Below are 56,448 nucleotides of genomic sequence, written 5' to 3' on the forward strand. Positions count from 1 at the left end.
GACGAAGAACTGCAGGACCTCGTTGTAGATGGCCGCCGACAGCCCGCCGAGGGTGATGTAGCTGAGGACGACGGCCGCGGCGACGATCAGCGAGACCCACAGCGGCCAGCCGAGCAGCGACTCGACGATGGTCGCCAGCAGGAACAGGTTGATGCCGGCGATGAGGATCTGGGCCAGCGCGAAGGACAGCGCGTTGACCAGGTGGGCACCGGTGCCGAACCGGCGCCGCATGAACTCCGGGACGCTGCGCACCTTCGACCCGTAGTAGAAGGGCATCATCACCACGCCCAGGAACAGCATGGCCGGGACCGCGCCGATCCAGAAGTAGTGCATGGTCGGCATGCCGAACTGCGCGCCGTTGGCGGACATGCCGATGATCTCGACCGCACCGAGGTTCGCGGAGATGAAGGCCAGCCCGGTCACCCACGCGGGCAGCGACCGGCCCGAGAGGAAGAAGTCGAGGCTGTCGGAGACCCGCCGGCGGGCGGCCAGCCCGATCATCAGCACGACCGCGAAGTAGACGATGACCAGCAGGTAGTCGACGAACGAGGCGTCGAGTCTCAGGGCGTCCACGGGCAGGGACCTCCGAGGTCGGGGTACGGGTCAGGCCAGGCGCCGGGCACCTGCGGAAGGCACCACCGCGAAGGCCCGCGGCGGGGGGAAGCCCTGTTGCGCGAAGCGATCGGCGATCGTCCTCGCGACGTCGTCGGTGCGGTCGGCGTCGACGAGCACCACGGCACTGCCGCCGAAGCCGCCGCCGACCATGCGCGCGCCGGCGGCACCGGCCTCCAGCGCCGTGGCCACCGCGGTGTCGAGCTCGGCGGTGGAGATCTGGAAGTCGTCGCGCAGCGAGGCGTGCCCGGCGGTGAGCACCGGCCCGATCGCACCGGGGTCGGCGGTCTCCCGCAGGATCCGCACGACCTCGAGCACCCGGGCGTTCTCGGTGACGATGTGCCGCGCGCGCCGGAGCAGCACCTCGCCCTCGGGGGTCCCGTCGTCCAGCGGGGCCAGCGCGCCCACGTCCGGGACGTCGCGCAACGCGGGTAACCCCAGCCGTTCCGCGGCCTGCTCGCACTCGCGGCGCCGGTCGCCGTAGCCGCCGGTGGCGTGGTCGTGCGTCGTCCCGGTGTCGACGACGAGCAGCTCCAGCCCGGCCGCCCGCAGGTCCAGCGGCACCTGCTCGGTGCTGCGGTCACGGGTGTCGAGGAACAGCGCGTGGCCGGTGGTGCACAGCAGCGACGCGGACTGGTCGAGGATCCCGGTGGGCGCGCCCACGAAGTCGTTCTCCGCCCGCCGCGCGACGTCGACCAGATCGGCGACGGCCAGGTCGGGGGCGACGAGGTCGCGCAGCGCCAGCGCCACCGAGCAGGACAGCGCGGCCGACGACGACAGCCCCATGCCGGCCGGGACGTCGCCGTCGACCAGCACGCTCACCCCGCCGGTCACGCGGTCGCGCAGCGCGTCGACGACGCCGGCCGGGTAGCCGGCCCATCCGCCGGGCCGGCCGGGCGCGAGCTCGGCGACCGGCACCTCCACCCGGTCGCCCGGGTGCTGCGCGGAGACGAGGGCGACCAGCCCGTCGTCCCGGCGCGCGACCGCGGCGCGGGTGGTGTGCGGCAGCGCCACCGGCAGCACGAAACCGTCGTTGTAGTCGGTGTGCTCGCCGATGACGTTGACCCGGCCCGGCGCGGCCCAGATCCCCTCCGGCTGCCCGCCGAAGGCCTCCGTGAAGGCCTGCCGGGCCGCCGCGACGTCGCTCGCCGCACGTCGTCCATGGCCCGGCTCCGCGGCTCGCTCCGCTCCTCGGTCCGTCACCCGGGTCGCCTCCGCGTTCGCTCCGCTCCCCGCTCGCTGGCGCTCGCTGCGATGCTCACTCACCGTCGGCTCCCGGGGCATCTCCCTGCGGTGCTCACTCGCCTGTCGCCTTCACGTTCCGCAGCTGCTCGGCGACGTCCTCGGGGACGGTGTCGGTGATGAACGCGCCCATGCCGGACTCCGAGCCGGCCAGGTACTTCAGCTTCCCGGGCGCCCGGCGCAGCGAGAACAGCTGCAGGTGCAGCCACCAGTCCTCGCGCCCGCGGCCGACCGGCGCCTGGTTCCAGGAGGCGATGTAGGGCATCGGGGTGTCGAAGCGGCGGGCGAACCGGCCCAGCACGTCGAGGTAGACCTCGGCCAGCGCGTCGCGCTCCTCGTCGGCGAGCGCGGGCAGGTCGGGGACCCGGCGGTGCGGGAACACCTGCAGCTCGTAGGGCCAGCGGGCGGCGGCCGGCACGAACGCCGTCCAGTGCTCGTTGGCGGTGACCACCCGGGGCCCCGCTCGCTCGGCGGCGAGCACGTCGGCGAACAGGTCCCCGCCGGTCTCCCCGCGGTGCCGCTCGACCGAGGCCAGCACCTTCTCCACCCGCGGCGTCACGAACGGGTAGGCGTAGATCTGCCCGTGCGGGTGGGAGAGGGTCACCCCGATCTCCTCGCCGGAGTTCTCGAACACGAAGACCTGCTCGACCCCGTCGATGCCCGACAGCTCGGCGGTGCGCTCGGCCCACACGTCCACGACCAGCCGGGCCCGGTCGGTCCCGAGGGTGGCGAAGGACCGGTCGTGCTCGCTGGTGAAGACGACGACCTCGCAGCGGCCGAAGCCCGGACGCAGCTCGGACAGCGGGGCGCCGGGCGCGGTCGCCGGGACGTCGCGCTCGACCGCCGTCGCGAGCGACGGGAACCGGTTCTCGAACACGACCACCTGGTAGTCGGCCTCGGGCACCTCGGTGGGTTCCCTGCCGGGCCGGGTCGGGCACAGCGGGCAGAGGTCCGCCGGCGGCAGGAAGGTCCGGGTCTGCCGGTGCGAGGCCAGGACCACCCACTCACCGAGCAGCGGATCCCACCGCAGCTGCGAGCGGGTGCTCACCGGCGGCAGGTCGCGCGGGTCCTGGGCGGTGCGCGGCGGCGCGGTGTCCCCGGCGTCGAAGTAGAGGATCTCCCGGCCGTCGGCCAGCCGACGACTCGTCCGGATCACGGGGTGGACCTGCCTTTCCGCCGCTCGTGACTGTGCGTGAACAGCGTCCCGACGCTAGACCCGCCCCAGCGCCCCGGCCACTCCGGCGGGCCCGGACGGCGAGAGCCCCCGGCCGGGTGGCCGGGGGCTCTCGCTCGCTGTAGCCCCGAAGGGATTCGAACCCTCGCTACCGCCGTGAGAGGGCGGCGTCCTGGGCCGCTAGACGACGGGGCCGTGCGGTGCTCATGGTGCCACGGGCCGCCGGCGGCCTGGGCAGCGGGTGGGGACCGCGGAGACGACGAGAGCCCCCGGCCGGGTGGCCGGGGGCTCTCGCTGCGCTGTAGCCCCGAAGGGATTCGAACCCTCGCTACCGCCGTGAGAGGGCGGCGTCCTGGGCCGCTAGACGACGGGGCCGTGCGGTGCTCATGGTGCCACGGGCCGCCGGCGGCCTGGGCAGCGGGTGGGGACCGCGGAGACGACGAGAGCCCCCGGCCGGGTGGCCGGGGGCTCTCGCTGCGCTGTAGCCCCGAAGGGATTCGAACCCTCGCTACCGCCGTGAGAGGGCGGCGTCCTGGGCCGCTAGACGACGGGGCCGTGCGGGTGGTGCTGAGGAACTGTGTCTCCAGGCAGACAGCTTCCTCGCTGGGGTACCAGGACTCGAACCTAGACTAACGGAACCAGAAACCGTCGGGCTGCCAATTACCCCATACCCCAAGGGTGGTGCTGCACCTCGCGGCGCTGGACAACACCATACCCGATGGCCAGGGGCGGTCCGGGCACCCCCCTGGGTGACGGTGGTCGCAGGTCGAACGCGGCGGTCCGCACCTCCGGGCGCAGCCGCCGGCGGGTGCGCGCGACGAGGCCGACGTACGCGGCCATGGCCAGCAGGTCGACCAGCACGACCAGCAGCCCGATGCCGGCCGGCACCTCGTCGGTGGGCACCCCCTCCCCCAGCGCACCGGCCAGGACGAACACCACCACGTTGTTGACCGTGTGCAGCACGATCGCCGCCTCGAGCCCACCGGTCAACCAGACGACGGCCGAGGCGGCCAGGCCGAAGGCGAACCGGTCGAGGAAGACCGCCGGCTCGAACTGGCCGTGCGCGGCCGAGAACAGCAGGGCGGTGAGCACCCCGGCGACGACCGCCCCGACGACGGGCTCGCGGATCCACCCGGCGATCGCCTGGCTCAGGTAGCCGCGGAAGACGTACTCCTCGGCCGCGGACTGCAGCGGTGTGGTGAGGAACACCACCAGCAGCAGCCACCAGAACTCCGGCAGCGGCCCGGTCACCTCGCCGTCGGCGACGAGCAGGCTGAGCAGGACGGTGAGCCCGATCCCGACGCCGAGCGTGCCCAGCGCGAACAGCGTGTACGGCGCGAGCAGGCGCCAGCGCAGCCGGGCCAGCACCGACGACGACCAGCCGATCCCCATGCCGTGCGCGGCGACCCAGGACAGCCACACGCACGGGATGGCCACGGCCAGCGAGAGGTTGGTGAGCAGCAGCAGGCCGGGGTCGGTGAGGTCGGTCGGGTCGATCTGCGTCGGGTCGGGGAAGACCCCGGCGGCGAACCCGGCGAGGAAGACCAGGACCGTGGCCACCAGGTAGACCACGACGAACAGCAGCAGGCCCAGCAGCGGCCGCCACCAGCGCCACGTGCGGCTGCGCATGGCGAGCAGGAAGTCGGCCGGCTCGTCGTGCGGCGGGGTGCCCGGCAGCGGTTCCCAGCGCATGCCCGGTGGCGGCGCGGGCGGACCCCACGGCGGCGCGGCGCCCCAGGGCGGGACGGTGTGCGGAACGGGCTGCAGCGGCACCGGCCCGAGCGGCCACGGGACCGGCCCGGCCGCGGGCCACGTGCCCGACGGCGCGTGCAGGCCGCGCAGCGTCCCGGGGACGTACGGCGGCGCTCCGTAGGGCCCGGTCGGCGGTGGCCCGCTGTAGGGCTCGTCGTCCGGCGCGGCCCAGCCCGGCGGTCCCGCTGCGCTCACCCGGTCACCCGGGGACGGCGGCCCGCGCCGCGGAGAGGCGGGCGAGGGTGCGCTCCCGGCCCAGCAGCTCGATGGACTCGTACAGCGGCGGCGACACCGTGCGGCCGCTGATCGCGACACGCACCGGGCCGAACGCCTGGCGCGGCTTGCGCCCGAGTTCCTCGACGAGCGCCTCCTTGAGCGCGGCCTCGATGGCCGGCGTCGTCCAGTCGGGCAGCGCGCGCAGCGCGGTCTGCGCGGCGTCGAGCACCTCGGCGGCCTCGGGACCCGCCAGCTGCTTGGCCGCGGCCGCCGGGTCGATCTCGACGTCCTCGACGAACAGGAAGCCGAGCAGGCCCACGGCGTCCGAGAGCACGATCATGCGCTCCTGGGCCAGCGGGGAGATGGCATCGAGCACGCGCCGCTGCTCGGCCGTCGGCGGGTCGCCGACCAGCCCGGCGCGGGCGAGGAACGGCACGACGCGCTCGGTGAAGTCCTCCACCGGCAGCGCCCGCAGGTGGGTGGCGTTGATCGCCTCGGCCTTCTTCAGGTCGAAGCGGGCCGGGTTGGCGCTGACCCGCGTGACGTCGAAGGCCTCGATCATCTCCCGCATCGAGAACACGTCGCGGTCCTCGGCGATCGACCAGCCCAGCAGCGCGAGGTAGTTGGCGAAGCCCTCGGGGACGAAGCCGCGCTCCCGGTAGACGTCGACGTTGGACTGCGGGTCGCGCTTGGAGAGCTTCTTGCTGCCCTCCCCCGTCACGTAGGGCAGGTGACCGAAGCGCGGGGCGCCGGAGGCCACGCCGATGTCGGTCAGGGCGGCGTAGAGCGCGAGCTGCCGCGGCGTGGAGGGCAGCAGGTCCTCGCCGCGCAGGACGTCGGTGATGCCCATCAGCGCGTCGTCCACCGGGTTGACGAACGGGTAGAGCGGGACACCGTTGGCGCGGACGACGACGAAGTCCGGCACCGAGCCGGCGGCGAAGCGGATCTCCCCGCGGACCAGGTCGGTCCAGGTGAGGTCCTCGTCGGGCATCCGCAGCCGCAGCACCGGCTCGCGGCCCTCGGCGCGGAAGTCCGCCTTCTGCTCGTCGGTGAGGAACCGGTCGGCGTTGTCGTAGCCGAGCTTCGGGTCCTGCCCCGCGGCCAGCCGCCGGACCTCGACCTCCTCGTTGGTGGAGAAGGACTCGTAGGCGTGCCCGGCCGCCACCAGCTTCTGCGCCACCTCGCGGTAGACCTCGTGCCGCTCGGACTGCCGATAGGGCCCGTGCGGGCCGCCGACCTCCGGGCCCTCGTCCCAGTCCAGGCCGAGCCAGCGCAGGCTGTCGAGCAGGTGCCGGTAGGACTCCTCGGAGTCGCGAGCGGCGTCGGTGTCCTCGATGCGGAAGACGAAGGTGCCGCCGGTGTGGCGGGCGTGCGCCCAGTTGAACAGCGCCGTCCGCAGCAGGCCGACGTGCACCATGCCCGTCGGTGAGGGGCAGAACCGGGTGCGGACGGTCGTCGGCGGGGTGGGCGGGGATGTCACCGCGCACCCCCGGCGGTGGAGGCGGTGTCGGCGCCGGAGACGCCGTTCACCAGCGACCCGAGACCCTCGATGCTGCACTCGACCCGCTGGCCGGGCCGGATCGGGCCGACGCCGGCCGGCGTGCCGGTGAGCACGACGTCGCCGGGCAGCAGGGTCATCACCTGCGAGATGGAGGAGACCAGCGTCGGGACGTCGAACAGCAGCTGGCTGGTGCGGCCGGACTGGCGCAGCTCGCCGTCCACGGTGCAGGTGACCCCGAGGTCGGCGGGGTCCTTGCCGAGGCCGGCCAGGTCGGTCTCGATCCACGGGCCCAGCGGGCAGAAGGAGTCGAAGCCCTTGGCGCGGGTCCACTGCCCGTCGGCCTTCTGCATGTCCCGCTCGGTGACGTCGTTGGCGATCGTGTAGCCGAAGACGCTGCCGGGGACCTGCTCGGGGGTGAGGTTGCGCGCACCCCGGGCGCCGATGACGACGGCGAGCTCCACCTCGTGGTGGACGTTGGTGCTGCCCGGCGGGATGCGGATGGCGTCGCCGGGGCCGATGACCGACGTCGACGGCTTGAGGAACAGCAGCGGCCGCTCGGGCGCCTCCCCGGTGTTCATCTCCTTGACGTGCTCGGCGTAGTTCTTGCCGACGCAGACCACCTTGCTCGGCAGGATCGGCGAGAGCAGCCGGACGTCGGCCTGCGGGAAGCGCTGGCCGGTGAAGGAGATGGTGCCGAACGGGTGGCCCTCGATCTGGGCGACCTGGCCGTCGCCGTCGAGGACGCCGAAGGACATGCCGGAGGGCGAGGCGAAGCGGACGATGCGCACGCTCCGAGGCTAGTCGGCGTCCTGCGCGCGCCCGTGCCGAGGAGGACCTAGCGTGCCCGCATGGCCTGCCGCTTCTCCGAGCTCGTGATCGACAGCCGCGATGCCGAGGCGCTGGCGGCCTTCTGGGCCGAGGTCCTCGGTTACGACGTCCTCGGCCGGGAGGACGACGGCGGCGTGGAGATCGGCCCCGCGGCGGGCTTCGGCGGGCCCGCACCGACGATCGTCTTCGCCCCGGTCGCCGAGCCGACACCGGGCAAGGTGCGGCTGCACATCGACCTCAACCCCACCGACCGCGACCAGGACGCCGAGCTGGCACGACTGCTCGCCCTGGGAGCCACCCGCGCGGACGTCGGCCAGTCCGGCGCGGAGGACTGGTACGTGCTGGCCGATCCGGAGGGCAACGAGTTCTGCCTCCTGCGCCGTCGCCTCGACCCGCTGTGAACGAGGACCCGCTGTGGACGAGGACCCACTGTGACACTGTCGTCCCACCGGACGACTCCCCGACCAGGAGCCCGGAAGGAACCCCCTTCCCCCCACCCCCGCACGCTCGGGGCGGGACCCGGAAGGGGACCTCGCGGAGCCCTCCGGGGCCCACTCGACCCGACCAAGGAGGACCTCGTGATCCTGATCGTCATCAAGATGCCCGTCCGGCCCGACCGCATCGACGAGTTCCGGACCCACGCCGACGAGTACGCCCGGGCGGTGAACGCCGAGGAGGGCAGCCTGTTCTTCGAGTGGTCCCGCAGCGTCGAGGACCCGAACACCTTCGTCTGCATCGAGGGGTTCCGGGACTCCGAGGCCGGCGCCTCGCACGTGGCCACCCCGCACGCCAAGGCCGCCTTCGACTGGATGTCGGACCTGGTCGCCGAGCAGCCGCAGATCATCTACATCGACGCCCCGGAGGTCAGCGGCTTCGGCCCGATGGGCGAGGTCAAGCCCAGGAACTGAGCGCCGCGCGGGGCGTCGTCGCCCGCGCAACCGGTGCAGGAGCTGCCACAGTGACGCCGTGACCCGCGCCCTCGCGGTGCTGACGTGCCTCGCGCTGCTGACGGTCGTCGTCGAGGCGACCGACGACCCGCACCCGCTGCTCGCCGTCGCGCTCGGGGGGACGTACGCCGCGCACGCCCTCGCCGCGCTCCCGTGGCTGGCCCGCCAGCCGGTGCCGCGCCGGTACTGGCTGACGGCAGGCCACGTCTGTCTCCAGCTACCGCTCGGCGTGCTGCTGTTCGGTGCGGCGCACGCCGGTGTCGGGGCGACGCTCCTGCTGCTCGTGCTGGTCAGCCAGAGCGTGCTGCTCCTGCCGCTGCCCGCCGCCGCCGTGGTCACCGCGATGGTCCCGCTGGTGCACCTGGGCATGGGGTGGGCCGACTTCGCCCGCAACGGCCTGGGGCTGCTGGGCGCCGCGGTCTTCACCGCGGTCGTCACCGCGCTGCTCCAGCGCGAGCAGCGGGCACGCGTCGAGCTGGCCGAGGCCAACGACCTGCTGCGCGGGTACGCCGCACAGGCCGAGGAGCTCGCGACCACGCGGGAGCGCAACCGGCTGGCGCGCGACATCCACGACGGCCTCGGGCACCACCTGACGGTCGTCCAGATGCAGGTGCAGGCCGCTCGCGCCGTGCTGTCGACGGACCCGGACCGCGCCGACGCCGTCCTGGCCAAGGCGCAGCAGCAGGCCAGCGAGGCGCTGGCCGAGGTCCGCCGGTCGGTGGCCACGCTGCGCGAGCCCCGGACGTCGCCGCCGCTGGGCGCCGCACTGGCGGCCCTGACCGCGGAGGTCTCCGCAGCCGGCCTCCCCGCCACGTTCGAGGTCGTCGGGACCGAGCGGCAGTTGCCCGCCGAGGCCGAGGAGTCGCTCTTCCGGTCCGCGCAGGAGGGGCTGACCAACGTCGGCAAGCACGCGGCGGCGACCTCCGCGCGGGTGACCCTGACCTACGGCGAGGACGGGACGGTGCGCCTGGCGGTGCGGGACGACGGCTGCGGCCTGCCAGCCGGCGAGCACGGGGAGCACGTGCCCGCCTTCGGGCTGGTCGGACTGCGGGAGCGGGCGGCGCGCGCCGGCGGGCACCTGAGCGTGGCGTCGGTCCCGGGCGGGGGCACCGAGCTGCTGGTCGAGGTGCCCGGGTGAGCGCCGTCCGCGTGCTGGTGGTCGACGACCAGGCGCTGTTCCGGGAGGCACTGGCGACCCTCCTGGGCGCCCGGCCGGAGGTCGAGGTGGTCGGCGAGGCCGGGGACGGGCACCAGGCGCTGGAGCGGGCGGCCACGCTGCAGCCCGACGTCGTCCTCATGGACCTGCACATGCCGGTGCTCGACGGGATCGCCGCGACCCGGCGGCTCAGGGTCGAGCAACCGGGCGTGCGGGTGCTGGCGCTGACGACCTTCGACGACGACGAGGACGTCTTCGCCGCGCTGCGGGCCGGCGCGCTGGGCTACCTGCTCAAGGACGTGTCCTCCGACCGCCTGGTCGAGGCGGTGCTCTCCGCCGCCCGCGGGGAGTCGGTGCTCCAGCCGTCGGTGGCGGCCAAGGTGGTGGCCCGCTTCGCCCAGCTGGACGACGCCCCGCGGTCCCGGCCGCAGCCGCTGGTGGTGCCGCTGTCCGACCGCGAGCTGGAGGTCCTCCGGCTGGTGGCCGACGGGCGCAGCAACCGGGAGATCGCGACGGCGCTGTTCCTGGCCGAGGGCACGGTCAAGAACCACGTGACCAACGTGCTGGGCAAGCTCGGCGCCCGGGACCGCACCCAGGCGGCGCTGCGCGCCCGGGCCCTCGACCTGCTCTGACGGTCATGCCGGGACGTGACCGGCGACCGTGACCTCCGGCACCTGGCAGGGACGGCGGCACGCCGGACGCTTCCCGGCATGACGACGACGCAGCACACCCGCACTCGCGGCCGGCGCACCTGGCACCTCGTCCGCCACTACCTCGAGATGGTCGTGGCGATGGTGGTCGGGATGGTGGCCCTGGGCCCGCTCGAGGCCCTCGTCTGGCCGGGCCTGGACGACCGGGTCGACGTGCACGCCCTGGTCATGGCCACCAACATGGCCGTCGCGATGGCCGCCTGGATGCGGTTCCGCGGCCACTCCTGGCCGGCCATCGCCGAGATGTCCGCGGCGATGTACGTGCCCTTCGCCGTCCTGCTCGTGCCGTACTGGGCGGGCGCGGTGTCCGGCTCGTTCCTGTTCACCGCGGGACACGTGCTGATGCTGCCCGCCATGGCGCTGGCCATGTGGTGGCGCCTGGACGAGTACGCCGGTTGCTGACCGGGTGCTGTGCGTCTGCGGCGCGTTCCCCGCCGGGGACGCGCCGCAGACGCACATCGGTCAGCGAGAACGGACGGCGTAGGTGAGGGCGTCGACCAGGGCGTGCCAGGAGGCCTCGACGATGTTGTCGTGGACGCCGACGGTGGTCCACTCCCCCACCCCGTCGGTGCTGTCGATGAGCACCCGGGTGGTGGCGCCGGAGCCGCCCTTCCAGCCCAGGATGCGGACCTTGTAGTCGGCCAGCGAGACGTCGGCCAGCTGGGGGTACCGGCTGACCAGCGCCTGCCGCAGCGCGTTGTCCAGGGCGTTGACCGGGCCGTTGCCCTCACCGGTGCTGATGATCCGCTCGCCGTCGACGTGCACCTTGACGGTGGCCTCGCTGACCACGACGCCGTTGCCCCAGTGCTCGACCGAGGTCCGGTAGCTCTCCAGCTCGAACAGCGGCGGCGAGGCGTCGGGCAGCTCCGCCCGCAGCAGGAGCTCGAAGGAGGCGTCCGCGGCCTCGAACGACCAGCCGTCGGCCTCGAGCACCTTGACCCGGTCGACGACCCGGCCGATGACGTCGGCGTGCCCGTCGAGGTCGACGCCGAGCTCGCGGCCCTTGAGCTCCACCGACGCCCGGCCGGCCATCTCGGTGACCAGGATGCGCATGTCGTTGCCGACGACCTCGGGGTCGAGGTGGTTGTACAGCTCGGGGCTGATCTTGATGGCACTGGCGTGCAGGCCGGCCTTGTGCGCGAACGCCGAGGCGCCGACGTAGGGCTGGTGCTCGTTCGGGGCGATGTTGGCCAGCTCGGCGATGGCGTGGCTGACCCGCTGCAGCTCGGTCAGGCAGCCCTCGGGGACGACCGGCAGGCCCATCTTGGTGACCAGGTTGGCGATCAGCACGAAGGTGTCGGCGTTGCCGGCGCGCTCGCCGTAGCCGTTCGCCGTCCCCTGCACGTGGGTGACCCCGGCCTCGACCGCGGCCAGGGAGTTGGCGACGGCGCAGCCGGTGTCGTCCTGGCAGTGGATGCCCAGGCGGCCCTCGACGCGCGCGCGGACGTCGGCCACGACCCTGCCCACGCCCATCGGCAGCATCCCGCCGTTGGTGTCGCACAGGACGCCGACCTCGGCGCCGGCGGCGAACGCCGCCCGCAGCACCTCGACGCCGTAGTCGGGGTCGGCGGCGTACCCGTCGAAGAAGTGCTCGCAGTCGACGAACACCCGCCTGCCGTGCCCCACCAGGAAGGCGACGGTGTCGCGCACCATCGCGAGGTTCTCCTCGAGCGTCGTCCGCAGCGCCTCGCGCACGTGCCGGACGTCGGACTTCGCGACCAGGCAGACCACCGGCGTCCCGGCGTCGAGCAGCGCGCGCACCTGGGCGTCGTCCTCGACGCGGACGCCGGCCTTGCGGGTGGACCCGAACGCCACCAGCTGCGCGTGCCGCAGCTTGAGCTCGGTGCGGGCGCGGGCGAAGAACTCGGTGTCCTTGGGCAGCGCTCCCGGCCAGCCGCCCTCGATGAAGCCGACGCCGATCTCGTCGAGCAGCCGGGCGACGGCCAGCTTGTCGGCGACGGAGTAGCTCACGCCCTCCCGCTGCGCGCCGTCGCGCAGGGTGGTGTCGAAGACGTGGAAGTCCGTGGCGGGGTCGAGGGGCATCGGGGTCTCCCGGGGGCTGGTCGGCAAGGGCCCGAACACGAAAAAGACCCCCCGGGTACGGGAGGTCTGCGCGCAGTCGGGGAGGTGACTGCGCGCTAGGCGATGGTGATCGAGCCGGTGCGGGACATCGCGTCGAGTAAACCACGGAGCCCGGGCAGGTCCTACGGTCTCGGATCATGACGACGACCGGCGACCCGGCTGCGGGGACGGCGGCCCGCGAGGTGGCCGAGGCCATGGCCGCCGCGGCCGAGGCCTGGCTCGAAGCGCTCGACCCCGATCAGCGCGAGCTCGCCTCCTGGCCCGGTCCCGACGACGAGGAGGCCGAGGCCGAGCGGCTGCGCTGGTTCTACACCCCTACCGACCACGGCGGCCTGCCCCTCGGGCAGCAGCGCCCGGCCCAGCAGTCGCTGGCGATGCAGCTGGTGGGCAGCGGGCTGTCCACCGCCGGCTACGTCACGGTGTCCACGGTCATGGGCTGGGAGAACGTGCTCGACCACCTGGAGGGCTGGTCGGTCGACTGGGGCCGCGAGCGCGGTCGCGACCCGGGCCTGTACTACCTCCGCGTCTTCGGCACCCCCGGCGACGCGCGGCCGTGGGGCTGGCGGTTCGGCGGGCACCACGTGTCGCTGAACAACCTGGTCGTCGACGGGCGCGTCCGCTCGGTCACGCCCTGCTTCATCGGTGCCGACCCGGCGTCGGCGCCGCTGCTCGGCGGAGCCGACCTGCGGCCGCTGGGCACCACCGAGGACCTGGCACGGGACCTGGTCCGCTCGCTCCCGGCCGACCTCCGCGCCGCGGCCGTGCTGCTGGACCGGGCTCCGTCCGACATCGTCGGCGGCAACCGCTCCCGGGTGGCCTCCGGCGACCGGATGCTGCAGATGCCCGACATCTGGCGGCAGCGCTTCACCGAGCCGCACCTCGTCGACCGGGTGGCCCGGATGACCGAGAGCGCGGAGGCGGGCAGCGGCTACGGGCAGGCCGACCACGACCGCCTGGCGTTGACCGCCGAGCCGCGGGGCGTCCCGGCCACCGAACTGGACCGCGAGCAGCGGGCGCTGCTGCAGACCCTGCTGAGCGCGTACGTCGGGCGGGTGCCGGCCGGGCTGGCCCCGGAGGTCGACCTGGACGCGGTGCACCTCGCGTGGGCGGGCTCCACCGAGCCCGGGCAGCCGCACTACTACCGGCTGCAGGCACCCCGGCTGCTGGTCGAGTGGGACAACACCGCCCGGGACGCCAACCACGCGCACTCGGTCTGGCGCGACCCGCAGGGCGACTTCGGCCTCGACGTCCTGGCCGCGCACCGGGCCCGGCACCACCCCGGCTGACCCGGTCGGGTCAGCCGGGGCCGGCAGCCATCCCCTCCACGAGAGCGGCCATGTCGACCGCCGCCGGGTCCGGGACCCGGCCGACCGCCGCCTCCAGCGCCTCCCGGACGGCGTCGGCGAACCCGCCGGACACCCCGGCCGTGCGCAGGGCGTCCAGGATCAGCCCGCTGTCCTTGAGCGCCCCCGTCAGGGCGAAGCCGACCGGGTACTGCCCGGCGATCATCGCGGCGCCCTTGACCCGGGCGAACGGGACGTCGAGGTGGCCGCCGTCGAGCACCCGGAAGAAGTCCTGCGGGTCCAGCCCCAGCCCGCGGGCCAGCGCCACCGACTGGGCGGTGCCCGCGACCAGCGTCAGGACCCAGGCGTTGCAGACGAGCTTCAGCCGGGTCCCGGCCCCCGCCTCCCCCAGCCAGAGCGTCGTGCGGCCCAGCGCCTCGAACACCGGCGCCAGCCCCGCCCGGGCGTCGTCCGGCCCGGAGGCGAGCAGCACCAGCTGCCCCTCCTCCGCGGGCTTGCGCGTGCCCTGCACCGGACAGTCCACGAGGAGCAGGCCGAGCTCGCGGGCGAGGTCGGCCAGCCGGTCGACGTCCTCCAGGCCGACCGTCGAGCACTGGAGCCAGAGCGTGCCGGGGGCCGGAGCGGCCCGGCGCACCACCTCCTCGACCGCACCGGCGTCGAAGAGCATCGTCAGGACGACGTCGGCACCGGCGACGGCCTCGGCCGGCGAGTCGCAGACCACGGCTCCCGGGCCGCTCAGCGCCCGCGCCTTGGCCGGGTCCCGGTTCCACAGCCGGACCGGGAGACCCGCACGGACGAGCGACCGGGCCATCCCGGCACCCATCCCGCCCGTCCCGAGCACGGCGACGACCGGGCCGGACGCCCCGCGGGCCGCCCGCGGGGCGTCCGGCTCCGGCTGTGCCGCGGCACCCCCGGGGGGCGCGGGCCGGGAGGAGGACGGCTGCACCACCCCCGGGTCGGTCACTCGACGAGTGCCACCGCGCGGGTGGGCCCGCCGTGGGCGCCGCGGACCTTGAGCGGGAACCCGACGAAGGTGAACCGGCGGTTCACCACCTGGTCGAGGTTGGCCAGGTTCTCGTAGTGGGTGATGTGCTCCCGGCGGCACATCATGTGCACGGGGTAGGTCTTGCTGGCGGGGTTGTCCGGCGTCGGGCTGTCCACCCCGAACGTCTTCACCCCGCGCTGCACGATCCACTCCGCCGCCGACTCCCCGAGGCCCGGGAAGTCGGTGAGGTAGCGCTTGTCCCCGACGTACCGGTTCCACGTCGCGGTGTGGAACAGCACGATGTCCCCGCGCTGCACCTCGACCGGTGACTCCGACTCGATCCGGTCGAGGTCCTCGGCGGTGATGTCGGTCTGCGGCTGGAAGCCCGTCACGTCGAGGCACACGGCAGGGCCGTAGAAGAGGTCCAGCGACATCTGGTCGATGGTCTCCGCGCCCGGCGCCGGGTCGAGGTGGGAGAAGGAGTCGACGTGGGTGGGGCCGTTGTCGTTCAGGATGAAGCCGGTCGTCTGGAACGAGAAACCGCCCTCGAAGCGAGGAGCGGTCTCCTCGTGGGTGGCGTGCTCGAACTGCACGGTCTTGAGGTGACCGGGGTAGACCTTCATCCCCTCGTAGATGTCCTGGGACAGGTCGATGATCTGCATGCGCTCTCCTCGGCACTGGAATCGGGTGGGGTGGTGCAGGTACGGGCGACCCCTCGCAGGGCCCCGCCGTGGCCCCGCCCGGGGTCCTTCCACGAAGGGTGGGAGGACGGGGTCCGTCCACGGTGGGAGCGAGGGGGTCCTCTCTCAGGTCACGGGTTCCACCCGCCCGCTGAGCGCGGACCGCGTGATGGCCTCGAACGCCCGCACGGTGGCGCGCACGTCGGCCGGCGTGACGGGGTAGTCGGCCCGGCCCTCGACGGCGTCGGCGAAGCGTTCGAGGTTGTCCCGGACGGCGGGGGTGGGTGGGACGAAGCGCGTGCTCGGCTCGCCGTCCCGGTGACGGGTCGTGACGTCCCAGCCGGCCGGCGCCTCGGGGTGCGCGCGGTCCCTGATCTCCATCCAGCCCTCGGACCCGAGCACGCACATCCGGCCGATGAACGGTGTGGTGAGGATGGCGGTGATGGTCGCCGTCCCCCCGCTCTCGAAGCCGAGGGTGACCGAGAGGGTGTCGCCGTTGCCGAACGACGTGGCGCGGGTGGCCAGCCGCGCCCACACCTCGACCGGGTTCCCGAGCACGCTCACGGCGAGGTCCACCAGGTGGATCCCGGTCGCCGACAGCGGGCCGACGGGGGCCTCCACGCTCGACAGCCGCCAGTTGTCCGGGGGCAGCGCCAGGAACTTGTCCTGGCTGAAGTTCCCCTCGAACACCAGCGGTGTGCCCAGGTCGCCCGAGCGGCACCGCTCCTGCAGGTCCACCACCGGCGGCTCGAAGCGCCGTTCGTGCCCGATGCCCAGCTGCACACCCGCCGCCGCCACGGCCGCCAGGGCCACGTCGGCGTCGGCCACGGTGGTGCTGAACGGCTTCTCGCAGAAGACGTGCTTGCCCGCCTCGGCGGCCGCCACGATCTGCGCGGAGTGGAACCGGTGCGGGGAGCAGAGGACGACGGCGTCGATCGCGGGGGCGGCCAGCGCCTCCTGCAAGTCGGCCGTCGTCCGCAGTCCCCGGGCCTCCCCGCGCTCCCGCCCGGCCGGCTCGGGGTCGACGGCGAGCACCGGCCGCACCCGCGTGCTGCCGGCGAGCTCGTCGAGGACCTTCTGCCCCCACCAGCCGAGCCCGACCACGGCTACGTCCACGGCGTCCGCCTCCCCCGGGCGCGGGGTGCGGCTGCTCGGGCGGGCACTCAGCCCTCCAGCTTGAGCAGCTTGGCGGCGGTCGCACTGCGGATGAGGTCCTTGTCGTCGTCGCTCAGGCCGCGGACGCCGTCGATCTGGCCGAGCGGGTCGTAGTGCCCCATGTCGAACGGGTAGTCGGTGCCGATGACGACGTGGTCGGGCCCCATCTGCTGGAGGAGGAACTCCAGGTGGACGGAGTCGAAGACCAGGCAGTCGACGTAGACCTGCTTGAGGTAGCTGCTCGGCGGCCGGGTGATGTGGTGGCGGCCCTCGGGGCGCAGCTCGTAGGAGTGGTCGATGCGGGAGGAGTAGAACGGCAGGAACCCGCCCCCGTGGACCAGGCAGAGCTTGAGCGCGGGGTGCTCCTCGAGGACGCCGCCGTGGATGATGCGGTTGATCGCGACCGTGGTGTCCAGCGGGTTCCCGATCACGTTGGTCATGTAGTACTTCTGCAGCCGCTCGCCGTGGGTGAAGCCGTTGGGGTGGAGCATGACGACGACGTCGAGCTCCTCGGCCTTGGCGAAGAACGGCCGGAACCGCGGGTCGTCGAGGTCGAGCCCGAAGACGTTGGTGTTGATCTCGACGCCGCGGAAGTCCAGCTCGCGGACGCAGTGCTCCAGCTCCTTGACCGCGGACGAGACGTCCTGCAGCGGAACGGTGGCCAGTCCGACGAAGCGGTCGGGGTGGCCGTGGACGATCGAGGCCAGGTTCTCGTTCTGCATCCGCGCGAGCGTCCGGCCGAGCTCGACGTCGGTCCAGTAGTAGTACTGCGGCGGGGCCACCGAGATCGCCTGCACGTCGATGCCCATGGCGTCCATGTCGGCCAGGCGCACGTCGACGTCGGTGAGCTTGGGCATGATCTCGGCGGTGTGCTTGGGCTGGTACTCGTTGGTCTCCCTGCCCGCCCAGTAGCTGAACGGCTCGTACTGCGGCTCCATGAGCCCCTGCACGAGTTCCTGGCAGGCGGGGGTGAAGACGTGGGCGTGGATGTCCACGGTGCGGCCGGGCATGGGGTCCTCTCGGTGGGGTGGGGTCGAGCGGTCGGTCAGGGGGTGGAGGCGTACACCTCGGGGGCCCACGGCAGGTCGGCCCCGGCGTACTTGGCGGCCCGGACGTCGCCGGAGCGGGCGTGCCCCTCGAACAGCTCCACCCGCGACGCACGGCCGCACAGCTCGCCGAGGGCGGCGCTGGCCGCCCGGTCGGTGACCTCCTGGTACGTCACCGTTCTCAGGTACTTCCCCACCCACAGGCCACCGGTGTAGCGCGCGGCACCCCGCGTGGGGAGGACGTGGTTGGTGCCGATGACCTTGTCGCCGTAGGAGACGCAGGTGCCCTCGCCCAGGAACAGCGCGCCGTAGTTGCGCATCTGCTCCAGCGCCCGGCGCGGTTCCTCGGTGAGGATCTGCACGTGCTCGCTGGCGAACTCGTCGGCCAGCCGGTAGGCCTCGTCCAGGTCGTCGACCACGATCACCTGGCCGTGGTCGCGCCAGGCGGGCCCGGCCATGTCGTTGGTCGGCATCTCGGGGAGCAACCGGTCGACGTGCGCCACCGCGGCGCGGGCGAGGTCCTCGGAGGTGGTGATGAGCACCGCCGGTGAGTCCGGTCCGTGCTCGGCCTGGCTGAGCAGGTCGACGGCGACGACGAACGGGTCGGCGCTGTCGTCGGCGACGACGAGGATCTCGGTGGGGCCGGCGAACAGGTCGATGCCCACCTCGCCGAACAGCTGGCGCTTGGCCTCGGCGACGTAGGCGTTGCCGGGCCCGGCCAGCAGGTCCACCTTGCCGATGGTCTCGGTGCCGACGGCCATCGCGGCCACGGCCTGGACCCCGCCCAGCAGGAGGACCTCGTCCGCACCGGCCAGGTGCATGGCGGCGACCGTGGCGGCGGGGACCTGGCCGCGGATGGGCGGCGTGCACGCGGTCACCCGCTGCACCCCGGCCACCTTCGCGGTCACCACGGTCATGTGCGCCGAGGCCGTGAGCGGATAGCGCCCACCCGGGACGTAGGCGCCGGTCGCCGCGATCGGCAGGTGCTTCTGCCCCAGGAAGACCCCGGGCCGGGTCTCCACCTCGAACTCGACCATCGACCCGAGCTGGCGCTCGGCGAACGAGCGGACGTTGGCCTGCACCGTCCGGATGTCCTCGACCACCTGGGCCGGGACCGCGGCGACGATGCGCTCGATCTCCTCCGGGCCCAGGCGGAAGCTCTCCGGCGACCAGCTGTCGAACTTCTCCGAGTACTGCCGGACGGCCTCGTCGCCGCGGCTGCGGACGTCGGCGATCACACCGGCCACCACCTCGGCCACCTCGGGTGACCCCTGCCGCGGGGCGTCGGGAGACGACGCCTTCTTCAACTGCCTGATCATCGCTGTGCTCCAGGTCACGTCGGGGCCTGCATCGTGTTGTGCATACCTAGTCATGTCAAGACCGGGCCGGGGCGCAGGTCGTCACCGGGGCCTCCGGCCGACCATGCGGCCGCATGAATCGGCAGCTCAGCGGGTCGCGGACCCGGCGCGCACGCCGGCACGGCCGGTACTGCGGCGGAGACCGCAGGAACGCCTCAGGGGGACCGCGAGGCAGGACTGCTTGACGTATGCATGCCGGTCCGTGCACAGTTCCGGCCCGTATACGTGGTCTCGGTCACAGCTCCGGTTCGCTCCCCCGTCCGGACGCGGTGCCCGGGCGCTGAGTTCGACCGGCCGGCGCAGCCCAGCCGGCAGGCACCACAACGCGTCACCCATGCGGACGCAGGGGCGTCCCCGAGAGAAGGCAGGAACCCATGGGGCACACAGCAGGCGGTACCTGGGGCGGCAGGCTCCGGCTGGTGGCCGGCGTGGCGGCACTGGCGGTCACCGCCACGGCCTGCGCCTCCGGCGGCGGGTCGGGTCAGGCCGCCGGCGAGGCCCAGGACGCCAACGGCGCCGTGAACATGGTGATGGCGCCGGACCCGGTCTGGAAGTGGCTCGAGGACCAGGGCATCAAGCAGGAGATGGAGGAGGCCTCGGGCATCCAGATCCTGACCTCCTCGTCGTGGGACGAGTTCGGCGTCTACGCCGGAGGCCACGCCGACGTCATCTCGGCGGCCAGCTACGAGGTCCCGGACCTGGAGGAGGCGACCGGCGAGCCGGCCACCGTCTTCGGCAAGTACAACACCGACCGCAGCATCGTGGCGGTCGGCGCCGACAACCCCGCCCAGTCCATCTGCGACCTGAAGGGCCAGCGGATCGCGACGTTCACCAACGTCAGCATCACGCTGATCTGGGGCATGTACGCCAAGCAGCAGTGCGACCTCGACCTGCGGGCCGGCGGCGGTGACTTCGAGCTGGTCGTCACCGACATCCAGAACCTGTCCAGCCTGGTGGCGCGCGGTGACGCCGACGCCTGCCTCTGCCTGCCCGACTTCGCGATCCCCGAGCTGTCGACCAACCAGATCAAGCCGCTGTACGACGGCAAGGCGGCCGCCCAGTTCTGGGCCGAGAACTACAGCAGCGACCCCAGCGTCCTCACCCACCCGCAGACCAACGTCTTCGTCGCCCGCGAGGCCTGGGTGGAGAAGAACCCGGAGGAGGCGGCGTTCCTGATCGAGCTCTGGGACCGCGGGATCCAGGAGTGGCAGCAGCACCGCGACGAGATCATCGCGGCCTACCCGGAGGACTTCGCCGTCCGCACCCCGGAGGAGATGGCCTTCCTGCAGGACTGGCTGGAGAACAAGTTCGACTGGTTCGTCGACACCGCCTACATCGACCAGACCTGGGCTGACGGCGAGACGGAGGTCTTCGACCTGATGCGGGAGACCGGCTTCATCGAGGAGGACGTCGAGAACCCGAACTTCACCACCGACCTCCAGCAGCCCTGACCGCGTCGGGACCCGACGAGGGAGAAGCATGTCCAACACCGTGATCACGGAGCCCCCGACGACGCCCGCGGTCACCTGGCTGGAGGGCGAGGAGCAGGCTCGCCGCGCGGCTGCGCGCAACAAGCGCAGGCACCTCGCCCTCCTCGTGGCCGGCTGGGCCGCGATGCTGGGGATCTGGCAGGTGGCGGCGTACTACCTGCCCTTCGGCACCCTGCCGAACCCGCTCGAGGTGAGCGTGGAGATGTGGGAGATCGTGGCCAGCGGCGCGCTGGTCTCGGACTTCCTCGCCAGCGTGCTGAAGACGTTCGCCGGTTTCGGGGTCGCCGTCCTGATCGGGGCCCCGGTCGGCTACCTGATGGGGCGCTACAACTACTGGCGCGCCTTCTTCCTGGACGGCGTGACCGTCGCGGGCACCATCCCGGCGCTCACCTACGCCGTCCTGTCGCTGATCATCTTCGGCCTCTCGAACCTGGGCCCGGTGCTCGCCGTGGCCCTGGTGTCGACGCCCTACGTCGCGCTCAACGTGGCGGAGGGCATCCGGGGGGTCGACCAGAACCTGGTGAGGATGAGCCAGGCGTTCGGCCGCAGCCCCCAGTTGATCCGTCGGGAGGTCTTCCTCCCGACGATCGTCCCCTACCTCTTCGCGGCGGTCCGCATGTCCTTCGCGGTCGCGTGGAAGGTCGAGGCACTCACCGAGGTCTTCGGGGGGACGAACGGCGTCGGCTTCCAGATCCGCACCGAGTACCAGCTGTTCGACATCACCGGCGTCATCGCCTGGATGGCCCTGTTCATCGTGTTCATGCTGCTGATCGAGCGACTGCTGCTCCGCAAGCTGGAGCAGCGGGTGCTCGCCTGGCGCCCGGAAGAGAGGGCCGGCAAGTGACAGAGACGCTGACCCGTCGCAAGTCGGCGGAGGAGATCTCCCGGTCCCAGCCGGCGTGGCAGCGGCGGCTGACCAGCGACCGGGCGGCCCGCGCCACCTTCTACCTGACCGCGTTCCTCCTGTGGGTCGCGCTGGCCGGGCTGTTCGAGCGGATCCCCGGGCCACCGTCGGTCGTCGCGTCGCTGGCCGAGGAGTTCCGCCGGGGCGAGGTGTTCGGCAACTTCGCCGACACCTTCTACCGGTTCGGGATCGGCGTGGCCCTGTCCGTGGTCGTCGGCATCGTGGTCGGCGTCCTCGTGGGTCTGTCCCCCATGGCCCGCTCGTTCCTCGAGAGCCCCGTCCTGGTGGCCCTCTCCATCCCGGCCATCATGTGGGCCTTCCTGACCGTCATGTGGTTCGGGTTCGGTCACATGAGCCCGATCGTCACCACGTTCCTGACCGCGGTGCCCTTCGTGATCGTCAACGTGGCCCAAGGCGTGCAGGGGGTCTCCCGCGACCTGCGGGACATGTCGTCCTCCTACGGTGTGCCGCTCGGCCGGCGGGTCCGGGACCTCGTCCTCCCGGCCGTCACCGGCTACATCGTGGCCGGGCTCCGGTTCGCGGTGATCATGGGCTGGAACGGTGTGCTCCTGGCCGAGTGGTTCGGCGGCTCGGGCGGCGCCGGTTACCGCGCCCGGTACTGGTACGACGCCAACCAGTTCGCCGGCTTCGCCGCCTGGGTGGTCCTCTTCGTCGGCGTGATCATCATCCTCGACCAGCTCATCCTCGAGCGGCTGTCGAGGCGCGCCTTCCGCTGGCGGGACGCCGCCCACTGACGACGGGCCCACGGGGGCGGCGCCGTCCCGACGCGGCGCCGTCCCCTCCCCACCGCAGACCCCACATCCCGAGAGGCAAGTGACATGGCCGTCCTGACGGTGAACGACCTCTGCAAGACCTTCGGCGCGGGCACCGCGCGCAGCAACCGCGTCCTCGACCACATCTCCTTCGACGTCCGCGGTCAGACCTTCGTCTCGATCGTCGGCCCGTCCGGCTGCGGCAAGAGCACGCTGCTCAACATCATCTCCGGCGTCGAGACCCACACGTCCGGGGACATCGCCGTCACCAGCGACGAGGGTCGGCCGGCACGCCTCGGGTACGTGTTCCAGGACCCGCGCCTGCTCCCGTGGCGCTCGGTGCGGCGGAACATGATGTACGTGCAGGACAAGGACGACGAGGTGACCCGGCAGCGGGTCGCCAAGTACCTGGAGATGGTGGGCCTGGGCAAGCACGGCGACTTCTACCCGGGTCAGCTCTCCGGCGGCATGCAGCAGCGCGTGGGCATCGCGCGGGCCTTCGCGGTGGAGCCGGACCTGCTGATCATGGACGAGCCGTTCAGCCACCTCGACGCGATCACCGCCCGGGGCCTGCGCGCCCAGCTGCAGGACATCTGGGCCCAGTCGAAGAAGACCGTGGTCTTCGTGACCCACGACGTGGTCGAGGCGGTGGAGCTGTCCGACCGGATCATCGTGCTGCAGCCCGGCGGGCGGATCTACGAGGACATCACCATCGACCTGCCGCGCCCGCGCCGGCAGTCCGACCCGGCCGTGGCCACCCTCCAGGCCGAGGTGCTCGCGCGGCTGGAGAAGATGAAGGCGATGACCCCGCAGGTCGCCTCGGCCGTCTGAGGCGGCGTCCATCCGGTCCCGGCCCGGAGCCGGCCGATCCTGCTCCGGCGGGGCCCGGCCGGCTCCCCGCGTCGCGAGCCACCGTGCACCACTCGAGGGGGAAGACCATGGCCAGCGCCCGCACCGGCTCCGTCCCGCGCACACGCCGTCCCGACGGAGTCGGTCGGTGACCGCGGAGCCCTCGGCGCTGCAGCCGCCCGAGGACACCGTGGCGGCCGAGGACACCGTGGCGGCCGGGCCGGTGGCGCGGCCGTCCTCCCCGCAGCCCGGTGCCGGGCCCCGGGGGCGTGGAACGCCCGACCAACCCCCGACGAGCTGGACGGTCGCCCGGGCGGCGGGGGTCTCGCAGTCCACCGTCTCCCGGGCGCTGCGCGGGGACCCGCGGGTCCGGGAGGAGACGCGCCGCCGGGTGGACCAGGCGGCCCGGCGGCTGGGGTACGTGCCGAACTCGCTCGCCGCCGGCCTGGTCTCCCGGTCCACCCGCACCGTCGCGGTGATCGTCTCCGACCTGACCAACCCCTTCTTCCCGGCGCTGCTCACCCCGGTCTACGACGAGCTCCAGCTGATGGGCTACCGCGTCGTCCTCCTCACCGAGCGGACCGACATCCCCACCGGCCAGGAGACGTTGCAGCGGTTGCTGGACCGCTCGATCGACGGCGTCCTCGTCACCACCGCCACCCTCGGGTCCCGGTTCGCCGTGGAGCTGCAGCGCCGGGGGCTGCCGATGGTGCTGCTCAACCGGTACATCGACGGCCTCGACGTCGACCGGGTGGTCAGCGACAACCACGGCGGCGCGATCATCGGCGGCCGGCACCTGATCGAGCTGGGCCACCGCCGGATCGCGACGATCTGCGGGCCGGCGAACACCTCGACGAGCCGGGACCGCCGGGCCGGCCTGGCCGAGGCGCTCGCCGACGCGGGGCTGCACCTGAACCCGGCTCTCGTGCGTGAGGGCACGTTCTCCCACCAGAGCGGCTACCAGCACACCCGCGACCTGCTGCGGCTGCCCGACCCGCCGACGGCGATCGTCTGCGCCAACGACGTGGTGGCCTTCGGCGCCCTGGACGCGGCGCTCTCCCTCGGCGTGCGGGTGCCCCAGGACGTCTCGATCCTCGGCTTCGACGACATCCCCATGGCCGCGTGGGAGGTCTTCCAGCTGAGCACCCTGCGGCAGCCGATCGGCGACATGGCCCGCGCGGCGGCCCGGATGCTGGCCGAGCGCATCGAGCACCCCGACGACATCGGCGCCGGTCGCGAGCAGATCTTCGCCACCAGCCTGGTCCGGCGCGGCACCGTGGAGCGGCCCCCGGCCCGCGCCCGCGAGGGTGGTGGGTGATCCGGCGACCACTCGTCGTCGGGCCTCCCGGGGCACGTGGCGGGTCGTGCTCGGGATCAGCCGGCGGTCGTGCTCCAGCCGCCGGCCACCGTGCCGTGGGTTGGGGACCGGCAGCAGCGCTCGCTCCGCGCCCGGTGCGCATCGGGCAGCGAGGTGTGAGTACGGCCGACGTGGGGTGGCGGATGGGTGCACCTCGCACCCGGGCGCCGCTACGTCCAGCGGTCGATGAACTCGATGGTCGCGTTGCCGACCTCGTCGGGGTGCGTGGCACTCAGGAAGTGCCGGCCGCCTTCGACGACGCGGAGCTCGGCGCCGGGGCTGTTGGGGAAGAGCCCGATCTCGTCCTCGGCGTTGGCGACGGAGTAGACCGGATCTGCCGTGCCCTGCATCCACAGGACCGGGCACCGCACGCTGTCCAGCCGAGCGTGCAGGCCGTCGCGGTCACGCAGGTTGATGGTGCTGATCCGGAGACGCGCACGCCCCGCATCCCCGGCGTAGTTCGCCTGGTGCGTCGCGTACCAGAACCTGCGCTCCTCGGGCGGCACGTCCTCGCCGAAGCCCTCGTCGAGGACCGCGTCGACGAGCTCGGTGGGGATCACCCAGTCGTCCCCGACGCTCCCGGCGAGTGCGTCGATGGCGGGCGTGCAGAAGCCGATCCCGTCCCAGCAGCCCAGGTCGCGGCTGCGCTGGCTCTCGGAGTCCATCGAGGTGCCGAGTGCGACGACGCCCTTCACGACGCGGGGGGCGAGCATGGCCATGCGGGCCGCCACCCAGCCGCCCTGGGAGGTGCCCAGGACGAACGCCTCGGGGATGCCGAGCGACTCGAGGACCTGCAGGTTGGCGACGGCCGAGTCCCAGTAGGTGAACTGCTCGTACGAGGCGCGGGTCCGGCCGTGGCCGTACGGCTCCAGAGCGAGCAGGTTGGCGGTGGCGGTGAGCTGCTCGTCCGCGAACTGGGGTCGGTACAGCTCGGCGGAGGTGCTGAACGAGTTGACCATGACCAGCGTCGGGAGCGAGGCATCGTAGGCCGCACCGAACCTGTAGCCGATGGTCGAGGTGCCGAGGTGGGGAACCGCGATCGTCCCGGCGTCGTCCATGATCTCCCCTGTCGTCGGGGACCGGTGCACGGCAGGTCGGCCGAACCGGATCGAGCCTGGTCATCGTGGGCTCGCGCCCGACGCGGGTCAACCACCCGGGGCGCCACCCCGTCGGCTTCGATTGCGAGGAAGGAGCACGACGTCCGCGGCACACGACCGGACACCCCGAGCGCCTCACCCCGGATCGCCGGGGCATGGGCGGTGCGCTCTGCACCGTCCCTGCGCGGCCGGAGCCGCCAGCAGTGCCGGAGTCGGGCTCACCGGGATCCGGTGCCCGGCACGCGGCGCAGCGCGGACACCCTCGCGGTCAGCCGTCCTGCAGGTAGTCCCTGACGACGCGGCCCATCGAGTAGGTGAACGTGACGTCGGCCCAGAGGACCGAGGGGACGGACAGCGGTGTGCACGGCGCGAGCCGCCCCGCCGGATGCCCTTCCGGGAAGTCGAACGAGATGTCCTCCACGGACGCCTCGTAGGCGTCCATCACGAACGGCAGGGGGAGCTCGATCAGCTCGCTGATCGCCGCCCGACCACCCTCGGGTCGAGGGATCTGCCGGTGGGCGTAGTAGTTGAGGTGCCCGCCCAGGGTGACGACCTGGTTCTCGGTGACCGACATCCGTGCGGTGATGACGTCACGCCCCTCGACCTGGAGGGTCGAGGTCAAGCTGTCGCCGGTGAGCTCGCGCCGCCGGATGCCGTGCATGGCCGGGATGCCTGCGGCTTCTCGGGCATAGGCCAGCACGCGCGGGGAGCTGTTCCAGTAGTAGGCGAAGAACCGTCCTGGGATCGGGACCGTGCCCTCGGCCGCGTAGCTGTCGCGGCCCTCCACCTCGACCGTCAGGTAGGTGAGCGAGAACCCGCCGAAGCCGCTCGTCTGGTCGGCGGTCACCTCGTACATGTTCATCTGCACGAGGTTGTTCGGATGGGGCCGCAGGCCCGGGGGCAGGACGTCCGCCAGCGCCTCGGGGTCGGCCTGGTACCCCAGGATGAGCATCCGCGCGCCCCGGATCAGCTGGGGCGGCGGCGGCGCCCAGAGCGTGGCGGGCATGCCCCGGTAGACGGTGGGGTTCGACGAGCCGTCGCTGTCGGGCATGGGCGGACCCTAGCCCCGCCGGCACCGCCCGTGGGGCAGCCGGGACCACGCCTGTCGCCGACCTCCGACGCCGCCCGGTGGACCACCGGGCAGGCCGTCGTCGCGGACGGCCCGACCGCTCCGAGGCGCAGGGGCCACGTCGCGGGTGGCCCGGCGGGACCGACCCACGCACCACTCTCGTCCGCCGTACCCGGTGGGGTGTCGTCCCGGGACGACGCCGTCCCCCAGGGGCGAGCCGGGGGCAGCGCCGGGCGGCGGTTCAGTGCGCTGCCGTCAGTGCGGCCAGCACGTCCTCCGGGCGGATCGGCTGACGGGAGACCTGTGCCCCCACCCGGGCGAGGGCGTCGTTGACCGCGCAGTGGATGGCCGCGGGAGCCCCCGCGGTGCCGGCCTCGCCCACGCCCTTCGTGCCCAGGGTCGTCGTGGGCGCGGGGGTCTCGATGTGCTCGATGCGGATGTCGGGCACGTCGAACGCCGTCGGGACGAGGTAGTCCAGCAACGTGGAGGTCTGCGGCTGGCCGATCGGGTCGAGGACGATGCGCTCCAGGAGCGCGCCGCCCAGCCCCTGCGCGACGCCGCCGCGGATCTGGCCGTCGACGATGTCGGGGTTGACCAGCACGCCGCAGTCCTCGACGACGGCGTAGTCGACGACGCGGACCAGGCCGGTCGCCCGCTCCACCTCGACGACGGCCACGTGCGTGCCGTTGTTGAAGGTGTAGGGCGGGCCGGAGTAGGAGCCGACCGCGCCGAGGCCGACCTCGACGTCGGCCGGCAGCCGGTGGGTGCCCCAGTACGCGACCGCGGCGATCTCCGCGACGTCGGTCCGGCTGGAGGGCACCCCGCGGACGCCGACGACCCCGTCGGTGAGCTCCACGTCGTCGGGATCGGCCTCGAACAGGTGCGCGGCGAGCACGAGCAGCCGCCGGCGCACCTCGGCCGCCGCCGCGTGCGCCGCGCCGACCGAGACGACCGCCGACCGGCTGGCCCACACGCCGCTGCCGTGCGGCACCACCCGGGTGTCGCCCGAGACCACCCGGACGTCGTCCAGCCGGACCCCCAGGGCGTCGGCGACCACCTGCGCGGCGGTGGTGTGCAGCCCCTGCCCCTGACCCGGCGTGCCCAGGAGGACGGTGACCGAGCCGTCGGGCTGGACGGTGACCTCGACCTGGTCGTGCGCGGTGATCGGCGCCCCCTTCGCGCCGTAGAACATCGCCCCGGGAGCCGACAGCTCCACGAACGAGGAGAACCCCACACCGAGCAGGCAGCCGCGACGCTCGGCGTCGCGCCGCCGCTCCTCGACGTCGTCCCCCAGCAGGGCGACGGCCCGCTCCAGGGACTCCAGGTGCGAGCCGGAGTCGTAGACGTTGCCGGTGGGCGAGGTGTACGGCAGGTCCGCAGGTGCCAGCAGGTTGCGCCGGCGGATCTCGTCGGCCGTCAGCCCCAGCTCCCGGGCTGCTTCGTCCATCAGCTGCTCCATCACCAGGATGGCCGGCGGGTGACCCACGGCCCGGTACACCGCGAGCGGGGTCTTGTTCGTGAACACGACGCGCAGCGAGGAGGCGTAGGCCGGCACCCGGTAGGGCCCCGGCATGATCGTCGCGACCTGCACCCCCTCGGTGACGCAGCCGCGCGGGTACATCGAGTAGGCACCGGCGTCCGAGACGACCTCGGAGCGCAACCCGAGGATCCGCCCGTCGGCGGCCACGGCCAGTGCCGCCGTGACCCGCTCGTCCCGGGCCTGCGTGTCGGACTGCAGCGACTCGTAGCGGTCCTGGGTCCACTTCAGCGGGCGGCCGACCAGCAGCGCAGCGGTCACCACCGCCATCTCGTCGGGGTAGACGAACGCCTTCATCCCGAACGCGCCGCCGACGTGCTCGGTCACCACGCGGACGGCGTTCTCCGGGAGGCCCAGCAGCCGGGCGTAGAGGGTCTGCAGCATCTGCGGCGCCTGCGTCGACACGCGCACCGTCAGGGTGTGCTCGTCGCGGTCGTAGGACGCCAGCACGCCGCGGGTCTCGAGGGCCACCGCGGTGTGCCGGCCGGTCTGCACGGCCACCTCGACGACCGCGTCGGCGCGGGCGAACGCGTCGTCGACGTCCGCGCTGCCGAACGGCGAGGCGAAGCAGAGGTTGGTCTGCAGGTCCTCGTGCACCAGCGGGCTGCCCGGTTCCAGGGCGGCGACCGGGTCGAGCACGGCGGGCAGGTCCTCGTAGTCGACGACGACCAGCTCGGCCGCGTCCTCGGCCTCCGCGCGGCTGCCGGCCACCACCAGCACCACCGGCTCCCCCACGTGCCGGACGACGCCGGTGGCCAGTGCGGTCTGTTCGCCGGCGACCATCCCGGGCCAGGTGAGCAGGCCGCGCCAGCCGGGACAGTACGGAGCCAGGTCGGCGGCCGTGAACACCGCGAGCACCCCGGGCAGCGCCTCGGCGGCGGACGTGTCGATGCCCAGGATCCGCCCGGAGGCGATCGGCGACCGGACGAACGCCACCTCGGCCTGCCGGGGCTCGGTGACGTCGTCGACGAACCGGCCCCGCCCGGCCAGCAGCGCGGGGTCCTCGCTGCGGCGCACCCGCCGTCCCACGTACCGGGCCGCGGTCATCCGCGTGCCTCGCCGTCCTGCGCCCGGAGCTCCGGCGCGGCCGCGAGGACGGCGTCGAGGATCGTCTGGTAGCCGGTGCAGCGGCACAGGTTGCCCCCGAGCCGTTCCCTCAGCGCCGCGCGGTCCCAGTCGGCCCGCTCCCGGAGCGCGACCACGGCCGTCATCAGGAACCCGGGGGTGCAGAACCCGCACTGCAGGGCCGAGGCCTCGCGGAACGCCGACTGCAGTGGGTGCACCCCCTGCCTCCCGGGCACCCCGTCGCCCCCGAGGCCCTCCACCGTCTCCACCGCGCACCCGTCGGCCTGCACGGCGAAGACCAGGCAGCTGCGGACGGCGGCACCGTCGAGGACCACCGTGCAGGCCCCGCACACCCCCTGCTCGCAGCCGACGTGGGTCCCGGTCAGCCCGAGCTCGCCGCGGAGGAAGTCGGCCAGGGTCGTCCGCGGTTCGGCCGAGCCGGCCTCGCGCCGGCCGTTGACCCGCAGCGTCACTCGAACGGGGTCCCGGCTCACGGGCGCTCCCCCGCCACCGCGGCCAGCGCCCGCCGGACGAGCGGCCGCCCGGCGTCGCGCCGGTAGGCCGCCGACGCGTGCACGTCGTCGCCGATCACCTCGACGCCGTCGAAGGCGGCCGCCGCCGCGGCGTCCAGGACCGGTCCGGTCATCCGCTCTCCCACGAGCGCCTCCTCCGCACCGGTCGCCCGGACCGGCGTCCCGGCCACCCCGAACAGGACCACCCGGGCGCGCGAGCACCGGGCCGCGTCGTCGAGCTCGATGCCGCACACCACGCCGGCGAGGGCGAAGTCCCCGGGGCGCCGGGAGATCTCGTCCACGGTCCAGCGCGACGCCGGAGCCGGCAGGGGCAGCCGGGCGGACACCACCATCTCGCCGTCGTCGAGGGCGGTGCCGAACGGGCCGGTGGAGAAGTCCGCGGCCGCCACCAGGCGCCGGCCGCCCGGGCCGGCCACCTCGACCTCGCCGTCCGTGGCCAGGAGGAGCGCCGGGAGCTCGGCCGCCGGGTCGGCGTGCGCCAGCGAGCCGCACAGCGTGCCCCGGGCCCGGATCTCCGGGTGCGCGACCAGGCCGAGCGCACGGACCAGGAGCGGGTGCGCGTCCCCCACCACGGGGTCGAGCTCCAGGATCCGGGCGGTGACCGCGGCACCCACGGTGAGGACGCCGTCGTCGCGCCGGTACGTCCGCAGCTCCGGGCACCGGGAGATGTCGACCAGCAGCTCGGGGGTGGCCAGGCGCAGGGCCATGACCGGCACCAGGCTCTGCCCGCCGGCCAGGATGCGAGCGTCCTCCACCGAGCCGAGCGCCGCCAGGGCGTCGTCCACGGTGCCCGCGCGCACGTAGTCGAACGGCGCGGCCTTCACCGGCCGCGGCTCCCCGCCGTCGGGGTGGGGTCGGGGAGGCCGTCCCCCGGCGGCACGGGGTCGGACAGCAGGCCCGCCGCGGCCACGCCGGCCAGGGCGCAGACCTCGTCGACGTCGGAGACGTCGCCGCTGACGCCCACGCCGCCGAGGACCTGCCCGTCGGCGGCCCGGACGAGGACGCCGCCCGCGGCGGGCGCGAACCGGCCCTCGGCGACCGAGGCCAGCGCGGTGAAGAACACCGGCTGCCGCTCGGCGCGGCGCCCCAGCTCCCGGGAGCTGAACCCCATCCCCAGCGCGCTCCACGCCTTCGCGCAGGCGATCTGGGGGCGAAGGATGCCCGAGCCGTCCTCGCGCTTGAGGACGACGAGGTGCCCTCCGGCGTCGAGCACGGCCACGGTCAACGGCGCGGCACCGACCGACCGCCCGTGCGCCAGCGTCGCCGCGGCGACCTCCTCGGCCTGGTCCAGCGTGATCATCCGCGTTCCTCCCCGGGTCGCCGACGGGTCCCGGCCAGCACCTCGAACAGCGCCGCCGCGTCGGCGGAGGCGAGCCCGCGCTCGACGGCGCGGTCGTAGAGCGGGCGGACGGCGGTGAGCACCGGGAGGTCCAGGCCGAGCCGGTCGGCCAGGTCGGCGATGGCGCCGGTGTCCTTGACGAACATCGACACCTTCGCGGTGGCCGGGTGCCAGGCCCGGTCGACGACGAGCCGCCCGCGCTTCTCGAAGATCACCGAGTTGCCGGCACCGTCCCGGATGGTGTCGTAGATCTGCTGCGGGTCCAGGCCGGCCGCCTCACCGAGCGCGAAGGCCTCCGCGGTGGCCGCGTTGTGCACGGCGACGAGCAGGTTGGCCACCAGCTTCATCGTGGAACCGCTGCCGAACGGTCCCAGGTGGCGGACCGAGCGGGCGAAGGCCTCCAGGACCGGCCGGATCCGCTCGAACGCCGCCTCGTCGCCGCTGCCGAGGACGACGACGTCCCGCTCGCGGGCCTGGGCCCCGGTGCCGCTGAGCGGACAGTCCAGCAGCACCCCACCACCCTCGGCCAGCGCCAGCCGGCAGGCCTCCTTGACCTCGTGCGGCAGCGTCGAGGTCTCCGCGACCACCAGCTCCGGCCGGCCCGCGGCGGCGAGGGCGGCGCAGACCTCCAGGGCCGCGTCCGCGGTCGGCAGCGAGGTGACGACCAGGTCGGCGGCGCGGGCGACCTCCGTCGCCGAGGCGGCGGCCGTGCCGCCCGCCTCGACCAGGTCCTGCACCCGCCCGGGGTCGACGTCGTGGCCGACGACGGCGTGGCCCCGCGCGAGCAGGTGCGCCACCATCGCCGAGCCCATGATCCCGAGACCGACCACCCCGACGGTCACCTGTCCCACCTCCTCTTCCCCGGCCCGCTCTTCCCCGGCCCGCTCTTCCCGGGCACGAGGTCACGTCTCCCGCAGGGCGGCGACGACCGCCTCGAGGTCGGGCAGCACGAGCGCGTCGTCGGTGACCCACCGGTACCGGACCGTGCCGCCGCGGTGGATGACGAAGACCGACCGCTTGGCCAGACCGGCGTGGCCCTTCCAGACGTCGTAGCGCACCCCGTAGGCGGCGCAGACCGTGCGGTCCCAGTCCGACAGCAGGGGGAAGTCCACGCCGAGGGACGCGGCGAAGGCCTGCTGGGAGAAGGTGGCGGTGACGGCGACCGCCAGCACCTCGGCGCCCAGTGCCCGGATCTCCGGGACCCGTCGTCCCAACTGGGACAGCTCGGACGTCTAGCGGCCGCCGAAGTCGAAGACGTAGAAGACGAGGACGGCCGGCCCCCGCTCCAGCGTCTCCGCCAGGCCGACGTCGGCCTCGAAGGTGTGGCGCAGCCGGAAGTCGGGGGCGCGGTCCCCCACCCCGACGGTGGACGGTGCGGACACCGGGACCTCCTCACCTCACGTCAGCGGGTGCAGCGGCTGCGGCTCGGTCACCCGGGCCGTGATGGCGCCGAGCAGCTCGGTCTCCAGGTGGACCCGGTCGCCCGGACGCAGCCACGGGTACTGGTCGCGACCGTGCACGGTGGACAGCTCCAGGATGCAGCCGGTCCCCACCGTCCCGCTGCCGATCACGTCGCCGGTCCGCACCTCGGTGCCGCGGGAGGCGTAGGAGATCATCTGGCCGAAGCTCCAGTACAGGTCGGCGGCGTTGCCCTTGCTGTAGGGCTGCCCGTTCACCGAGGCCCGCATCTCCAGGTCGAACGCGCGGCCCCTCCGCCGGGGCTCCAGCTCGTCGGGCGTGACCAGCCACGGCCCCAGGCTGGTCGCGGTGTCCTTGCCCTTGACCGGACCCATGCCGTGCCGGACCTCCTGGGCCTGCAGGTCCCGGGCGCTCCAGTCGCAGAGGAGCAGGTACCCGGCGATGTGCCGCTCCGCCTCGTCGGGGGTCAGGTTCGCCCCGGTCCGGCCGACGACCGCGGCGAACTCCAGCTCGAAGTCGAGGTCCGTGCAGCCCGGCGGCATCGGGACGTCGTCCCGTGCCGACCGGATCGCCGCGGGGTTCTGGAAGTAGAAGACCGGCCGCTCGTACCAGTCGGGGTCCATCTGGGAGCCGTTGGCCTCCCGGTAGGTCCGGACGTGGGTCTCGAACGCGTAGAAGTCCCGCACCGACGGCGGCACCGGGATGGGCGCCCGCAGCCGCGCGTCGGCCTCGGGGACGACGTCCAGCGGGTCGGCCCGGGCCTGCTCGGCCGCGCGGGCCAGCGTCTCCCCGTCGTCGCCGAGCAGGTCGAGCAGCCGGGTGGCGGTGCGCAGTCCGTGCAGCCGGCCGTCGACGAGGACGGCCGGGTGCTCTCGACCGTCGGAGGGCGAGACGTAGGTGGTCCAGCGCATCGAGGTCCTTCCGTCGGGGTCAGCGGCGAGCGGTCCGTGAGCCGGCGAGCAGCTCGCCGGCCGCTCCCGGGTCGGCGGGGTGCAGGTGCGGTGGCGGGCCGCCGGCGGTGGGGGCCTCGTCGAGGTGGTCGAGGAGGTGACCCAGCCGCCGCTTCTTCGTGCGCAGGTAGACGAGGTTCTCCGGGTTGGGCACGGTCTCGAGCGGCTCCCGCCCCACGATCTCCAGCCCGTGGCCCGTCAGGCCGCCGTACTTGGCCGGGTTGTTGGTGAGCAGCCGCAGCCGGCGTGCGCCCAGGTCGACGAGGATCTGCGCACCGATGCCGTACTCCCGGCTGTCCACGGGCACGCCGAGGTCGAGGTTGGCGTCCACGGTGTCCCGCCCGGCGTCCTGCAGCGCGTAGGCCCGCAGCTTGTGCCCCAGCCCGATACCCCGGCCCTCGTGACCGCGCAGGTAGACGACCGCGCCGCGGCCGGCGGCGGCCACACGGGCCATCGCCGTCTCCAGTTGCGGCCCGCAGTCACAGCGCAGGGACCGGAAGACGTCACCGGTCAGGCACTCGCTGTGGACCCGCACGAGGAGCTCGTCGTCGGCGGCGACGTCCCCCAGGGTGAAGGCCACGTGCTCGGTCCCGTCGAGGACCGACCGGTAGCTGGTGCAGCGGAACTCGCCCCACGGCGTCGGCACCCGCGCGTCGCCGGTCCGCTCCACCAGGACCGCCGCCCGCCGGCGGTGCTCGACGAGGTCGGCGATCGTGATGATCGGCAGCCCGTGCTCGGCGGCGAAGCGGACCAGGTCGGGACGGCGGGCCATCGAGCCGTCGTCGTTGACGATCTCGCAGATCACCCCGGCCGGAGCCAGCCCGGCCAGTCGCGCCAGGTCGACGGCGGCCTCGGTGTGCCCGGGCCGCTCGAGGACCCCGCCGTCGCGGGCGCGCAACGGGAACACGTGGCCGGGCCGGTTGAAGGCGCCGCCGCCGACGGCCGGGTCGGCCAGCGCCCGGATGGTCGCCGACCGGTCGGCCGCGGAGATGCCCGTCGTCGTGCCGGCCGCCAGGTCGACGGTCACCGTGAACGCCGTGCCCTGCTGCTCGGTGTTGCCCTCGCCGACCATCAGCGGGAGGTCCAGGGCGTCGCAGCGCTGGCCGGAGAGCGCGACGCAGACCACGCCGGAGCCGTACCGGACCATGAACGCCGTGTCCGGCGTGCGGACGTGCGCGGCGGCCATGACCAGGTCGCCCTCGTTCTCGCGGTCCTCGTCGTCGACGACGACCACCATGCCGCCGTCCGCGATCTCCTGGATCGCCAGGTCGACCGGGTCGAACCGCGGGACGTCGGGGTCCACGGGCCCCTCGGCACCGGTCACGGCACCCCACCTCCGCACATCGGGACGGCGACGGACGGCAGGCGGCGGTGGGCCCAGCCGTGGGACACGGGCGAGGGGTCTCCCCCTCGGGACGTGGCGGAGAGCTCGCGCGACGCGCCGGCCGGGTCCACGTCAGCCCTCGTAGGGGGTCATCTCGTCGAGCGCCGGCTTCACGTGCTCCATGAAGAGCTCCAGTTGCCGGACCACGCTCTCGGCCGGCTGCTGCGCCCAGTGGTAGATGAGCACCACGTACTCGGCGGGCAGCTGGCGCCACAGCTCCACGTACTGGTCGCGGACCTGCTCGGGGGTGCCCACGACCCACAGCCCGGAGTTGACCACGGAGTCCACCGGCGAGGCCGGGTCGAACTTCATCGGCGTGGTGCCGGCGTAGAGGTCCCGGAAGATGTCGACGTCGTACTCGGCCACCATGCGGCGGGCCTCGTCCTCGGTCTCGGCCATCTGGCCCCACCGCACGAGGGCCTGGTTCTGGCCGAGCGCGTACGTCCGCCCGGCGCCGGCGGCGGCGTCGACGTAGGCCGCGCCGAACTCGGCCGCCCGTTCGATCTTGGAGAAGTAGGTCGGGATGAAGCCGCGGGGGCCGCAGTACTCGATCGTCTCCTTGCTCGCGTTGCTGGACACGAAGACGGGCGGGTAGGGCTTCTGCAGCGGGCTCGGGACGACGCTGACCCGGCGGATCCGGTCGTGCTCGTCCATCTCCCCCGGCGCGCCGAGCTCGCGGGTCGCCGTCATCGTCCACTCGACGCCCTCGTCGTAGGGGTAGGGCACCTGCCAGCGGCCCTTGGCCTCGACGCTCTCCTGCGTCCAGGACTGCAGGACGAGCTCGACGTTCTCCTCGAAGATCTCGCGGTTGATCTGGTCGTCGGAGATCCGGGCGGCCTGCGCGGCCTCGTCGAGCTCCGCCATCTTCTCCTGGTTGCCCGACGGCGAGAGCGTCGCGCGCGTGCCCAGGTGCTGGCCGAGGATGTTGGTCCAGCGCGCCTGGTAGCCGCGGGAGAAGCCGCAGAACGACCGGCCGCCGGAGAGGTGGTCGATGACCGCGACGTCCTCGGCCACCCGGAACGGGTTCTGCGCGCTCATGGTGTAGCCGAGCTGGCCGACGCGGATGCGCGAGGTGATCGCCGCCCAGTAGGCGTCGAGCAGTCCCGGGTTGGGCCCGACCTCGTAGCCCTCGCTGTGGAAGTGGTGCTCGATGGAGGAGATGCCCCACAGGCCCAGCTCGTCGGCCGCCCGGACGATCGTCGGCATCTCCCGGATGAGGGCCTGGTACCGCTCGGGGTCGCGGCCGAGGGGGCGCTGCTGGACCCGTTCCTCGCGGGTCCCGGCCACCTGGGGGTAGAGCTGCAGGATCACCTTCACCATGGCTGCCGGCCTCCGCTGTCGTCCTGCGACTGCGGGGTACCTCACCCCGCCTCGAGCAGGGACGCTACGGAGGACAGCCCGGTCTGACATGCGGGATCCCGACAGTGTCCGGGCGGTTCCCTTGTGTCCGCGCACAAGCCGGTCGGCGCTCGTCCGGCTCGATACTGGCCGCGCCCGGGCGCCGCCCGGGGGTCCGCACCACCGGGTGGGAGGCGCCGTGTCCATCGACGAGCTCGAGGGCCTGACCGTGGCCTGGACCCCTCCCCCGGAGGCCTTCGCCACCTCGCCGGCCGGCCGGATGGCCGCTCGGCACGGCATCTCCGACGCCCGGACGTTCCTCGCGCGGGCGGCGGAGGACCCCGAGTGGTACTGGGCCGCGGGGATGGCGGACCTCGGCATCCCCTGGATGCGCCCCTACGACGCCGTCCTCGACCTGTCGGAGGGGATCGAGCACCCGCGGTTCTTCGTCGGGGGGCAGCTCAACTGGGCGGACTTCGCGGTCGACCGCTGGGTGCGCGAGGGCCGCGGCTCGTCCCGCGCCGTCTGGTGGGAGGGGGACGACGGCGCCACCCGGACCCTCACCTACGCCGAGCTCAAGGGCGAGGTCGACGCGGCCGCCGGTGCCCTGCGCGCCGCCGGCGTCGGGGAGGGCGACGTGGTGGCGCTGCTGCTGCCGATGGTCCCCGAGGCCATCACCACCGTGCTGGGCGGCGCGAAGATCGGCGCGGTGGTCGTGCCGATGTTCAGCGGCTACGGCGCCGCGGCGGTGCGCGCCCGGCTGGAGGACTCCGGGGCCACGGTGCTGGTCACCTGCGACGCCTTCCCCCGGCGCGGGCGGCCGGTGGCGCTCAAGCAGGTCGCCGACGAGGCCGTCCGGGACCTGCCGGCGCTGCGGACCGTCCTCGTGGTCCGCCGGCTGGGCGCCGAGGTCGCGATGACCCCCGGCCGCGACGTCTGGTGGCACGACGCCTGCGCCGCGGCCGCGCCGGTGGAGCGCGCGGAGCCCATGGCCGCGGACGCACCGTGCCTGCTGCTCTACACCTCGGGCAGCACCGGCCGCCCCAAGGGCTGCGTGCACACCCACGCCGGCCTGCCGTTCAAGGTCGCGCTGGAGGCCCGGCACGCGATGGGGGTCGAGGAGACGGCCGCGATGCTGTGGCTGACCGACATGGGCTGGGTGATGGGCTCCTTCGTCATCGCGGCGGCGCTGGGCAACGGCGGGACGGCCGTCTTCTTCGAGGGCGTGCCGGACTGGCCGGAGCCCGACCGGCTCTGGGCGGTGGCCGAGCGCAGCGGCACCACGGTGCTGGGCATCTCCCCCACCGTGGTCCGCGCCCTCATGGCGCACGGGGACTCCTGGCCCGACCGGCACGACCTGCCGGACCTGCGGGCGATCGGGTCGACCGGGGAACCGTGGAACGTCGAGCCGTGGCGCTGGTGCGCCCGGCACGTGGGCAAGGACCGCGCGCCCGTCGTGAACATCTCCGGCGGCACGGAGATCGGCGGCTCGCTGCTGTGCGGGTCGACGTTCCTGCCGACGAAGCCGGCCTCGTTCGCCGGTCCCACCCCCGGGGTCCGCGCGGACGTCGTCGACGAGCAGGGCCGGCCGGTCCGCGGCGAGATCGGCGAGCTCGTCGTCCGCTCGGTGTGGCCGGGCATGACCAAGGGCTTCTGGCACGACGACGAGCGCTACCTCGAGGCGTACTGGCGGCGCTTCCCCGGCACGTGGCACCACGGCGACCTCGCCTACGTCGACGGGGACGGCTACTGGTACCTGCTGGGCCGGTCGGACGACACGATCAAGGTCGCGGGCAAGCGGCTCGGCCCCGCGGAGGTGGAGTCGCTGCTGGTCGCCGACGACCGCGTCGTCGAGGCCGCGGCCGTCGGGGTCCCGGACGACGTGAAGGGCGAGGCGCTCGTCTGCTTCGTCGTCCTGCACGCCGGGACCGACCCCGCCACCGCCGTCCCGGGTCTGCAGCAGGTGCTCGCGGCGGCCCTGGGCAGGGCGATGGCCCCACGCGCGGTGCACGTCGTCCCGGCGTTGCCCAAGACCCGCAACGGGAAGATCCTGCGCCGGGTCGCCCGCGCCTCCTACCTGGGGGTGTCGCCGGGGGACCTCTCGTCGCTGGACGACGCCGGCGTCCTGGAGCGGTGGCCGCGCACGGACGTCGCCTCCTCGGGGTGAGGGGTGCCCGAAAGCCGCAACGGCGGGTCGCCGTGTCCGTAGAGTGGCGTGACCTGGGACACAGCGCCGTCGAGGAGGGAGCCGTCGTGGTGCACGCCCCGCTCGCCGACGCCGACGCGCTCCTCGTCGGGGAGCCCGCTGCAGCCGAGCTGAGCTCCTGGCTGGACGCCATCGCCGAGATCACCCGGGCGGCCAACCGCGCCGCGCCGCTCGACGAGCTCCTGGATTTGATCGCCGGGACGACGGCCCGGCTGACCGGCTACGACTTCTGCGCCGTCTTCGTCGCGGACCCCGAGCGCCAGGCGCTGATCATCCAGGGCTCCTACGGGCTCTCCCGGCAGTACATCGACGCCATCAACGCCCGGACCCCGATCCTCGTCCGCGCGGGCGACACCGGTGAGGGCCCCTCCAGCCGCGCGTTCCGCGCGCAGCGGCCCACCACGGTCCTGGACATCACCGCGGACGCGCCGTCCCGGTCGTGGGAGACCGTCGCGGCCCAGCAGGGCTACTCGTCGCTGCTCGCCGTCCCGCTGGTCGTGGGGCAGGTCCCGTTCGGGCTGGTCAACTGCTACACGGCGGAGCGACACGACTTCTCCGCGCGCGAGATCATCCTGATGGAGAGCATGGCCAACCAGGCGGGGCTGGCCATCGAGACCACGCGCCGCCTGGCGGAGACCCACCAGCGGGCCGACCGCCTGGCCGCGGAGACGGCCGCGGTGACCGGGGAGCTTGATGCGCACCGCCAGGCCGACGAGCACCACCGCGAGCTGCTGCGGGTGGTCCTGCGCGGAGGCGGGCTGGCGGCCATCGCCGAGTCCCTGGCCACGCGACTGCAGTGCGGCATCGCCATCGACGACGCCGGCGGGCGGCTGCTCGCCTCGGCCTGCGGCGACGGCCGGCCCGGTGCCGGTACCCGCCGGGTCGCCGCCGCGTACCAGCAGGCCCGGGCGCGGGTCGGCGAGGAGGTGGACCTCGAGGCGGTCACCGTTCCCGGCGAGGCCGGCGCGGAGGGGCTCGTCGTCCCCGTCGTCCTCGACGAGGAGGCCGTCGGCCACCTCTGGGCGCTCCACCCGCACCGGCCCTTCGGCCCACCCCAGCGGCAGGCGCTGACCCGTGCCGCCGCCGTCGTGGCCATGGCTCTGCTCAAGGAGCGGACCGCCCAGGAGGTGGAGTGGCGGCTCTCCCGCGACTTCCTGGACGACCTCTTCGACACCGACAACCAGTCCTCCGAGGCGCTGCACGCCCGGGCCCGCCAGCTCGGCGCGGACCTCTCCCGGCCGCACACCGTGCTGGTGATCCGGCGCGACCCCGCGCCGGGCACGTCCGGCGGCAGCGCCGAGGACCGGGAGGCCCACGCCCAGCGGGCGCTGCTGTCGCTGGTCCAGCGCAGCGGCGCCGCCTGGGGCGGTGCGACCCTCACCGCCACGCGCAGCGACCACGTCGTGGTGCTGTGGCACGACGGCGAGCACAACCGCTCGGCGAAGGACTTCGCCGAGCACGTCCGCCGGGAGATCCAGGCCTACGCCAGCGGCTGGACCGCGACCATCAGCGTGGGGCCGACGTGCGCCGAGGTGCGGGAGTACGGGGACGCCTACCGGCTGACCTGCGGGGTCCTGGACCTGGTGCAGCACTCCGACCGGAGTGACCGGGTGGTGTCGCTGGACACGATCGGCGCCTACCGGCTGCTGCTCCAGGTCAAGCGACCGCGGGAACTGCAGTCCTTCGCCGAGTCGATGCTCGGCACCGTGCACGCCTACGACCGGCAGCACCAGACCAGCCTGCGGGCCACGCTGGACAGCTACATGTCCCGCAAGTGCAACGTGTCGGTCACGGCCAAGGCGCTGCACGTGCACCCCAACACGGTGGCCTACCGGCTGCGGCGGATCGAGGAGCTGCTGGACCTGGACCTCAGCGACCCGCAGGCGCTGCTGCACCTGCAGCTGGCGCTGATGGTCGAGGCCGTCCTGGGTGACCACACCGACTGAGCCCCGGTCAGCGGGGCGCCAGGTCCGCGATGGTGCGGCGCACCCCCGCGACGTAGCCCTCACCCGGCCGGACCGGGTGCGGCACGATCGCGACGGTCGCGACGTCGGTGCCGTCCCAGGCGGCGAGCTGCTCCCGGCACCGGCCGGGTGGGCCGACCAGGCAGTACTCGTCGACGAGGCGGTCGGAGATCGCGGCGCGCAGGCCGGCCTGGTCACCGGCGCGGAAAGCCGTGGCGATCGCCTCCGCCTCGCGCTCGTACCCGGCGCGGACCAGTGCGCTGTTGTAGCTGGGCAGGCCCACCCAGTACCCCAGCGACGCCCGGGCGGCGTCCCGCGCCGCCGGGAGGTCGTCGGTGACGAAGGCGTGCACGGTCGCCTCGACCGGTGGTGCGCACCGGCCGGTCCGCTGACCCGCCCGTGCGGTGGCCGCGGTGAGCGAGCCGATGGCCGAGCGCGGGACGAGCCAGGCCATCACGCCGTCGGACACGGTGGCACCGGCCTCCGCCATCGTCGGCCCCACCGCGGCGGTGTAGACGGGGACCGGGTGCTCGGGACGGCGGAAGTCGAGCAGCTCGCCCTGGTACTCCTGCGGCGGGAGGTCGGGGTAACGCTCCCGGCCGCGGCCCTCCAGCACGGCCTTGACGTCCCGGACGTAGCCCGGCAGGTCGACGCTCGGCCGGCCCACCGGCACACCGAGGGCCTGCAGGCGGACCTTGTGCCCCAGCCCCACGCCCAGCACGAAGCGGCCACCGGAGAGATCGGAGGCGGTGACCGCCATCTGGGCGGCGATGACGGGGTGCCGCAGGTAGCTGATCGTGACGAAGCTGCCGACCCGGATGCGGCTGGTGCCCAGCAGGATGGCGAGGTCGATGGAGAGCGTGTCGGTCAGGGACTCCGTCGTGTAGCAGGCGGCGTAGCCGGCGTCCTCCGCCGCTCGCCCCAGCTCCACGAACTCCGCCGTGCGCGCGGGAGCGAAGGTGAGCAGCGCGACGCCGGTCTCGGGCATGCGGGCAGGGTCCTTCCTCACGGGACGGGCACCGGTCCGCCCGCGGGTGGTCGGCTCCGACTCACAACTGCAGGTACTGCTCCATCCAGCCGGGGTCGCGGCGCAGCTCCGCGGCGTCCCCCGAGTGGACGACCACCCCCTGGTCGAGCACGTACACCCGGTCGGCGAGCTCGAGCGCCATCTGGCTGTTCTGCTCCACGAGGAGCACGCCGTGCCCCTCGTCGGCGATGCGGCGGAGGGTGGCGCCCATGTCGGCGGCGATGTTGGGAGCCAGCCCCTGGGTCACCTCGTCGACGAGCAGCAGCTTGCGGCCGCAGATCAGCGCGCGGCCGACGGCGACCATCTGCTGCTGCCCCCCGGACAGCCGGGAGGCGTCGCGGTCGAGGTGGGCCTCCAGCTGGGGGAAGACCTGCAGCACGCGATCGACGGCGGCCTGCTGCTCGGCCTTGGGCAGGCGGGAGCCCAGCGCGGCCAGGCGGAAGTTCTCCCGCACGGTGAGCCCCGGGAACATCCGGCGGTCCTCGGGGACGTAGCCGACGCCGAACTGGGCGACGCTCTCGGCGGGCAGGCCGACGAAGTCCCTGCCCTCGCAGCGGATGTGCCCGCCGCGGACCGTGACCAGACCCATGATCGACTTCACCGTGGTCGTCTTGCCGGCCCCGTTGCGACCCAGCAGGGCGACCAGCTCCCCGGGCTGCACCGTGAGGGAGACCCCCTGCAGCACGTGCGCGAGGCCGTAGTAGGACTGCAGGTCCTCGACCTGCAGCAGGGCCGGGCCGGCGGAGTCCTGTCGCTCGGCGCGGCCCGCACCCTGGGCGGTGCTCACCGGCTCCCCGTCAGGTAGACCTCTTTGACCTCGGGGTGGTTCCGGACCTCGTCCGGGGTCCCCTCGAAGAGCTTCCTGCCCTGGTGCAGCACGGTGATCCGGTCGGCGATCGTGAGGATCACGTCCATCTTGTGCTCGATCATCAGGATGGTCACGTCCCGGTTCAGCTCCTGCACCAGCTCCACCGTCGCGGCGGTCTCCGTGGGACTCATCCCGGCCGTGGGCTCGTCCAGGAGCAGCAGCCGCGGTGAGGTGGCCAGCGCGATCGCGAGGTCGAGCCGGCGCTGGTCGCCGTGGGAGAGGTTGCTGGCGATGACGTCCCGGTCGGCGGCCAGGCCGATCCGCTCGAGCACCTCCTCGGTGCGCCGGGTCACCGCCTTGATCCCGTCGGCCGGGCGCCAGAACACGTACGAGTGGCTGGCGGCCTGGGCCGCGATGCGCACGTTCTCGAAGACGGTGAGCAGCGGGAACACCGTGGTGATCTGGTAGGACTTCGCCAGCCCCTTGCGGGCCACCTTCGAGTAGGGCATACCGGTGATGTCCTCCCCGGCGAACCGCACCCGACCCGATGTGGGTCTGGTGTGCCCGGTGATCAGGTTGAACAAGGTCGTCTTGCCGGAGCCGTTGGGGCCGATGATGGCGTGCAGGCTGCCCTCGGGCACCTCGATCGAGACGTCGTCGACGGCGTGGATGCCGCCGAAGGAGCGGTCCAGCCCCTGTGCCTCGAGGACCAGGTCGGTCGCCGGCCGGCTCATCGCGCCCTCCTCCGTCCCCGCCGCACCAGCGCGGGCAGCGTCTGGGTCACCAGCCCCCACAGCCCCTGGGGGAAGGCCAGGACGCAGACCACGAAGATCGCGCCGACGATGAGCTGCCACGACGCGAAGGACCGGCTCAGCGAGCTCTCCAGCAGCAGGTAGACGACCGCACCGAGGAACGGGCCGAACAGCGACGAGCGGCCGCCGAGGATCACCATGATCAGCACGACGCCGGAGAGCAGCCAGTACGGCTGGAGGCCGACGAAGTTGTTGAGCATCGCGAACAGGCCGCCGGCCAGCCCGGCGACGGTGCCGGCGACGACGAAGGTGACCAGCTGGACCAGCCGGGTGTTGTAGCCGCAGCCGCGGGCCCGCTCCTCGTTCTCCCGGATCGCCTGCAGGACCCGGCCCATCGGCGACTCGGTGTAGAGGATCAGCGCCGCGAAGACGACCACCACGACCACGGCGGTGAACACGAAGAACGTCAGGGGGTCGCGCAGCGCGTTGAGCTCGATGCTCGTGCCGGGCAGCCACAGCGTCGAGACGGGGATGCCGGACAGGCCGTCGTCCCCGCGGGTGACGCTGTCCCACTGCAGCGCGATGAAGAACCCGAGCTGGGCGAAGGCCAGCGTCAGCATCGAGAAGTAGACCTCGGTGCGCCGCAGGCAGACCGCGCCGACCAGCAGCGAGAGCACCGCCATGCTCGCCGCCGCCACCAGCAGAGCCAGCCACGCGCTGGTGCTCACGTGCAGCAGCACCAGCCCCGCCGCGTACCCGCCCCACGCGAACGGCAGGGCGTGGCCGAAGGACACCAGGCCCCCGTAGCCGACGAGCAGGTTCAGCCCGGCCGCCCACAGGCCGTAGACCAGCATCCCGATCGCCAGGCTGGGGTTGGGCACGGTGAACATGACCACCACCGCGAGGCCCACGAGCAGCACCAGCTGCCCCCACGTCCAGCGTGCCGGCCGGGCACCGCGCGCCCGCGCGATCGTCACCGCGGCCGCCCCCGCCGGGGTGCCGTCGGAGGCCGACGTCGTCCTCAGGTCGGTCATGTCACCCCCAGCAGGCCGCGCGGCCGGAAGGTCATCACGAGGATCATCAGGACGAACGGGACGATCCCGGCGTAGATGCTTGCGTAGAGCGTGGTGAGCGAGACGAGGACGCCGATGAGCAGCCCGGCCACGACGGCGCCCCAGAAGCTGCCCATCCCGCCGACGACCACGACCACGAACGCGAGGATCAGGATGTCCGCGCCCATCTCCGGGTACACGCCGGTGATCGGCCCGGTGAGGACACCGGCGATGCCGGCCACCGCCACGCCGATGGCGAAGACCAGCGTCCGGTAGCGGTCGAACCGCACGCCCAGGGCCCGGATCATGACGTGGTCGCGGATGCCGGCCCGCACGATCAGCCCGACGTTGGTGCGCTGCAGGAACAGCCACAGCCCGGCGACGACCAGCCCCACGACGAGGACCACGAACAGCAGGTAGGCCGGGAGGGGACGGCCGACGCCGAGGTCGACCTGGAAGTCGAGCAGGCCGGGCGAGGGCACCCGGCGGCCGCCCGACCCCGCGACCAGCCGCACGCCCTCGATGAGGATGTAGGTCAGGCCGAAGGTGAGCAGCAGCGCGTCGACCTGGTCGCGCCCGTACATCGGCCGGATGATCGTCCGCTCCAGGGCCGCGCCGAGCACCGCCATCGCGAGGGGCACCACCAGCAGGGCCAGCCAGATGTTGCCGGTCATGGTGGCGAGGTACGAGGTCAGGTACGCGCCCACCATGTACAGGGCGCCGTGCGAGAAGTTGATGAACTCCAGCAGCCCGAAGATCAGGTTCAACCCGAGCGCGAGCAGCACGAGCAGCGCGCCGCTGACCAGTCCCAGCAGCAACTGGGAGATCAGCTGGTCCATGCGACCCCCTCCACGAGTAGGTGCCCTCCGCGCCGGCCGGTGACCCCGCGGAGCCCGGGGCTCCGCGGGGTCCGCTCAGCCGGCCCGCTGGAACTCGGTCCGGACCTCGTCGCAGGTCGGCGCGAACTCCTCGGTGCCCGGCGCGGTGGAGACCACCTCGCGGTAGCCGAACTGCGCGTCCCCGCCCCTGCTCTCGGCCTCGTCGGCCGCCAGGCCCTCGAGGATGTAGATGGGCATGAGCGCCTGGTGGTCGCACGCGCGGATGGTCATGTCGCCCTGACCCAGCGAGACCTCGAGGCCCTCCATCCCCTCGCGGAAGGACTCGGGGGTGTCGTTGCCCTCCTCGACCATCTGGGCGATGAGGTTGACCGCGTTGTAGGTGTAGACGCCGTAGCCGCCCGGCGGGCTGCCGTGGGCCTCCCGGTAGGCCTCGACGTACTCCTGCACGCCCTCGTCGTCGACGTTCCAGTAGAAGGCCGCCATGGCCCACGTGCCGTCGATGAGGTCGAAGCCCAGCTCCTGGTCGAAGCTGAGGTCCTCGAGGGTGAAGAAGGTGCGGAACCGGTCGGTGAGCCCGAACTGCGCGGCCTGGCGCAGGAAGCTGACCTGGTCGCGGCCGACGCCGCCGAACACGAGGACCTGTGCGCCGGAGCCCTCGATCGTCGGGATGTAGGGGTTGAAGTCGGTGGTGCCCAGCGGGAAGAACGCGGTGCCGGCGACCGTGCAGCCCTGCTGCTCGGGGATCGCGCTCTTGTACCCGGCCTCCTGCTCGTAGCCGAACGCGTAGTCCGGCAGCAGCAGGAAGACGCTCTGGCCGAGCTCGCTGCAGATGAACGGGGCGGCTGCGTTGGTCGTCTGGGACGGCACCGGCGCCAGGTGGTAGGTGAGCTCCTCGTCGAAGTTCGGCGGCCGGTTGAGCTGCTCGGTCTGGCAGGCCCCGAGGTACGGGACGCCGGCCTGCGTGGCGATCTGGTTCATGGCCAGCGTGGTCGCGGCCGAGACGCAGCCGGTGAGGAAGTCGACCTGCTCCTCCTGGACGAGGGCCTGGGCCTCGCGCAGGGCGACGTCCGGCTTGAGCTGGTCGTCGCGGACGACGAGCTCGATCGGGCGGTCGCCGATCCGGCCCCCGAGCTGCTCCACGGCCAGCTCGGCGCCGTTGCGCTGCTCCTCCCCGAGCTGCACGTAGGCGCCGGTCAACCCGGTGATGACGCCGATGCGGAGCGGCTCGGTGGACCCGCCGCCACCCTCGCCGCCGCCGCTGTCGCCCCCGGCCACCGTTCCGCCGCACGCGGCCACCAGGAGCGCCACACCCGCCACCAGACCGGCCCTCGCCCGCATGGGACCTCCCTCTCGCCGTCGACAAGGTGCGCCGAACCCTACGAGCGGGGACATGACCTGCATCTCGTTCCGACGCACATGATCGCGCGGGCCCGGCTTGTGGACCGGCACAAGCACACCCGGTCCACGGTGCTGTTGCATGCCCGCAGGCGCCCCCGGGACCGGGGCCGCCTGCGCAGGAGGGAGAGCGCGTGCAGATCGGCCTGTTCCACTCCATCCAGTGGCCCGAGGGCAGTGACCAGCGCGACCGGTACGAGCAGGCCCTCACCCAGGCGTGCCACGCCGATGCGATCGGCTTCGACTCCGTCTGGCTGACCGAGCACCACTTCAGCCGGCACGGGATCGTCTCCGACAGCCTCACGGTGCTCGGGCACCTGGCCGCCCGCACCAGCTCGGTACGCCTCGGCACGGCCGTCTCCGTCCTCCCGCTGCACCACCCCCTGCGGTTGGCCGAGGCCGCCGCGACCGTGGACCAGCTCAGCGGGGGCCGCCTCGACCTGGGCATCGGCCGCGGCTACCAGCCCGGTGAGTTCCGCGGGTTCGGGGTGGACGTCGCGGAGAAGCACGACCGCTTCGACGAGGCGCTGGAGGTGCTCCGCCGGGTGTGGTCGGCCGACGGCCCGGTCTCCCACACGGGGCGGTACTGGTCGTTCGAGGACGCCTACCCCCAGCCCCGGCCGGTGCAGCGGCCGCACCCGCCGCTGTGGGTGGCCACGGACAGCCCGGACGGCCTGGCCGTGTGCGCCAGGGAGGACTGGGGTGTCCTGCTCCCCCAGGGCACCTCCCTGACCGTCACCGCCGGGCAGGTGAAGCGCTACGCCGAGGCCCTCGCCGGGGTCGGCGCCGGGCTCGACCGCGGTCGGGTGTACCTGGCCCGGGCCGCGCACGTGGCCCCCACCGACGAGCAGGCGTGGGCGGAAGCACGGAGACCGTACGAGGACTTCCTCGGCTACGCCGACCGGCTCCGGCGCGCGCGGACCGGCGCCGACCCCGGCGGGCGCAGCCCCTTCGACCTCGACGCCGACCTGCGCGACAGCGCGCTGTTCGGCAGCCCCGACACCGTGGTCTCCCGGCTCCGGGAGATCCGTGAGCTCGGCATCGAGCGGGTGATGCTGTTCCTGCACATGGGCGGCCTGCCCCACGAGAAGATCATGTCGTCCCTGGACCTGCTCGCGTCCGAGGTCCTGCCCGCCGTCCGGGAGTTCTGAGGTGCCCGTCCCGGTCGTCGACGCCCAGGTGCACGTCTGGCTCCCGGAGGGTCCGGACCGGCCCTGGCCACCCGGCGGCGCGGAACGCGCGCGCGCCGTGCACCGGCAGGAGCCGATCAGCGGCCCCACCCTGCTGGCCGAGATGCGGGCGGCCGGGGTGGACCGCGCCGTCCTGGTGCCGCCGTTCTTCGAGGGCCACCGCAACGACCACGCCGTGGCCTGCGCGACCGCGGCCCCGGAGGCCTTCCGGGTCATGGCGCGGGTGGACCTGCGCACCGGCGACCCGGGGCCGGTGCGGGAGCTGCTGCGGGACCCGGTCGTCGCGGACGTCCGACTGGTGTTCCTGCCCGCGGACGCCGGACGCGTGGACGACCCGGGGGCCGAGTGGCTGTGGGCGTTCGCCGAGGCCGAGGACGTGCCGGTCATGCTGCTGGCCTCCGGCCAGCTCGGCGCCCTCGGCGACCTGGCGCGGCGCCGGCCGGGACTCCGCCTGGCGGTCGACCACCTCGGCCTGACCGGTCGGGCCACCGACGCGGCGGCCGCGCCGGAGATCGGGGAGCTGGCCGCCCTCGCCGGGCTGGCCAACGTCTCGGTCAAGGTGACGGCGCTGCCGTGCTACAGCACCGAGGCCTACCCCTGGCCGGCGATGCACCCGCACCTGCGCCGCCTCTTGGACGCGTACGGGCCGGAGCGGCTGTTCTGGGGGTCGGACCTGTCCCGGCTGCGCGGGTCCTACGCCGACCTGGTCCGCGTGTTCCGCGAGGACCTGGACTTCCTGCCGGGACCGGACGCCGACGCGGTCCTCGGCGGGAGCGTGCTGCGCTGGCTGGACTGGCCGGCCTGACCGCGGTCCTGCTCGGCCTGCTCACCGCCGTCCTGTTCGGGACGGCGGCCTACCTGGGGCCGGTCCTCGCCCGCCGGCACCACCCGGGGGCGGTGCTGGCGACCGGCCAGGTGTCCGCCGTCGCCGGGGCGGGCCTGGTCGTCGCCCTGCTGGGCGCACCCGCGCCGCCGGCCGGCGCGCTGGCCCTCGGGCTGCTGGCCGGGGTGGCCAACGGGCTGGCCCTCCTGGCCATGTTCGAGTGCGCCGGACACCTCCGGCTGTCGGTGATGGCCCCGATCGGCGCATCCGGGGGCGCCGTCCCGGTGGTGGTGGCGCTGGCCCTCGGCGAGCGGCCGGCGGCGTGGCAGCTGACCGGGATCCCCCTCGCGCTGCTCGGGGTCGTCATGGTCGCGGCCGGTCGGGCCGGGGGCTCGGGCCAGGACCCGCCCGGCGGGAGGCGCCGGCTGGGCCTGGGGCTGGCGGCCGCGTGGGCGCTGCTGTACGGCGTCTTCCTGAGCCTGTTCTCCGGGGCCGTCGACGCGGGGGGCGCCGACGCGGGCGGCGGGATGTGGGCGGTGCTGGCCAGCCGGGTGACGCTCCTGGCCACCGTGGTGCTCGTGCCGCTCGCACGGCGGTCGCCGCTGACGCTGGAGTGGTCGGCCCTGCCGCTGGTGACCCTCAACGGGTTGCTGATCCTGGGCGGGATCACCGCCTTCGCCGCGGCGTCCTCGGCCGGGCTGGTGAGTGTCGTGTCGGTGCTGGCGACGCTGTCGCCGCTGGTGACGGTGGCGCTGGCGGTCGTGCTGCTGCGGGAGCGGCTGGGAGCCGGTCAGCAGGCCGGGCTCGCCACGGCGACGGCCGGCGTGGTGCTGCTGTCCGCGGGCTGACCGGCGTCCGGACCTCCAGCAGGGCGGTGACCGGCGGCCCGGCGGCGGGCCCCGCACCCGCCGCCGGGACCGCGCCGGTCAGTACATGACCAGCCCGGCCGACACGTTGAGGTCCTCCCCGGTGATCGCCGCGGCGCGCGGCGACGCCAGGAAGGCCACGGCGTCGGCGACGTCGCGCGGGCTGGTCAGCCGCTGCAGGGCCGCTCCCCCGGCGAACTCCGCCCGGGCCTGCTCCACGGTGATGCCCCGCGAGACGGCCTGCTGCTCGAGCACCCAGTCGATCCGTGCCCCCTCCACCCCACCCGGCGAGACCAGGTTGACCCGCACCCCCGACGAGCCCACCTCCCAGGCCAGCGTGCGCACCAGGCCGATGAGCGCCGTCTTCGACGCGGCGTAGGGCGTGCGGTTGACCAGTGGGCGCTTGCCGGTCACCGAGCCGATGACCACCACCGAGCCCGACCGGCGGGCGAGCATGCCGGGGAGGAACGCCTTGCAGGCCAGCATCGTCCCGGTCACGTTGACCCGGAAGGTGTCCTCCCACTCGTCGAGCGGCATGTCCACCAGTGGCGCGCTCGGCCCGCCGACCCCGCTGTTGTTGACCAGCACGTCGACCCGGCCGAACTCCGCCTCGGCCGCCTTCGCGGCGGCGGTGATGGAGTCCGGGTCCCGCAGGTCCATCGCGAGGGGCAGGGCACGCCGGCCCTCCGCCCGGACCAGCCCGGCGACCTCCTCCATGGCCTCGGTCGAGCGGCCGGTCAGCACGACGTCGGCCCCCTCGGCGGCCAACCTCAGGGAGATCTCCCGGCCGATGCCGGTGCCCGCACCGGTCACGGCCGCCACCTGACCCTCGAGGAGCACCCCGGCGCTCACTTGACCGCGACCGCGTTCATCGGGGAGCCGGCCGCACCCGTGATGGGCAGCGGGGCCGCGGACAGCAGGAACTCGTAGACGCCGTCCGCGGCGCAGTCCTCGCCGATGGCCTGCAGGTCCCAGATCTCGCCGAACGGGATGCCCATGTGCACCAGGGCGACGATGTGCAGCGGCTGGAACAGGTCGATCTCGTTGGGCCGCACCTCGCAGCCCCACGTGTCGGTGGCGATGGCCGCGACGTCGTGCTCGTGCAGCCACGGCGCGGTGTGCAGCGACAGGCCCGGCGCGTCCCCGCCGTTGTAGTCCCCCCAGGCGCCGCGCCGGGTCTCGGTCATGCCGGTGCGCACGACGACCGCGTCGCCGGTGCGGATCTCCACGCCCTGCGCGGCCGCGGTGGCGTCGAGGTCCTCACTGGTGATCGCGTAACCCGGGTCCAGGCAGTCGACGCCCCTGTGCCGTGCGACGTCCAGCAGCACGCCGCGCATCACGAACCTGTCCTTCGCGACCTGGATGCCGCAGGTGGCGGCGCCCTTGGCGGTGACGTTGCCGGCGTCGAAGCCGTTGTACATCCGCCCCTTCCAGAAGATGTGCGCGAGGCCGTCCCACTGGCTGCCGGACTGGTTGGGGGTGACCAGGACGTCGTCGGAGAAGCCGAACCCCTTGGACGGGCCGAACCCGCCGGGGAGCGGGTCCTGCTTGCCGGCCAGGTAGTCGGTGCCGGTCGCGGTCATCATGTTCAGCGGGTTGGCGCGGAAACCACCGGACTGCGGGCCGTCGAGGTCCAGCGGCAGGCCCATCGAGATGACCTTGCCCTGCCGGACCGAGCGGGCGGCAGCGAGCACCTGCTCCGGGCCTACGTGGTTGAGCGCCCCGAGCTGGTCGTCCTCCCCCCAGCGTCCCCAGTTCGAGAACTTCCCGATGTAGTCCCGGATGACGTCGTCGCCGCGGAAGGGCACGTCATCGGCCGGTGAGCTGGCCATGGTTCCTCCTGGTGGGTGGGTGGGTCCGCGGACCGGGCTGGGACGCGGGTCGACCGGGCCGGTCACTGCACGGGCATGTCCGCGGAGTCGCCGGGGACCCGCAGCCCGAAGGTGAGCGAGGGGTCGCCGGGGACCCAGTCGCTGCGGAACTGGGCTCCCTCGCCGAGGTCACGCGTGCGGGCGAGCAGTGCGCGGCCGAGGTCCAGCTGGGCCGGCTCCCACAGCCGCAGCGCCTCCCGGACGTCGCCCCCCGACCGCACCAGCGCCGCGGCCAGCGCCCACACGTCGTCGGCTCCCTTGGCGGTGGCCGCGGCTGCGTGCGGCCGGACGGCGAACGCGGCGTCGCCGACCAGCGCCACCCGGCCGAACGCCATCCGGGGGACCTCGATGTCGACCATGACCTGGAGGAAGGGCGCCTGGCTCTTCGCGGCGACCTCCGCCAGCGGTGGCGGCAGCTGCTCGCGCGCGGCGGCCCGGAAGTCGGCCAGGTGCTCGTCCCGCACCGCTCCGGGCGGCAGGGACACGTCCCGACGGCGCCCGGACCGGTCGGTCAGCAGGTCGGCCAGCGGCGCACCCTCGGGCACGTTGCGGTACCAGACCAGGTTCATCAGCCGGCGCCCCGGCTCCACCGCGCCGTCGTAGTTGGGGATCGGGTACGTGAGCGCGTGCGTGCCGGGGCGGACGTAGTAGGTGAGCGAGTCGTCCAGCGCCGCGAACGTCGCCGGGCTCAGCTCCCGTTCGTCGACGACGGCGCGCCACGCCACGTAGCCGCCGTAGCGCTGCCGGACGTCGGGGAGCATGGCCCGGCGGGTGAACGAGGAGACGCCGTCGGCCCCCACCAGCAGGTCGCAGCCGGCGGTGCGGCCGTCGGCGAAGGTGATCTCCACGTCGTCGGCCGTCTGCCGGATGCCCGTCGCCTCGGAGTCGAGGTGGTAGCGGTCGCGACCGAAGGCGGTCAGCAGCGTCCCGTAGAGGGTGTTGTAGCCGGTGAAGTGGTGCCGGCGGGCGTCCTCGGTCAGGACCGAGCCGTCGTCGGCGAGGTAGCGGTGGTAGGTGGCCGACGTGCTGACCGCGGCGAGGTCGAGCAGCCGGTTCTCCAGCAGGTAGCGCGTCGTCGCGGGGTGGAGCACGATCCCCACCCCCCGGCCCTCCAGCGGCGAGCGGGACCGCTCGTAGACGTCGACGTCGCAGCCGATGTCGCGGAACACCAGCGCCGTGGTCAGACCGATGAGCGAGCCGCCGAGGACGGCGACCCGCAGGGGCCGGCGTCCGGGCAGCCGACCGGTCCCCCCGGCGCTCACGACGACCACGGCCGGGTCGGGCTGGGGACCATGGCAGGGGGCTCCTCACTCCTGGGCGTCAGGTCCGGTACGCATCCTGGAACGTGCCCTCGGTCACGTGTAGCGTCTCGGCGGCCGTCGGCGGAGGGAGGGACCCGGTGCTCGACGCGGCCGACCCAGCGCTGACCGGCCGCGAGCCACTGCCCGGCTGGGTCCGGCAGATGGCCGCGGAGGTCGACCTGGTCGACCTGTGCGAGCGCGTGGTGGCCCGCGACGTCGCCGTCGCCTTCCCCGACCTGGCGGAGGACGCCGGGTTCGCCGAGCACCTGCGCGCCAGCGTCCGGGAGAACCTGCGGCTGTTGCAGGACGTCCTCTGCGGCCGGCTGCCCCTGGAGGCGGTGCGCCTGGAGCAGCCGCTGGTGTTCGCCCGGGTGCAGGCCGAGCTGCGGATCCCGCAGACCGCCCTGCAGCGCTCCTACCGGGTCGGCTTCGCCGAGATGTGGCGGGCGTGGGCCGACCGGCTGCAGGAGGTCGCCGAGGCCGCCGACGTCCCCCGCGGGGAGGCGGTGCGGGCCCTGGCGCGGCTCACCACGACGATCCTCGACTACCAGGACCACGTGGCCTCGCTGGTCGCGGAGAACCACGCGCGCGTGGACGAGGCGCTCAGCCGCACCCGGGCGCACGTCCGGCAGGGCCTGGTGCGGGAGATCCTGCGCGGGAACCGGACCTCCCTGGCGCCCTCGGACCTCATCACGCTCGACCACGACCTCGGCGGCGAGCACGTCGTCGTCCTGCTGCCGGAGGTGGCCGAGGGCGCCGCAGGCAGCCTGATGACCGGCGTGCGCGCGCGCACCGGCGTCCGGCAGACCCTCGTGCACCCGCTCGACCTGAGCCGGACGGCGGTGTGGCTGACGCTCCCGGCCTGGACCCGCGAGGCGCACCGGCGCCTGCTGTCCGCTCTCGCCGACGCGGGCGTGGAGGCCTCGGTGTCCGAGCCGCTGGGCGGACTGCCCGGGTTCCGCGAGGCCCACGAGCAGGCCCAGGACGTCGAGCGGGTGCGGGCCGCGTGGGGACGCGGCACCGCGCCGCGGGTGCTCGAGCACGCCGACGTGGCCCTGGAGGTCATCCTGCTGCGCGACCCCGAGCGGGGCCGCCGCTTCGTGCGCACGGAGCTGGGCCCGCTGGCCGAGGACACCGCCGAGGCCGCCCGGCTGCGCGAGACGCTGCAGGCGTCCTTCCGCCTGGGCAGCCACGTCGCCGCCGCCGAGCACCTCCAGCTGCACGAGCACACGGTGCGCAACCGGCTGCACCGGGCCGAGGAGCACCTGGGCCACCCGCTGACCGAGCGCCGGACGGAGCTGCAGGTGGCCCTCCGTCTGCAACGGCTGCTCGCCGGTCCCGCCCGGCCGGACGCCCCCGCCCGGACCCGTCACTGACCGGCCAGCCGCTGCAGGACACCGAACACGCAGGCGGTGTCCTCGGTGAGCCGGTCCTGGGCGACCGCGGCCTCGTAGAGGACGGCGGTGGCCGAGAACAGCGGCGTGGGGCTGGCCACGCTGTGCGCGAACTGCGCGATGAGGCCGTTGTCCTTCTGCATCGTGGCGACCGTGGCCGTCGCCGGCCGGTACCGGCCGGCCGCCATGAGCGGGCCGCGGACCTGCAGCATGCGGGAGCCGCCGGCCCCGTCCCCCACCGCGGTCAGCACCTGCTCCAGGTCCAGCCCGGCGCGCTGGGCGAGCAGCAGCGCCTCGGCGGCGGCGGCGTTGTGGACCGCCACCAGCAGGTTGGCCACGAGCTTCATGGCGGTGCCCTGGCCGAAGGCGCCCAGGTCGTACTGCGCGCGGGTGAAGGCCTCGAGCACCGGCCGCGCCCGCTCCTTCGCCGCGTCCTCCCCGCTGAGGTAGGCGACCAGGTCGCCGTCGCGCGCCTGCTGGCCGGTACCGCTCATCGGGCAGTCGAGCAGCGTGGCGCCGAAGGCACCGGCCCGCTCGGCCCCCTCGCGCTTGCTGTCCGGGGAGAGGGTGCTGGTCTCCACGACCACCAGGCCCGGACGCGCCCCGTCGCGCAGCCCGTCCTCCCCGTCGAGCACCTCGACCAGGGCCGCGGCGCTGGGCAACGACGTCACGACGACGTCGGCGGCCCGGGCCACCTCGGCCGGGTTCGCGCACACCGAGCCACCGCGCCGCTCGTGGTCGGCGCGGCGGCCGGGGTCGGGGTCGAAGCCGACGACCGGGAAGCCGGCCGCGAGGAGGTGCCCGCTCATCGCCGAGCCCATCACCCCGAGGCCGAGGAAGCCGACCGGCTCGCGCGTCACCGGGCCGCTCCGTCCGCGAGGAACCCGGTCAGCGCCTGCACGAACTGCTCGGGCTGCTCCAGGACGCCCGCGTGCCGCGCCGGCGACAGCCACACCAGCCGGGCACCGGGCAGCGCGGCGGCGAGCTCGCGGGCGGCGGCGGTGAACGGCGGGGCGTCGTCCTCCCCGCAGACGACGAGCGTGGGCGCGGAGATCCGGCCGACGACGCCGGTCAGGTCCACCTCCTCGAGCGCCGTGCAGGCGTGCGCGTAGCCGCGGGGGTCCCCGGCGAGGAACGTGCGCCGGACCCGCTCGACGACCGGCCCGCCGGCCGCCAGCCGGTCGGCGGTGAACCACAGCGCGAGCGTGGGGTCGAGCAGCGGCTCGAGCCCCTGGACCGGGGTCGCCGCGGCCCGGTCGCGCCACTGCTGCTTCAGCGGCGGCGGGTAGACCGCCACGGCGTCGACCACCACCAGCCGGCGCACCAGCTCCGGGTGGCAGGCGGCCAGCCGCTGCGCGACCAGCCCGCCGAGCGAGACGCCGACGACGTCCGCGGGGACCGCACCCGCGTCGGCGAGGAGCGCCGCGGCCTGCTCGGTGAGGTCCTCGATCGTGTAGGGCTGCTCGGGGACCGGCGTCTCCCCGTGGCCGGGGAAGTCGTAGGTCAGCACCTCGGCCCCGGCCAGCCGCGGGGCCACGTCGTCCCAGAACGTCCGGTCGACACCCAGCGGGTGCAGCAGCAGGACCGGCGGCCCCTCGCCGGTCCGGTGCAGGACGGGTGTGGGGAGGGACGTGCTGCTCGCGGACGGAGTGCTCACCGGAGCGCTCCGTCCTGGGCGCCCGTGGCGGGCAGGGTCGACCCGCCCGGCACGGGGGTGCGGGCGACGTTCATGACCATGGCCAGGGTGGTGTAGTAGCCGGCCGCACCGACCACCTCCACGACGCCGGCGTCCCCCAGCTCGGCCAGCGCCCGGGCGTAGGTCGCGTCGCTGACCTGCCTGGTGCGGTGCAGCTCGTCGAGCAGGTCCCACACCGCGGCGGCGGCCGGGTCCATCCCCTCCGGGCGCCGGCCCTCGCCGATGGCATCGGCGATCGCCGGGTCCAGCCCGGCCTCGAGGGCCAGGGGGTGGTGGTAGCTCCACTCGAAGTCCTGGTCCCACCAGCGGGAGACGTACAGGATCGTCATCTCGAACAGCCGGCGGTCCAGGGGGCTGGAGAAGCGCAGGTGCTCCCCCACCTTCTGCAGGCGGGTCATCAGCTGCGGGCTGCGGAGCAGGGGGGCGAACGGGCCGATGACCCCGCCGCGCGGTCCCGCGCTGATCTCCGCCACCGCGGCCCGCTGCTCGGCCGTCAGTTCCTCGTCCGGTGGCAGGGGCAACCGGTCCTCGACCGGGGACGCGGTCACGGCCGGCCCTCCCCGCCGGTCGGCACGGGACCGTCGTCCTCGCCCAGCGCCTCGTTGACCTGCGGCATCACCTTGGTCGCCATCAGCTCCATCGAGCGCCTGGCCAGCTCGGGGTCGACCCAGTCCAGACCGGCGTAGACCAGCTCGCCGAAGTCCCCGGTCTGCTCGCGGAGGGCCAGGACCTGCTCGGCGACGGAGTCCGGCGTCCCGCAGATCACCAGGTCCCGGAGCACGCCGTCGAGGGTGATCTCGTCGTCGGGCTGCTCCCGGGAGGTCTTGAACAGCCCGAGGCGGCCCAGCGACCGCATCTTGCCGAGCATCTTCCCGTAGTAGTAGCGGTAGGGGCTGCCCTCGTCGGCCCGCCCGTAGGCCTCGGCGACGGCCGCGTCGTCGGCGACGAACACCGTGCGGGCGACGCGCCAGTCCGCGGGCGAGGCGGTCGCGCCGGCGGACTGCTTGCCCTCCACGTAGTTGGGCCAGTGCGTGGCCACCCACTGCGGTAGGAGGAAGTTGGCCGACAGGGGGTGGAAGTCCCGGGCACCCATGGCCACGACGCCCTTGGAGAACGGCGCGACGACGGTGCCGACGATCTCCGGCCGTGGGGTCTGCAGCGGCTTCCCGACGATCCCGACGCCCACGTCGCCGTCGTAGGTCGACGCCGTGGTGACCGTGAACCGGTTGCCGGGCAGGTCGATGTCGTAGGGCGGTTCCCGCTCCCACAGCCCGGTGATGACGTCGATCGCCTCGGCGAAGATCTGGTTGCGGTCCTCGCCGAGGATGCCCAGCAGCTCGGCGTCCGAGGGCAGGGCCCCGGGGCTGACCCCGAGGATGAACCGCCCGCCGGAGAGGTGGTCGAACATCGCG

At 73.8% G+C, this 56,448-nt stretch carries 54 protein-coding genes, 4 tRNA genes and 1 pseudogene (2 of these 59 running past the window's edge); 17 read left to right on the forward strand and 42 right to left on the reverse strand.

All coding sequences use genetic code 11. From position 1 onward, the window contains the following. From ACWIX3_RS23355 to ACWIX3_RS23400, 10 genes are all read right to left on the reverse strand, one after another. Nucleotides 1-573, reverse strand: partial view of a sodium:solute symporter family protein gene (locus ACWIX3_RS23355; RefSeq protein ID WP_448609731.1) — the beginning only. It extends 1,110 nt beyond the left edge of the window; 573 of the gene's 1,683 nt are visible here — the first part of the coding sequence; it begins with the start codon at nucleotides 571-573; its stop codon lies beyond the left edge, outside the window. 30 nt (nucleotides 574-603) lie between these two features. Next, nucleotides 604-1,815, reverse strand: coding sequence for a galactokinase (gene galK / locus ACWIX3_RS23360; protein ID WP_448609732.1), 1,212 nt, complete (start codon nucleotides 1,813-1,815; stop codon nucleotides 604-606). A 94-nt stretch (nucleotides 1,816-1,909) separates the two neighbouring features. After that, complete coding sequence (galT, locus tag ACWIX3_RS23365) at nucleotides 1,910-3,010, reverse strand: galactose-1-phosphate uridylyltransferase (RefSeq protein WP_448609733.1); 1,101 nt, start codon at nucleotides 3,008-3,010, stop codon at nucleotides 1,910-1,912. Between the two features lie 140 nt (nucleotides 3,011-3,150). Beyond that, nucleotides 3,151-3,223, reverse strand: a tRNA-Glu gene (locus ACWIX3_RS23370). A 107-nt stretch (nucleotides 3,224-3,330) separates the two neighbouring features. After that, nucleotides 3,331-3,403: transfer RNA gene (locus ACWIX3_RS23375), tRNA-Glu, on the reverse strand. Between the two features lie 107 nt (nucleotides 3,404-3,510). Continuing rightward, nucleotides 3,511-3,583: transfer RNA gene (locus ACWIX3_RS23380), tRNA-Glu, on the reverse strand. 48 nt (nucleotides 3,584-3,631) lie between these two features. Continuing rightward, nucleotides 3,632-3,703: transfer RNA gene (locus ACWIX3_RS23385), tRNA-Gln, on the reverse strand. Beyond that, a complete protein-coding gene (locus ACWIX3_RS23390) occupies nucleotides 3,689-4,975 on the reverse strand; it encodes a CPBP family intramembrane glutamic endopeptidase (protein WP_448609734.1) in 1,287 nt (428 codons plus the stop codon). Before ACWIX3_RS23390 ends, ACWIX3_RS23385 begins: the two co-directional genes overlap by 15 nt. Before the next feature lie 4 nt (nucleotides 4,976-4,979). Continuing rightward, complete coding sequence (gene gltX / locus ACWIX3_RS23395; RefSeq protein ID WP_448609735.1) at nucleotides 4,980-6,476, reverse strand: glutamate--tRNA ligase; 1,497 nt, start codon at nucleotides 6,474-6,476, stop codon at nucleotides 4,980-4,982. Continuing rightward, a complete protein-coding gene (locus ACWIX3_RS23400) occupies nucleotides 6,473-7,285 on the reverse strand; it encodes a fumarylacetoacetate hydrolase family protein (RefSeq protein WP_448609736.1) in 813 nt (270 codons plus the stop codon). Before ACWIX3_RS23400 ends, gltX begins: the two co-directional genes overlap by 4 nt. Nucleotides 7,286-7,345: 60 nt before the next feature. On the opposite strand from ACWIX3_RS23400, the gene ACWIX3_RS23405 reads away from it, so the two are divergent. From ACWIX3_RS23405 to ACWIX3_RS23425, 5 genes are all read left to right on the forward strand, one after another. Next, nucleotides 7,346-7,726 carry a VOC family protein gene (locus ACWIX3_RS23405; protein WP_448609737.1) on the forward strand — a complete coding sequence of 127 codons (381 nt, stop codon included), beginning with the start codon at nucleotides 7,346-7,348 and terminating at the stop codon, nucleotides 7,724-7,726. Nucleotides 7,727-7,903: 177 nt separating this feature from the next. Further along, nucleotides 7,904-8,233, forward strand: a complete 330-nt coding sequence (locus ACWIX3_RS23410) for a putative quinol monooxygenase (RefSeq protein ID WP_448609738.1) — start codon at nucleotides 7,904-7,906, stop codon at nucleotides 8,231-8,233. Nucleotides 8,234-8,291: 58 nt separating this feature from the next. After that, the gene (locus ACWIX3_RS23415; RefSeq protein WP_448609739.1) at nucleotides 8,292-9,410 is read left to right on the forward strand and encodes a sensor histidine kinase; all 1,119 of its coding nucleotides are present in this window, start codon (nucleotides 8,292-8,294) and stop codon (nucleotides 9,408-9,410) included. Then, entirely contained in the window at nucleotides 9,407-10,060 is a 654-nt protein-coding gene (locus ACWIX3_RS23420) for a response regulator (protein WP_448609740.1), read from the forward strand. Before ACWIX3_RS23415 ends, ACWIX3_RS23420 begins: the two co-directional genes overlap by 4 nt. Nucleotides 10,061-10,138: 78 nt before the next feature. After that, nucleotides 10,139-10,540, forward strand: coding sequence for a hypothetical protein (locus tag ACWIX3_RS23425; protein ID WP_448609741.1), 402 nt, complete (start codon nucleotides 10,139-10,141; stop codon nucleotides 10,538-10,540). A gap of 60 nt (nucleotides 10,541-10,600) precedes the next feature. Here the strand turns inward: ACWIX3_RS23425 and cimA are convergent, their stop codons facing one another. Then, a complete protein-coding gene (cimA, locus tag ACWIX3_RS23430) occupies nucleotides 10,601-12,181 on the reverse strand; it encodes a citramalate synthase (protein WP_448609742.1) in 1,581 nt (526 codons plus the stop codon). A gap of 176 nt (nucleotides 12,182-12,357) precedes the next feature. On the opposite strand from cimA, the gene ACWIX3_RS23435 reads away from it, so the two are divergent. Beyond that, nucleotides 12,358-13,506 carry a DUF3500 domain-containing protein gene (locus ACWIX3_RS23435; RefSeq protein ID WP_448609743.1) on the forward strand — a complete coding sequence of 383 codons (1,149 nt, stop codon included), beginning with the start codon at nucleotides 12,358-12,360 and terminating at the stop codon, nucleotides 13,504-13,506. A 10-nt stretch (nucleotides 13,507-13,516) separates the two neighbouring features. Here the strand turns inward: ACWIX3_RS23435 and ACWIX3_RS23440 are convergent, their stop codons facing one another. The 5 genes from ACWIX3_RS23440 to hisD form a co-directional block, all read right to left on the reverse strand. Then, nucleotides 13,517-14,488, reverse strand: coding sequence for an NAD(P)-dependent oxidoreductase (locus tag ACWIX3_RS23440; RefSeq protein ID WP_448609744.1), 972 nt, complete (start codon nucleotides 14,486-14,488; stop codon nucleotides 13,517-13,519). After that, on the reverse strand, nucleotides 14,485-15,171 hold the full coding sequence (locus tag ACWIX3_RS23445) for a cyclase family protein (RefSeq protein ID WP_448609745.1): 687 nt from the start codon (nucleotides 15,169-15,171) through the stop codon (nucleotides 14,485-14,487). Before ACWIX3_RS23445 ends, ACWIX3_RS23440 begins: the two co-directional genes overlap by 4 nt. Before the next feature lie 144 nt (nucleotides 15,172-15,315). Then, nucleotides 15,316-16,305, reverse strand: coding sequence for a Gfo/Idh/MocA family protein (locus tag ACWIX3_RS23450; RefSeq protein WP_448609746.1), 990 nt, complete (start codon nucleotides 16,303-16,305; stop codon nucleotides 15,316-15,318). Between the two features lie 47 nt (nucleotides 16,306-16,352). Next, nucleotides 16,353-17,354, reverse strand: coding sequence for an amidohydrolase family protein (locus ACWIX3_RS23455; protein WP_448609747.1), 1,002 nt, complete (start codon nucleotides 17,352-17,354; stop codon nucleotides 16,353-16,355). 35 nt (nucleotides 17,355-17,389) lie between these two features. Further along, nucleotides 17,390-18,709, reverse strand: a complete 1,320-nt coding sequence (hisD, locus tag ACWIX3_RS23460) for a histidinol dehydrogenase (RefSeq protein ID WP_448609748.1) — start codon at nucleotides 18,707-18,709, stop codon at nucleotides 17,390-17,392. A 413-nt stretch (nucleotides 18,710-19,122) separates the two neighbouring features. On the opposite strand from hisD, the gene ACWIX3_RS23465 reads away from it, so the two are divergent. From ACWIX3_RS23465 to ACWIX3_RS23485, 5 genes are all read left to right on the forward strand, one after another. Beyond that, on the forward strand, nucleotides 19,123-20,199 hold the full coding sequence (locus ACWIX3_RS23465; protein WP_448609749.1) for an ABC transporter substrate-binding protein: 1,077 nt from the start codon (nucleotides 19,123-19,125) through the stop codon (nucleotides 20,197-20,199). Nucleotides 20,200-20,227: 28 nt separating this feature from the next. Beyond that, entirely contained in the window at nucleotides 20,228-21,082 is an 855-nt protein-coding gene (locus ACWIX3_RS23470; RefSeq protein WP_448609750.1) for an ABC transporter permease, read from the forward strand. Continuing rightward, entirely contained in the window at nucleotides 21,079-21,897 is an 819-nt protein-coding gene (locus tag ACWIX3_RS23475) for an ABC transporter permease (RefSeq protein ID WP_448609751.1), read from the forward strand. Before ACWIX3_RS23470 ends, ACWIX3_RS23475 begins: the two co-directional genes overlap by 4 nt. A gap of 84 nt (nucleotides 21,898-21,981) precedes the next feature. Beyond that, nucleotides 21,982-22,746, forward strand: a complete 765-nt coding sequence (locus ACWIX3_RS23480; RefSeq protein WP_448609752.1) for an ABC transporter ATP-binding protein — start codon at nucleotides 21,982-21,984, stop codon at nucleotides 22,744-22,746. 166 nt (nucleotides 22,747-22,912) lie between these two features. After that, nucleotides 22,913-24,082: a LacI family DNA-binding transcriptional regulator gene (locus ACWIX3_RS23485; protein ID WP_448609753.1), complete on the forward strand. Its 1,170-nt coding sequence runs from the start codon at nucleotides 22,913-22,915 to the stop codon at nucleotides 24,080-24,082. A gap of 209 nt (nucleotides 24,083-24,291) precedes the next feature. On the opposite strand, the gene ACWIX3_RS23490 is transcribed toward ACWIX3_RS23485, so the two are convergent. The 13 genes and pseudogenes from ACWIX3_RS23490 to ACWIX3_RS23550 form a co-directional block, all read right to left on the reverse strand. After that, the gene (locus ACWIX3_RS23490; protein ID WP_448609754.1) at nucleotides 24,292-25,179 is read right to left on the reverse strand and encodes an alpha/beta fold hydrolase; all 888 of its coding nucleotides are present in this window, start codon (nucleotides 25,177-25,179) and stop codon (nucleotides 24,292-24,294) included. A 307-nt stretch (nucleotides 25,180-25,486) separates the two neighbouring features. Then, on the reverse strand, nucleotides 25,487-26,269 hold the full coding sequence (locus ACWIX3_RS23495; RefSeq protein WP_448609755.1) for an acetoacetate decarboxylase family protein: 783 nt from the start codon (nucleotides 26,267-26,269) through the stop codon (nucleotides 25,487-25,489). 259 nt (nucleotides 26,270-26,528) lie between these two features. Further along, entirely contained in the window at nucleotides 26,529-28,871 is a 2,343-nt protein-coding gene (locus ACWIX3_RS23500) for a xanthine dehydrogenase family protein molybdopterin-binding subunit (protein WP_448609756.1), read from the reverse strand. After that, nucleotides 28,868-29,383 (reverse strand): (2Fe-2S)-binding protein, encoded by a 516-nt coding sequence (locus tag ACWIX3_RS23505; RefSeq protein ID WP_448609757.1) that lies wholly within the window; start codon nucleotides 29,381-29,383, stop codon nucleotides 28,868-28,870. Before ACWIX3_RS23505 ends, ACWIX3_RS23500 begins: the two co-directional genes overlap by 4 nt. Continuing rightward, nucleotides 29,380-30,246, reverse strand: coding sequence for an FAD binding domain-containing protein (locus ACWIX3_RS23510; protein WP_448609758.1), 867 nt, complete (start codon nucleotides 30,244-30,246; stop codon nucleotides 29,380-29,382). Before ACWIX3_RS23510 ends, ACWIX3_RS23505 begins: the two co-directional genes overlap by 4 nt. Continuing rightward, the gene (locus tag ACWIX3_RS23515) at nucleotides 30,243-30,722 is read right to left on the reverse strand and encodes a GlcG/HbpS family heme-binding protein (RefSeq protein ID WP_448609759.1); all 480 of its coding nucleotides are present in this window, start codon (nucleotides 30,720-30,722) and stop codon (nucleotides 30,243-30,245) included. Before ACWIX3_RS23515 ends, ACWIX3_RS23510 begins: the two co-directional genes overlap by 4 nt. Continuing rightward, on the reverse strand, nucleotides 30,719-31,165 hold the full coding sequence (locus ACWIX3_RS23520) for an NAD(P)-dependent oxidoreductase (RefSeq protein WP_448612499.1): 447 nt from the start codon (nucleotides 31,163-31,165) through the stop codon (nucleotides 30,719-30,721). Before ACWIX3_RS23520 ends, ACWIX3_RS23515 begins: the two co-directional genes overlap by 4 nt. Then, nucleotides 31,142-31,627, reverse strand: a pseudogene (locus ACWIX3_RS23525) (NAD(P)-binding domain-containing protein); the annotation flags it as partial. The pseudogene ACWIX3_RS23525 and the gene ACWIX3_RS23520, both read right to left, overlap by 24 nt. Nucleotides 31,628-31,663: 36 nt before the next feature. Beyond that, nucleotides 31,664-31,984, reverse strand: a complete 321-nt coding sequence (locus ACWIX3_RS23530) for a redoxin domain-containing protein (RefSeq protein ID WP_448612500.1) — start codon at nucleotides 31,982-31,984, stop codon at nucleotides 31,664-31,666. 9 nt (nucleotides 31,985-31,993) lie between these two features. Next, the gene (locus ACWIX3_RS23535) at nucleotides 31,994-32,143 is read right to left on the reverse strand and encodes a hypothetical protein (protein WP_448609760.1); all 150 of its coding nucleotides are present in this window, start codon (nucleotides 32,141-32,143) and stop codon (nucleotides 31,994-31,996) included. Nucleotides 32,144-32,158: 15 nt separating this feature from the next. Continuing rightward, entirely contained in the window at nucleotides 32,159-33,091 is a 933-nt protein-coding gene (locus ACWIX3_RS23540) for a fumarylacetoacetate hydrolase family protein (RefSeq protein ID WP_448609761.1), read from the reverse strand. Nucleotides 33,092-33,110: 19 nt separating this feature from the next. Next, nucleotides 33,111-34,454 carry a bifunctional 3,4-dihydroxy-2-butanone-4-phosphate synthase/GTP cyclohydrolase II gene (locus ACWIX3_RS23545; protein ID WP_448609762.1) on the reverse strand — a complete coding sequence of 448 codons (1,344 nt, stop codon included), beginning with the start codon at nucleotides 34,452-34,454 and terminating at the stop codon, nucleotides 33,111-33,113. Nucleotides 34,455-34,586: 132 nt separating this feature from the next. Beyond that, the gene (locus tag ACWIX3_RS23550; protein WP_448609763.1) at nucleotides 34,587-35,834 is read right to left on the reverse strand and encodes an LLM class flavin-dependent oxidoreductase; all 1,248 of its coding nucleotides are present in this window, start codon (nucleotides 35,832-35,834) and stop codon (nucleotides 34,587-34,589) included. Nucleotides 35,835-36,051: 217 nt separating this feature from the next. On the opposite strand from ACWIX3_RS23550, the gene ACWIX3_RS23555 reads away from it, so the two are divergent. Together ACWIX3_RS23555 and ACWIX3_RS23560 are read left to right on the forward strand one after the other, a co-directional pair. Beyond that, nucleotides 36,052-38,019 (forward strand): AMP-binding protein, encoded by a 1,968-nt coding sequence (locus ACWIX3_RS23555; protein ID WP_448609764.1) that lies wholly within the window; start codon nucleotides 36,052-36,054, stop codon nucleotides 38,017-38,019. A gap of 86 nt (nucleotides 38,020-38,105) precedes the next feature. Next, complete coding sequence (locus ACWIX3_RS23560) at nucleotides 38,106-40,004, forward strand: helix-turn-helix domain-containing protein (protein ID WP_448609765.1); 1,899 nt, start codon at nucleotides 38,106-38,108, stop codon at nucleotides 40,002-40,004. A gap of 7 nt (nucleotides 40,005-40,011) precedes the next feature. Here ACWIX3_RS23560 and ACWIX3_RS23565 read toward each other — a convergent pair whose 3' ends face one another. From ACWIX3_RS23565 to ACWIX3_RS23590, 6 genes are all read right to left on the reverse strand, one after another. Continuing rightward, the gene (locus ACWIX3_RS23565) at nucleotides 40,012-41,010 is read right to left on the reverse strand and encodes an LLM class flavin-dependent oxidoreductase (protein ID WP_448609766.1); all 999 of its coding nucleotides are present in this window, start codon (nucleotides 41,008-41,010) and stop codon (nucleotides 40,012-40,014) included. 61 nt (nucleotides 41,011-41,071) lie between these two features. Continuing rightward, nucleotides 41,072-41,836, reverse strand: coding sequence for an ABC transporter ATP-binding protein (locus tag ACWIX3_RS23570; protein WP_448609767.1), 765 nt, complete (start codon nucleotides 41,834-41,836; stop codon nucleotides 41,072-41,074). Beyond that, nucleotides 41,833-42,591, reverse strand: a complete 759-nt coding sequence (locus ACWIX3_RS23575; protein ID WP_448609768.1) for an ABC transporter ATP-binding protein — start codon at nucleotides 42,589-42,591, stop codon at nucleotides 41,833-41,835. Before ACWIX3_RS23575 ends, ACWIX3_RS23570 begins: the two co-directional genes overlap by 4 nt. Then, a complete protein-coding gene (locus tag ACWIX3_RS23580; RefSeq protein WP_448609769.1) occupies nucleotides 42,588-43,643 on the reverse strand; it encodes a branched-chain amino acid ABC transporter permease in 1,056 nt (351 codons plus the stop codon). Before ACWIX3_RS23580 ends, ACWIX3_RS23575 begins: the two co-directional genes overlap by 4 nt. Beyond that, the gene (locus tag ACWIX3_RS23585; RefSeq protein ID WP_448609770.1) at nucleotides 43,640-44,500 is read right to left on the reverse strand and encodes a branched-chain amino acid ABC transporter permease; all 861 of its coding nucleotides are present in this window, start codon (nucleotides 44,498-44,500) and stop codon (nucleotides 43,640-43,642) included. Before ACWIX3_RS23585 ends, ACWIX3_RS23580 begins: the two co-directional genes overlap by 4 nt. Before the next feature lie 75 nt (nucleotides 44,501-44,575). Next, entirely contained in the window at nucleotides 44,576-45,838 is a 1,263-nt protein-coding gene (locus tag ACWIX3_RS23590) for an ABC transporter substrate-binding protein (RefSeq protein WP_448609771.1), read from the reverse strand. A 191-nt stretch (nucleotides 45,839-46,029) separates the two neighbouring features. Between ACWIX3_RS23590 and ACWIX3_RS23595 the strand changes: the two genes are divergently transcribed. From ACWIX3_RS23595 to ACWIX3_RS23605, 3 genes are all read left to right on the forward strand, one after another. Continuing rightward, nucleotides 46,030-47,046 carry an LLM class flavin-dependent oxidoreductase gene (locus tag ACWIX3_RS23595; protein ID WP_448609772.1) on the forward strand — a complete coding sequence of 339 codons (1,017 nt, stop codon included), beginning with the start codon at nucleotides 46,030-46,032 and terminating at the stop codon, nucleotides 47,044-47,046. A gap of 1 nt (nucleotide 47,047) precedes the next feature. Next, on the forward strand, nucleotides 47,048-47,890 hold the full coding sequence (locus tag ACWIX3_RS23600) for an amidohydrolase family protein (protein WP_448609773.1): 843 nt from the start codon (nucleotides 47,048-47,050) through the stop codon (nucleotides 47,888-47,890). A gap of 92 nt (nucleotides 47,891-47,982) precedes the next feature. Continuing rightward, entirely contained in the window at nucleotides 47,983-48,756 is a 774-nt protein-coding gene (locus ACWIX3_RS23605; RefSeq protein ID WP_448609774.1) for a hypothetical protein, read from the forward strand. 78 nt (nucleotides 48,757-48,834) lie between these two features. On the opposite strand, the gene ACWIX3_RS23610 is transcribed toward ACWIX3_RS23605, so the two are convergent. From ACWIX3_RS23610 to ACWIX3_RS23620, 3 genes are all read right to left on the reverse strand, one after another. Beyond that, the gene (locus ACWIX3_RS23610) at nucleotides 48,835-49,587 is read right to left on the reverse strand and encodes an SDR family NAD(P)-dependent oxidoreductase (RefSeq protein ID WP_448609775.1); all 753 of its coding nucleotides are present in this window, start codon (nucleotides 49,585-49,587) and stop codon (nucleotides 48,835-48,837) included. 35 nt (nucleotides 49,588-49,622) lie between these two features. Next, nucleotides 49,623-50,606, reverse strand: coding sequence for a cyclase family protein (locus ACWIX3_RS23615; protein ID WP_448609776.1), 984 nt, complete (start codon nucleotides 50,604-50,606; stop codon nucleotides 49,623-49,625). Nucleotides 50,607-50,668: 62 nt separating this feature from the next. Then, the gene (locus ACWIX3_RS23620) at nucleotides 50,669-51,907 is read right to left on the reverse strand and encodes an FAD binding domain-containing protein (protein ID WP_448609777.1); all 1,239 of its coding nucleotides are present in this window, start codon (nucleotides 51,905-51,907) and stop codon (nucleotides 50,669-50,671) included. A gap of 137 nt (nucleotides 51,908-52,044) precedes the next feature. Between ACWIX3_RS23620 and ACWIX3_RS23625 the strand changes: the two genes are divergently transcribed. Continuing rightward, complete coding sequence (locus ACWIX3_RS23625; RefSeq protein WP_448609778.1) at nucleotides 52,045-53,322, forward strand: PucR family transcriptional regulator; 1,278 nt, start codon at nucleotides 52,045-52,047, stop codon at nucleotides 53,320-53,322. Here ACWIX3_RS23625 and ACWIX3_RS23630 read toward each other — a convergent pair. The 4 genes in view from ACWIX3_RS23630 to ACWIX3_RS23645 are tightly spaced (each overlapping or abutting the next) and all read right to left on the reverse strand, a layout consistent with a single transcriptional unit that may run on beyond the window. Beyond that, entirely contained in the window at nucleotides 53,316-54,293 is a 978-nt protein-coding gene (locus tag ACWIX3_RS23630; RefSeq protein ID WP_448609779.1) for an NAD(P)-dependent oxidoreductase, read from the reverse strand. The genes ACWIX3_RS23625 and ACWIX3_RS23630 overlap by 7 nt on opposite strands. After that, nucleotides 54,197-54,997 (reverse strand): alpha/beta fold hydrolase, encoded by an 801-nt coding sequence (locus ACWIX3_RS23635; RefSeq protein ID WP_448609780.1) that lies wholly within the window; start codon nucleotides 54,995-54,997, stop codon nucleotides 54,197-54,199. Before ACWIX3_RS23635 ends, ACWIX3_RS23630 begins: the two co-directional genes overlap by 97 nt. Then, on the reverse strand, nucleotides 54,994-55,584 hold the full coding sequence (locus tag ACWIX3_RS23640; RefSeq protein ID WP_448609781.1) for a carboxymuconolactone decarboxylase family protein: 591 nt from the start codon (nucleotides 55,582-55,584) through the stop codon (nucleotides 54,994-54,996). The genes ACWIX3_RS23635 and ACWIX3_RS23640 overlap by 4 nt, the downstream gene beginning before the upstream one ends. Next, a protein-coding gene (locus tag ACWIX3_RS23645) for an LLM class flavin-dependent oxidoreductase (protein ID WP_448609782.1) crosses the window boundary here: on the reverse strand, nucleotides 55,581-56,448 show its 3' portion. 269 nt of this gene lie beyond the right edge of the window; 868 of the gene's 1,137 nt are visible here — the last part of the coding sequence; its start codon lies beyond the right edge, outside the window — the gene reads right to left on this strand; it ends in the stop codon at nucleotides 55,581-55,583. Before ACWIX3_RS23645 ends, ACWIX3_RS23640 begins: the two co-directional genes overlap by 4 nt.

The sequence above is a fragment of the Geodermatophilus sp. URMC 60 genome (genome assembly GCF_053502585.1).

Coding starts and splice junctions, on each gene's coding strand:
- ACWIX3_RS23615 (WP_448609776.1), bottom strand. CDS start 50,606: ATGGCCAGCTCACCGGCCGATGACGTGCCCTTCCGCGGCGACGACGTC.
- ACWIX3_RS23575 (WP_448609768.1), bottom strand. CDS start 42,591: ATGAGCCGGCCGGCGACCGACCTGGTCCTCGAGGCACAGGGGCTGGAC.
- ACWIX3_RS23490 (WP_448609754.1), bottom strand. CDS start 25,179: ATGGACGACGCCGGGACGATCGCGGTTCCCCACCTCGGCACCTCGACC.
- ACWIX3_RS23565 (WP_448609766.1), bottom strand. CDS start 41,010: ATGCCCGAGACCGGCGTCGCGCTGCTCACCTTCGCTCCCGCGCGCACG.
- cimA (WP_448609742.1), bottom strand. CDS start 12,181: ATGCCCCTCGACCCCGCCACGGACTTCCACGTCTTCGACACCACCCTG.
- hisD (WP_448609748.1), bottom strand. CDS start 18,709: ATGATCAGGCAGTTGAAGAAGGCGTCGTCTCCCGACGCCCCGCGGCAG.
- ACWIX3_RS23480 (WP_448609752.1), top strand. CDS start 21,982: ATGGCCGTCCTGACGGTGAACGACCTCTGCAAGACCTTCGGCGCGGGC.
- ACWIX3_RS23580 (WP_448609769.1), bottom strand. CDS start 43,643: ATGACCGACCTGAGGACGACGTCGGCCTCCGACGGCACCCCGGCGGGG.
- ACWIX3_RS23590 (WP_448609771.1), bottom strand. CDS start 45,838: ATGCGGGCGAGGGCCGGTCTGGTGGCGGGTGTGGCGCTCCTGGTGGCC.
- ACWIX3_RS23465 (WP_448609749.1), top strand. CDS start 19,123: ATGGGGCACACAGCAGGCGGTACCTGGGGCGGCAGGCTCCGGCTGGTG.
- ACWIX3_RS23585 (WP_448609770.1), bottom strand. CDS start 44,500: ATGGACCAGCTGATCTCCCAGTTGCTGCTGGGACTGGTCAGCGGCGCG.
- ACWIX3_RS23445 (WP_448609745.1), bottom strand. CDS start 15,171: ATGCAGATCATCGACCTGTCCCAGGACATCTACGAGGGGATGAAGGTC.
- ACWIX3_RS23500 (WP_448609756.1), bottom strand. CDS start 28,871: ATGACCGCGGCCCGGTACGTGGGACGGCGGGTGCGCCGCAGCGAGGAC.
- ACWIX3_RS23425 (WP_448609741.1), top strand. CDS start 10,139: ATGACGACGACGCAGCACACCCGCACTCGCGGCCGGCGCACCTGGCAC.
- ACWIX3_RS23540 (WP_448609761.1), bottom strand. CDS start 33,091: ATGCGCTGGACCACCTACGTCTCGCCCTCCGACGGTCGAGAGCACCCG.
- ACWIX3_RS23470 (WP_448609750.1), top strand. CDS start 20,228: ATGTCCAACACCGTGATCACGGAGCCCCCGACGACGCCCGCGGTCACC.
- ACWIX3_RS23495 (WP_448609755.1), bottom strand. CDS start 26,269: ATGCCCGACAGCGACGGCTCGTCGAACCCCACCGTCTACCGGGGCATG.
- ACWIX3_RS23455 (WP_448609747.1), bottom strand. CDS start 17,354: ATGCCCGGCCGCACCGTGGACATCCACGCCCACGTCTTCACCCCCGCC.
- ACWIX3_RS23515 (WP_448609759.1), bottom strand. CDS start 30,722: ATGATCACGCTGGACCAGGCCGAGGAGGTCGCCGCGGCGACGCTGGCG.
- ACWIX3_RS23405 (WP_448609737.1), top strand. CDS start 7,346: ATGGCCTGCCGCTTCTCCGAGCTCGTGATCGACAGCCGCGATGCCGAG.
- ACWIX3_RS23550 (WP_448609763.1), bottom strand. CDS start 35,834: ATGGTGAAGGTGATCCTGCAGCTCTACCCCCAGGTGGCCGGGACCCGC.
- ACWIX3_RS23435 (WP_448609743.1), top strand. CDS start 12,358: ATGACGACGACCGGCGACCCGGCTGCGGGGACGGCGGCCCGCGAGGTG.